The following is a 57,671-nucleotide window of genomic DNA, read 5'->3' as shown; positions in this document are numbered from 1 at the left end:
CATTGCGGTAAAGAGGCTTCGCTGCGCTCGGCATGACGTTCTTTTTCTAGTCCCCTACCTTTGCCCCGTTCCAAACCCACGCCTCATGATAGTAGTCACCGGCGCGGCCGGCTTCATTGCCAGCTGCCTTGTTTCCCGCCTCAACGCCGCCAATTTCAACGACGTGGTCGTGGTGGATAATTTTTCGGTTGAAAAGAAGCTGCCCAACATCGAGGGCAAAAAGCTGCGCGAGTACGTCGACCGCGAAACGTTTTTCGAGTGGCTCGACGCCAATCACGAGCAGGTGGAGTTCATCTTCCACCTCGGCGCCCGCACCGACACCACGGAGATGGACCCGGCCGTGTTCGACCTGCTCAACCTCAACTATTCCAAGCAGATGTGGCAGGCCTGCGTGAAGTACAACTTGCCGCTGGTGTACGCCTCCTCGGCCGCCACCTACGGCGACGGCACCCTGGGCTACACCGATACCGACGAGGCCCTGTTCCCGCTCTACCGCCCGCTGAACCCCTACGGCGACTCGAAGAACGACTTCGACAACTGGGCGCTGGAGCAGGAAGAAAAGCCGTATTTCTGGGCGGGCCTGAAGTTTTTCAACGTGTACGGCCCCAACGAGTACCACAAGGGCCGCATGGCTTCGGTAATATTCCACGCTTTCCATCAGATTCAGCAGACGGGCTCGATGACGCTGTTCAAGTCGCACAACCCCGACTACACCGACGGCGGCCAGATGCGCGATTTTGTGTACGTGAAGGACGTGGCCGAAGTATGCTTCTTCCTGCTGAACCACCGCACGCACTCCGGCATCTACAACCTGGGCAGCGGCCAGGCCCGCACCTTCCTCGATTTAGCGTTGAACACCTTCCAGGCCCTCGGCCAGCCAGCCGATATTCGCTTTAAGGACACGCCCGAAGACATCCGCGACAAGTACCAGTACTTCACCGAGGCCAATATGGACAAGCTCAAGAGTATTGGCTACGAGCAGCCATTTACGCGGCTGGAAGACGGCATTCAGGACTACGTGCAGAACTACTTGGTGCCGGGCCGGTACATGTAACAACTGTGCTTACCATTGTGCTGAGATATTGAGAATGTCATGCTGAGCGCAGCCGAAGCATCTCTACCGCGCTACTAATCCAGTCGAGAGGATTTACTATTGCGGTAGAGATGCTTCGGCTGCGCTCAGCATGACGTTCCCTAATTCCACTCAAACATTCCCAATTCCGCCCGTGACTCCCTCCGCCCGTCCCGTTATTACCGTTGTGGGCGGCGGCTTCGCGGGCACGGCGCTGGTGCTCCAGCTGCGGCAGCAACCGGCGCTGCGAAACGCTGAAATTCACCTCATTGAGCCGCGGGAGGCACCTGGCCCGGGTCTGGCCTACAGCGCCCGCCGGCCCGAATATCTGCTCAACGTGAGGCCCGGCGCGCTGAGCCTCTACCCCGACGCGCCCAGCCATTTCGCCGATTGGCTAAAAAACCAGCCCGAAAGCGTCGACGGCGTGCCCGATTTCGCACCCCGCACCACCTTCGGCCGCTATCTGCACGAAGAACTGAGCGCGGCGCTGGCGCCCACCGCTGCCGCGCCGCGCATCCTCTGGCACAATACCCGGGCCGTGGCGGCCCCGCTCCTGCCCTCGGGCCAGCGCAAGGTGCTGCTGGCCGACGGCACCGAGTTGCGGAGCGACATCGTGGTGCTGGCCCTGGGCAACTTCCCGCCGCCGCCGCCGGCCGGGCCCGACCACCGCTACCTGCACCACCCCGGCTACCACGCCGACCCCTGGGCCACCGGCAACATCCGCCGCATCGGGCCCGACGACTCGGTGCTGCTCATCGGCTCGGGCCTGACGGCGGTGGACGTGCTGCTGGCTCTGCACCACGACGGCCACCGCGCCTCTGCCACGGTGGTGGCCCGGCACGGCCGCTGGCCCAGCGCCCACGGCCCGGTGGCCGCACCCTACCCCAACTTTTACCCCGAACTGGCGGCCGAAACCACCGTGGCGGGCGTACTGGCCATTTTCAAGCGGCACCTGCGGGCTGCGGCGGCGCAGGGCATTGGCTGGCAGCCAGTGCTGGATTCGCTACGACCGAACCTGGGCCGGATTTGGGCGGCCTGGCCGCTGGCCGAGCAGCAACGCTTCCTGCGGCACCTGGCCGGCTTGTGGGCGGTGGCCCGGCACCGCAGCCCGCCGCAGAACACGGCGGCCCTGGCCCGCCTCACGGCCACCGGGCTGGTGCAGCTGCGCGTGGGCACGGTGCGCGAAATTGTGCCCGAAGGCCCCTTGCTGCGTGTGCGCATCGGCCCGCGAAACGGCGCGGGCGAGTGGCTCACGGCCCAGCACGTGGTGTGCTGCGCCGGCCCGCTGCTCGACTATGGCCGCATTGCCGACCCGCTGGTGATGAGCCTGCGCGACAAAGATCACCTCGCCGCCGACCCGCTGGGCCTGGGCCTGCTCACCGATGAGCACGGCGCGCTGCGCGGCGCCGACGGCCGGGTTTCGGCCACGCTCTTCACCCTCGGCCCCAGCCGGCGGCCGGCGTATTTTGAGTCGACGGCCGTGCCGGAGCTGCGGCAGCAGGCCGCTGAGCTGGCGCGGGAACTGGCGCAAAGAGTAAAGCCGAAGTAACGCCTGCCTCCCCCAGTGCATTAGTGGATAATTAATGCCCTGTTGGGCCTAAGCCAAAGCAAGTAGCACAAAAAAGCCGCTCCCAGATGGAAGCGGCTTCGTGATTTGAAGTCACTTGTATTACGCAGCCAGGGCCGGATACATGGGCAGCACCGGCGCCTCGGTGGTGGGGAAGGCGGGCCGAATGTCGGCCAGGCGGGCGGGCGCGGGGCTGGCGGCAGGCGCGTCGTGGTGGCGCAGGGCGCGCATCAACAGGTAGCGGTATTTTTCGGCGTCGGCCAGCGCTTGCTCAATGGCTTGCACGGCATCGGCGTGAGCCACCACCGGCTGCAATTCACGGCGCGGGCGGCGGGCTTCAAACACATGACCTTCGAGGTATTGGGCGGCAGATTTCATCTGGAAAACGGGCCGGTTGTTTGGTTATCTACGGCTTGCTGTATTAACCAAACAACCGGCCTTTTCATTCCTCAAACGCCTCTTTTCAGTCATATTATTCAATCTGAATACCAGTTACTTATAGCATAGTTTTCAATCCAGAAGTATTAACTGATTTTCAGCACAATTTTACCAAACTGCGCCCCGGCATCCATGCGGCGCAAGGCGGCTTCGCCCTTGGCCAGCGGAAATACTTCATCCACCACTGGCACGATTTGCTTTTCCGACACCAGTGCCAGCATGTCGTCGAAATCTTGTGGCGAGCCCATGGTGGAGCCCAGGATGCTGAGCTGCTTCCAAAAGATTTTGGCGGGCGGCATGTCGGGGATATTGCCCAGCGTGCCACCGTAGAACACAATGCGCCCGCCCGGCGCGGCGGCATCGAGCAGGGCGTTGAAGGCGGCCCCGGCGGCGCTGTCGATGATGACATCGAACGGACCGCCGGCTTGCTGAATGAGGGTTTTCACCCAGTTCTCGGTGTTGTAATTGATGCCCCCTTTGGCGCCCAGTTCCCTGGCTCGGGCAATTTTCTCTTCCGAGCTGGACGTCACCCAAACCTCGGCCCCACGGGCGGCACAGAATTGCGCGGCCAGCAGCGCCACCCCGCCGCCGATGCCCGTCACCAGCACCCGCTCACCGGCCTGCACCTGCGCGCGCGCGAAGGCGGCCCGGTAGGCAGTGAGGCCGCCCAGCGGCAACGCTGCGCCCTGCTCGAAGCTGAGGTGCGCGGGCAGCGGCCGGATGTATTCGGCAGGCAGCGTGATGTACTCGGCAAAGGTGCCGGGGTCGGGCATGCCCAACACTACGAAATCTTTGGCCTGAGATTTAGGGTTGTGCCCCCAGCGCAGGCCGGGATAGATAAGCACGCGGGCGCCCGCGGCGGGCGCATTGGCGGACACGCCGGCGCCGTGAGCAGCTACTTCGCCGGCGCCGTCGGCCCCGAGCGTGCAGGGCAGCTTGATGCCGCCGTACTGGCCCTTCTGAATCCAGACGTCGCGGTGATTAAGGGCAGCGGCGTGGAGCCGGACCAGGATTTCGCCCGGTTCGGGCGTAGGTGTGGGAATTTCGCGGACGGCCGCGGGCTGGTTGATGGCGTCGAGTTGGAGGGCGTGCATGGTTTTGAGTGGAAAGTGGGGAGTGGATAAAAGAACGTCATGCTTCAACTGCGCTCAGCATGACGTTCTTTTATTGCCTTTAGCTATTCGTTTCTTCATGCTTTTTCAGACCGGTAATGACGACCGGGCCAGCCACGAGCAGGCCCGTCACCAGGCCGCCCAGGTGCGCGGCGTTGTCGATGTTGCCGGTAATGCCTGAGAGCAGATTGCTGAGCACCAGGTAGAGTACGAGGCCCAGCATGGCGCGGCGGTCGGATTTATCGAGCACCAGCCGCTTGCCGATGAGCAGTACCAGCAACAGGCCATAAAGGCCGAAGATGGCGCCGCTGGCTCCTACCGAATTCACGCCGTCGGTGTGCCACCACAGGCTGGCTAAGCCACCACCCACACCGCAGGCCAAGTAGCCCAGCAACAAGCGCAGGGGCCCCAGCCGGTCTTCCACCAGCAAGCCCAGCAGCCAGAGCGAGAACATGTTCAGCAGCAGGTGTGTGAGGCCGGCGTGCACAAACAGGCAGGTGAGCAGCCGCCACGGCTGCCCGGGCAGCGTGAGGTCGGAAATATTGGAGCCCCACAGCACCAACTGGTGTCCGGTGGGCTGGGAAGCCGACACGCCGCTGAGCACCATGAGTCCGAAAACCAGCACGTTGAGGTCGAGCAGCAGCGGGGTGGCCCAGAAGCGGCGCGACGGAATGAACAGCCCTTTTAGCAACTGGCCCAGCAGCTGGGGCCAGGTTTCCGGGGCTTCGGCGGGCTGGGGGGGCGCGGGGACGCGCGTGGTATCGGGCAGCAGGTCGCGGCGGCGCAGCTCGGCCACGGCGGCGGCGCCCACGGCGGGCGGATAGCGGGCGGCGTTCTGGGCCAGGTACAGGAGTTCGGCTTCGGGCTTTTGGGCGAAGAGCTGGGCGGCCAGGGCGGCAGTGGAGCCGGGCGGCGGGCCGGCGGGAGGGGTGGCTTCTTCCATCAACTAGAGGCGCGGCAAGGAGCGCGCCAGCCTGTGAGAACCGGCCACTTTGCCAGATGGTTGGGTGTTGGTGGGAAGTACCGGGCGGAACTGTCATCCTGAGCGCAGCGAAGGAGCCTATCACGCTCGAACAACTGGCTCTGACCTAATAAGGTACTTCGCTGCGCTCAGGATGACAGTTCGGCCCAACACTCAATCCCCAAAACCCAACACCTAATACTTCACCGTGAGCACCGTGGCCTTGTACGGCTTGCCGGTGACGGGCGAGGTGGGCAGCACGTCTTTCATCCAGTCCTGCACGTCGGCTTCGCGGGATACCAACTCTTTGTCTTTGAGAAATTGTTTATTGGCCAGCAGGTCCGGGAATTGTTCCAGAATGTGCTGCTGGCTGCTGGCCGTTTCGCGCATGCGCTCGAAGTGGCGGGCCATGTTGGGGCCGAAGCGGTAGCTGTACACGGCGCCCTTGTTGAAATCCGACCAGGTTTGGCGTACCACCAGCGTTTGCTCGGCAAACAGGGGCCCGGCCTTGCCGGCGTGGGCTTGCCCGGTGAGGTATTCGGTTTGCATCTCGGCCGCCCAGAAGCGCCGGGCCAGCTCGCGGAACTGCCGCATGGCTTGGGAGGCCTTTTTTTCGGAAGCCGGAATGGTGGCCAACTGCCGTTCCACCACTGCCGACGTGCTGTAGGTCGGAATGGCGGAAGTGGGCACTTCTATCAGGCGCGGCGGCAGACGGGGCTTGGCCGGCGCGGCCACGGCTTTCACCCCGCCACCGCGCTGCTTTGAGTAGTAAAACCAGCCCACGCCCAGCAGCAGCGCCACCGCCAACAGCACGTTGATAACGCCCAAGCTCCGGCCCGATTCGGCGATGCTGGCCGGGGCGTCGAGGTCGACGGCGAACGGTTCGGTGGGCGGCGCGATTAGTTGGATGCCCCGGCGGCGCAGCTCGCGCTTGGCCGAATCAATCAAATCGGGTTGGTAATACTCGGGGTGCTCGATGAAAAACCGCAGCTCGGCTTCGGTTTTTTGGTGGTAGAAATCAGCAGAATGGTCGGACACGGGGAGCGGACGGCAGGTTGGTGAGCAAATGCCGTAGCAAGATGGCGAACGACGGCCAATTTGCCGCATCCAACCGTGACGCCCCCACGCCGTAAACCCAAACGCAGCGGGGCCTTTCCGTTCGCGCTACGACCATTTCCACATTTCACCTTTCCCTCCCATGCCCGACCCCACGCAGAACCCCACCGACCCGCAGCCCGACCGCGCGCCCGCTAGCGCCACTCCCGACCAAACCTCGGAGCAGGAAGCCACGGTGAACAGCACCCCCGACACCGCCCCCGACGAAAAGCCCAGCACCGGCCCCAACACGCCCAGCAGCACCCAGCAGAACATGGGCGACGGCGCGGGCATTCGCGGCGACTACGGCGACGCCAGCCAGACCAACGGCCTCGAAGGCGGCCCCGATACGCCCGATAACCCCGAAACCGATACGGAGCTGACGGGTTCATAAGCGCATCAAGAATAATAAGAACGGTCATGCTGAGCGCAGCCGAAGCATCTCTACCGCGCAACTAATTTGATTTAGTGCAGCAGTAGAGATGCTTCGGCTGCGCTCAGCATGACGTTCCTTTTTTCAGTCATACCGTTCGCTGCCGCCCCGCCTCGCGGCCCAATGCCGTAATTTGCGCCTTGTATTCGTGTTGCTGAATTTTATTGATGTCCCGTTTCCTCGCTGCTGGCCGCTTCTTTTTTTTCCTGTTGATGATGAGCGGCGGCCTGTTGACGGCCCAAACCGCCTTGGCGCAAGCCGCCGCCGAGCCGGCCGAGGTGCCACCCCCACCCAAGCGCGAGCTGCGCGCCATGTGGATTGCCACCGTCGAAAACATCGACTGGCCCAACCAGCGCGGCGAGAGCCCCGAGCAGTACCGCCGCGAGTACCGCCGCCTGCTCGATGCCGGGCAGCAAGCTGGGCTGAACGCCGTGTTCGTGCAAATCCGGCCCGCTTCGGATGCCTTCTATAAATCGAACCTGGAGCCCTGGAGCAAGTGGCTGACCGGCACCCAGGGCAAAGCCCCGGCCGACGGCGAAGACCCCCTACCTTTCCTCATCACTGAGGCGCACCGGCGCGGCATGGAGTTCCACGCCTGGTTCAACCCCTACCGCGCCAGCATGGACTCGGTGACGCGCCGCCTGGCCCCTACGCACCCGTTTCGGCAGCATCCGGAGTGGTTTCTGCGCTTCACGGGCAAGCTCCTGTATAACCCCGGCCTGCCCGAAGTGCGCGCCCACATCACCCGCGTCATTCTGGACGTGGTGCGGCGCTACGATATTGACGCCGTACACTTCGACGACTATTTCTATCCCTACCCCGAAACCGGCCAGGTGCTGCACGACGAAGCCGCTTTCCGCACCTACAACCCCGACAGCCTGAAGCTGGGCGACTGGCGCCGCCAGAACGTGAATATCCTGATTCGCGACCTGCACGACAGCATTCAGACCGCCAAGCGCTGGGTGAAATTCGGCATCTCGCCGTTTGGCGTGTGGATGAACAAGTCGAAGGACTTCCCGCAGGGCTCCGACACGCGCGCCGGGCAGCCCTCCTACTCGAATTTGTACGCCGATACCCGCCTGTGGCTGGAGAAGGGCTGGATTGACTACATCGTGCCGCAGCTGTACTGGAGCACCAATTTTCGCCTCTGCCCCTACCCCGTACTGGTAGAATGGTGGAGCCGCAACCACTTCGACCGCCACCTCTACATCGGCCACGGCACCTACCGGATGTTCGAAAGCACCCGCTCCGACACCACCTGGCGCAACCCGCGCGAGCTGCCCCGCCAAATCCGCATCAACCGCGCCACCAACGGCGAGGCCATGGGCAGCGTGTTTTTCTCGGCCAAATCGGTGCTGCGCAACCCGCTCCACACCACCGATTCGCTGCGCCAGGATTTGTTCCGCTACCCCGCCCTGGTGCCCGCCATGCCTTGGAAAGACAACGTGCCGCCCCTGCCAGTAGCAGGTCTCACCCTGCGCCGCACCGGCCCCACCGTGACTTTGAGCTGGCAAAGCGGCCCGCCCGCCGCCGACGGCGACGCTGCCACCTACTACGTGCTCTACCGCTTCGGCGCCAACGAGCCCAGCTCGCCCAACGACCCCAGCCGCATTCTGGCCTTGCCGCGCCCCGCGCCCGGTTTCCCCGCCACCTACGTCGACACCACCGCCGTGCCCGGCCAGGCCTACGCCTACTACGTGACAGCCGTGGACCGGCTGCACAACGAGGGCCGGCCCATGCGCGTCATCAGCACGGGCCTGCAGAATGTGGAGCTGGCCGTGGGCCAGTCGCCGGCCGGCACCCGGCCGGTAGCCTCGGCGCCGGTGGCTGCCCCCGCTACCGCCCAGCCCGACCCGCGCTTCAGCTCGCCCACCGGCAGCGAAAGCCCGGACAAGGCCGCGCCGCTCATCAAAGTGAAGGTGAAGGAGAAGCCCAAAAAGCGCGGCTTCTTTGGGCGGCTGTTTGGTGGGAAGTGAAGCCTAGTTATTTGCTTCGGACTTAGCGGGGCTGAGGTCCAACAGAAACTTGCAGCAATTGTAGATGCCTTCGCTATTTTCCATAAAGCACCCCCGATTGACCATATGATACCGGTTTGCCTCGTGTGCTTCGAGCGTATAATTGGCCCCGTCGAAGCAGTCCGATGGCTGGCAGCTAGCCGATTGCCAGAATTTTACCTGGTTTAGCAAGCCGATGAATTGTTGAATTTGGCGCGGGCTCAAAACAGTAGCCTTGTCCGTTATAATCAACGGAGTGCCGGACAATTTTATATAATCCAACCGTTGCACGGCCGAGGTCAGGCGCTCGGTATTGTCTGCCACTTCCTGGCCAGCTTGAATCATTCTTTTCAATTCATTGATGCGCTCGATTTCTGGCTTCGACCACGCTACTACTTGGGCACTAGAAAGCATAGCTTGTGGGTAACGGTTCACGAATCGGGTGTTCAAAACGCCATCTGTTTCGTTCAGCTCCACCGTGAGCAAAACCGGCAACCCAAACGGCGGCGCCCACAGGAACCGGTAGATGGGACGGCCCAGATAATAGTTAGATAGCACCGGCGCCTTAAACCAAAACAGTTCTTTCGATATTAACCCAGACATAAACCTGCAATCGCCTAATCGTTTCGTCCGAGCATCTTGGCTGGTAACTACGCTGGCGCTGGCTGGGAAAAAGCTGGTAGAAGAATCACGAGGGATGCCTTCCGGCGATGAGATACGTGCGTCTTGTGGATAAACAGTTGAAGCTGGCCGTTCAGGCGACGAGCAACTTCCCAACTCGCCAATCGTGCACAGAATGGCAATGACTGTAGCAATGCGAGGCATAAGTATCGAATAAGTTGAACCCATAATGCGGTTTTGAGTCATTTAATACAGAATTATCCTTCTGACCGTTGTCAGCGAGGTTTCACCAATAGTAGTCGAGCGTGCCAATAAAAAAGGCCTTCCCCAATCGAGGAAGGCCTTTTTGCTGTAAAACAGCTTAAGCCGCTACAGCGACCGGTACTCGAACCGGACGCGGGCAGCCACGCCGGCCGCTCCGGGCCGCACGCTCAGAATGCGTAGTAGCATCACCTCGGCGCCGCGCACGCGCACGGCAAACACGTCGTTGACGGCAATGGCGCCCACGTCGGCCACGGTGGTGTTCTGGAAGAGCGTAGTGGCTACCAGGTTGGCGTTGGGCGAGGTGTAGAAGCCGGCGGCTACCTGGGCCGCGGTGGCACGGTAGAAGCGCGTGGTGTTGGCGGCCGAGAGGGTGACGGTGCTGCCCGTGCCGCTCAGAAACAGGTCCTTGGCGGTGGCGGGGTTGGCGGCGGGCTCAATGGTGCCGGTGCGCAGGTTGAACGCCAGCGAGTCGAGCGTCACGTTGGGGCCGCCCGCGATGCGGCCGGTGCGCAGCGTGGCCAGCGGCGTGGGGTTGGTGACGGTGATGGCCGGGGCCGTGATGGTGAGCGTCTGCACGGCCGCATAAGCTTCGAAAATGAAGGTGACGGGCTGGCCGTTGCTGTTGCGCGGAATGGTGGCGTCCACGGTGCGGGTGTTGGCCGCGCCGGTGGTGGGGTTGCGCACCACGCCGGCCCGCACGCGCGGCTGGTTGCCGATGCGGTAGAACGTGGTCAGGCTGTCGATGCCTTTAAATAGCAGGCCCGTGGCCGGCGGCACCGGCACGGCGCCCAGGCCGCCCTTGTTCAGAATGAGCGAATAGCCCACGATGTCGCCCTCGCTCTGGGCCGTGCCCGCGAGGCCGTTGCGGTAGGTGGGCACCGGCGGCACGGTGGCAAACTCCAGCGTGGCCGGCGCGGCAATGGTGTAGGTGAAGCGGCGCAGGCGCGAGCTGCCGTTCTGGAAGTTCAGCGTCACGTCCACGCGCACCAGCAGGCCGTTGGGGCGGTTGGGCACGGTGTAGGGCACGGGCATCACCTGCAGGCCGCCGGTGGTGTTGTAGGTGCCGGCGGCGGGATAAGTGCCAATCGTGGCCGAGTCGAGTTTGGCCACGACCTGGTACACGGTCACGTCGCGCAACTGGTCAGCCTCGGCGTACGATACGAAGAGCGGCACGGCTTCGCCGGGGGCGTAGCGGGCGGCCAGCGCCACGCGGGGCTGGCCCAGGCCCGCAAAGCCGGGCTCGGAATCGATGGTGTAAAAGTTATCGATTTCCTTTTTACAGCTGCCGAGCAGCAGGCCCAGCAGCGGCAAGAGCAGCAGCAGGCGGAAAGAAAAATGCTTCATATAACGGGTTGTTAAAAGTCAGGGGATGGATAGGGTCAGCCGGGGCCGGGTGAACGTCAAGCTATGGAAACATCATGCAGAGCGGAGCGAAGCATCTTTACCGCTTCATGGCAGTAGCATTAATTACCATCGAGGTAAAGATGCTTCGCTGCGCGCTGCATGACATCCCAGCGGCTTAACCGCCAACTTACGGGCGGTCAAACCACAGATTCTTGGTCACGTAGCTGTTGTCGGCAGCCGGGGTGCCAAACGTCAGGCCCTCGGCCGAGTACAGGCCGGCCACGGCGTTGGGGTTCACCTGCAATTCGGTGGCGCCGGGCAGCAGGCGGCGGGGATAGCCGCCCTGCAGGGGCCCCGTGCCGGTGCCCGAGTAGAAGGGATACAGGAAGTTGACGTAGATATTCCGGTCGTAATCCAGGCGGCGCAGGTCCGACCACGAGTCCGGGTTCAGGAACATGGCGATGTATTTCTGCTCCATAATGCTGCGCAGCGTGAGCTGGGCTTCGGTCTGGGGCACGGCGGCGCTGGCCAGGTAGGCATTAATCTGGGCATCGGAAATGAAGGGGAACGTAACGGCCGGGGGCGAGAAGCTGCCGCCCGTGCCCACTTTCCGCATGTGCGCCGTGATGCCGGCCCGCAGCGCGGCCAGGGCCCGGGGCAGGTTGTTGGCCCGGAACGCGGCCTCGGCCTCAATGAACTTCAGCTCGTGGTAGGTGATGGCCTCGTAGTAGCCCAGGTCGCGGGCGTACCAGCCGCCGTAGAAGTCCGTGACGGTGGAGCCGGGCGTGAGGTTGGTGGTGGTGCCGCGGCCGGGGTCGACGCCCGTGCTGGTGGTGGGCACCAGCACGCCAAAGCGCGGGTCGACCACGCCGGGGTAGGTGGTACCGTTGAGGAGCTTCACAACGTTGGAGGAGAAGGTGGCGGTGCCGAAGTTGGCGCGCGTCACCCCAAAAATGCTGGTAGTGTTGGTGAGCGGCGCCACGGCTACCTGGAAGTTAATCTGCGCGTCGTCAGCCGCCGAGGTGAAGGCCTGGTCGCACAACGCCAGCACGGCGGTGGCGCTGTAGCTGGCCTTTTTGGTGAGGTGCTGGGCCTGGCGGGCTTTCAGGGCGTAGGCCAGTCGCAGCCACTTGCTCGGGTCGCCCTTGTACAGAATGTCGCCGCTTTCGCTGGGCGAGGTGCTGTAGAGGGGGCGGAAGTTGGCGCTGGCGGGCTTGGCCATTTCCGCGGCGCCCTCGTCGCAGAGCCGGTTGATGGTGGCGTAAATCTGCTCCTGCGAGTCGTACTTGGGCGTGAAGTTGGCGCCGCCTTGGTAGGCCTCCGTGAAGGGAATGTCGCCCAGCATGTCGGTGGCGTGGGCCAGAATCAGGGCCTGCATGATTTTGCCGGCGCCCACGTAGTACACCGACCCTTCGGCCTCGGCCGCCTTCTGCATCACCGGAATGTTGCCGCCGCTCTGAAAGTAAGAGTAGTTGAAGGTGTTGGTGCTTTGGGCGTTGGTGAAGAAGTACTGGTCGTTGCCGCCGCTGTTGGCAGTGCGGCTCACCACGTACTGCGTGATGTAGGGCGTGCGCAGGGCCGTGAACATCTGCGTCTGGATGCCATTGGAAATGATGCCCGGCAGCAGGAAGTTCGGCGTCGAGACGACGGGGTTGTTGGGGTTGTTGTTCACGTCGAGGAATTTCTCGCACGACGTGAGGGCGGCGGTGCCGAGTAGCAGGCCCAGGCCAAGAATATATCGATTCATATGGTTAGTTGTCAGTTGTGAGGGAATAACTGAGCTAGCAGGCCGTCATGCAGAGCGCAGCGAAGCATCTCGCGTGGGGCAGCAACTCAATCGTAAAGTCATCATGATTAGTCCCAGCAAGCGAGATGCTTCGCTGCGCTCTGCATGACGTTCTTTTCCGGTCAATCATTCCATTAAAAATTCACGCGCAGGGCCATGTCCACGCCGCGGGTGCCGGGCACGTTGCCGTAGTCGAAGCCGGTGGAGCCGCCGCCGCGCACGCCCGCGCCGGCCGCCGACGTTTCGGGGTCGGCGCCGCGGTACTTGGTCAGCAGCACCAGGTTGCGGCCGGTCACGCTCAGCTCGGCGCCTTTGATGAAGCCGGTGCGCGAGAGCAGCGTGGCGGGCAGGGCGTAGCTCAAGGTCACGTAGCGCAGGCGGGCCCACGAGCCGTCCTCGATGAAGGCCGTGCCCGCCGCGCCCAGAATGCTGGTGTAGTAGGTCTGGGTCAGCTCCACGGAGCGGGTGTTTTTGGCATAGGCGGTGGGGTTGCCGGCCGCGTCGCGGGCCGTCACCACCACGCCGTCGAACACCACTTGCTTGTAGCGGTCGGCGGTGCGCTCGGCGGTGCCCACGCGGGTCTGATACCAGTCGTTGCCGTTCACCACCACGCCGCCCACGCGGAAGTCGAGCAACGACGTCAGCGACAGGCCCTTGTAGGTGAAGGTGTTGGTGAGCTGCGTGGTGAAGCGCGGGGCCCGGTTGCCGGCGTAGGTGAAGGCCGAGTTCACCGACGGGTAGCCGGTGGTGGCGTTCACAATCACCTGGTTGTAGAACTCACTGTTGGGGTCGGTCACGCGGGTGAAGTCGGTGGCGCCCAGGCCCGAGATGGGGCGGCCAGGGAAGGAGCCGCCTTCGTGGATGTCGGTGATGAAGGCATCGGACTGGTACACCACCGTGAGCGGGAAGGGAAGCTCTTCCACGCGGTTGGTGTTGTGGTAGAAGTTGGCAATGATGTCCCAGCTGAAGTTTTTGGCCTTGATGGGCGAGCCCGTCAGCGACACTTCTTGGCCCTCGTTGGTGACGATGCCGCCGTTGATGTACTGCAGGATGAAGCCGGCCGACTGGCTCACGCGGGGGGCGATAATCTGGTCCTTGGTGCGCGAGTAGTAGTAGTTGAAGTCCAAGCCCAGGCGGTTTTTGAGGAACTGCAGGTTGATGCCGGCTTCATAAGTGCGGGTATTTTCGGGCCGCAGGTTGGGGTTCGAGCCGAAGAAGTCGTTGCGGAAGCCGCCGCCGATGTAGGTGTTCTGCGTGAGCGGCGCCAGCACGCGGTAGGGCGGCGCGTCCTTGCCCACACCGGCCACCGAGGCCCGGATTTTGCCGTAGTTCAGGATGTTGTTCTGCTCCAGGCCCAGGGCCTTGGTGAACTCGTAGCCCGCCCCAATGGAGCCGTAGAAGAAGCCCTTGCCGAAAATCTTGTTCTCATCGGGCCGCGGCAGGGTCGAAGACTGGTCGTAGCGGCCCTGGAACTCCAGAAACAGCTGGTTGAACAGCGACACGTTCAGACGGGCAAAGTTGCCGATGAGGTGGCGCTTGCTGTCGCGCTGCAGGGCGTTGCGGTTCACCGTGTTGTTGAGGCCGATGAAGTTGGGGTTCTGGAAAATCAGGCCGATGTAGTCCACGGCCTGGTCCATGTTTTCTTCCAGCGTGTTGCCCAGCACCAGCGTGCCGCCCACGTTGTCGCCAAATTCCTTGTTGAAGCTGGCCAGCGTGGTGGCCGTGGTGAGGCGGAACTGGTCCACCGTCTCGGCAATGCCGCCGTTCTGGTTGCCCACCTGCGAGGTGCCCACGGCCCGCACCGACGTGGTGCGCGAGGTGTAGAGGTCGGTGCCCAGGTTGTGGCTCAGCGTCAGCCACGGCGCTACTTTAAAGCTCAGCCGCGCGTTGCCGATGAAGCGGTTGGTGCGGTCGGTCTGGGGGTTGTTGTTCACCGTCCAGTAGGGGTTGTCGGCGTCGGCGTCGGTGCCGTTGCCTACGGCCAGCAGGCGGCGGCGGGTGCCGTCGGGGTTCAGGTAGTTGCGGGCATCGTCATCGCGCGGCCAGTTCAGCAAGCTCAGCAGAAAGCCGCCCGACGAGCCAAACAGGCCCGGCCCCTGAATGGGCCGCTCGCCGCCCGAGGTCAGGTACTGGGCCGAGGCGCTCACCTGCAGGCGCGACGAAATGTCGGCCGTGCCCGAGAGGCGCACCGTGCTTTTGTCGTACTTGCTGCCCGGCGTCACGCCCTGCTGCTGCAGATTGGAGGCCGACACGGCAAAGGTGGTCTTCTCGGAGCCGCCCGACATGTTCAGGAAGTTCTGGAAGGTGTTGCCCTTGCGGAAGAAATTGCCCACGTTGTCGTACACTTCCTCGCCGGGCGCAAAGCGCGGGCCGAACGAGATGCGCGTGGTGGGGTCGGCCAGGCCGCTGCTGCCGCGCTTGTAAAGGCTCTGCATTTTGGGCAGGCGGCTCACCTCGTCCACCGAGTACTGGGTGCGGTAGTTGAGCGTGGTGGTGCCAGCCTTGCCTTTTTTGGTGGTGATGACCACGGCGCCGCCCGCCGCGCGCAGGCCGTAGAGGGCCGCCGCCGCCGGGCCTTTCAGCACCGTAATGCTTTCAATGTCTTCGGGGTTGAGGTCGCCGGCGCGGTTGCTGGCGCCCACCGAGCGGCCCAGCAGGCCGTTGAAAGCCGAGCCGCCGCCCGGGGCGGTGCTTTCCTGAAACGAGCCGTTGTCCATAATCATCCCGTCGATGACGAACAGCGGCTGGTTGTCGCCGTCGAGCGAGGTGCCGCCCCGGATGATGATGCTGGCGCCTTCGCCCGGCGCGCCGCCCGAGGAGGTGATGTTCACGCCCGCGATTTTGCCCTGCAAGGCATTCACCACGTTGGTCTGGCGCGAGTCGATGATGTCCTTGCTCTTCACTTCCTGCACGGCCGTCACCAGCGTGCGCTTCTCCTGCGGAATGCCGTAGGACGTCACCACCACCTCGTCGAGGCCGGTGGTGCTTTCCTTCAGGGCCACGTCCACGGCGCCGTCGGCGGGCACGCTGCGCTCCTGCGAGCCGTAGCCAATGAAGCTAAACACGAGCGTGGCGCCCGGCGCGGCCTGCACCGAGTAGCGGCCGTCGGAGCCGGAAGTGCTGCCGGTGGTGGTGCCCTTCACGAGCACCGTGACGCCGGGCAGCGGGCTCTGGTCGGTGCTGGAGGTGACAATGCCCGACACGGTGCGGGCCGTCGTCTGGGCCCAGCTGGGCGGGGCCAGCAGCACGCCCAGCAAGAGCAGAAATAGCCAGTAGGTTTTTTTCATGAGAATCAGATTTTGGTGGGGGAAAAGCGAATATACCGGCGGCGTATGGCCGCTGCCAGATGAGAGTAAAATGAACTTCATGAACTTGGGGCGTCAAATGTGCGAAATATTCAGGTAATATTCCCCCAAACGTTTGCAGAAAAATCGCATCTTGCAAGCGAAGAAATCGATATGTTGAGTTAGTTGAAACGCCTTAGCCGCCACAGCTCCTTGGGGTTGTGAGGCTTATTTCTTCTGCTTCTGCCTGTTGCCAAATTCCACCTTATCAGCCCACCCATGATTTCACCGCTTGCCACCCTCACCGCCACGGCCGGCGCCCACCTGCCCGTCAGCATTTACCCCGATTCCGAGCTGGCCTCCGCCGCCGTGGCCGGCCAGATTGCCGACCTCATCCGCACCCGCGCCGCCGAGGGCCGCCCCTGCGTGCTGGGCCTGGCCACCGGCTCCTCCCCTACGCGGGTGTATGAGGAGCTGGTGCGCCTGCACCGCGAAGACGGGCTGAGCTTCCAGAACGTCATCAGCTTTAATCTGGATGAGTATTACCCCATGGCACCCGGCTCGCTGCAGAGCTACGTGCGCTTCATGCGCGAATACCTGTTCGACCACGTCGACATCCGGCCCGAAAACGTGCACATCCCCGACGGCACCGTGCCGCCCGAGCAGGTAAATGAATACTGCCGCCGTTATGAGGAGCAAATCAGGGAGGCCGGCGGCATCGACTTGCAGCTGCTGGGCATCGGGCGCACCGGCCACATCGGCTTCAACGAGCCCGGTTCTGGCCCGGCCTCTCGCACCCGGATGATTACCCTGGACCACGTGACGCGGACCGACGCCGCTTCGGACTTCTATGGCGAGGAAAACGTGCCGCGCCGGGCCCTCACCATGGGCGTGGGCACCATTCTCGAAGCCCGTCAGATTGTGCTCATGGCCTGGGGCGAGGGCAAGGCCGCCGTGGTGAAGCGCATGGTGGAAGGCGAAGTAACCGACACGGTGCCGGCCACTTACCTGCAGCGCCACCCGGCCGTGCAGGTGGTGCTGGACGAGGCCGCCGGCGCCGAGCTCACGCCCCGCAAAACGCCCTGGCTGCTGGGCCTGCCCTGCGACTGGCACAACCCCGCCCTGGTGCGCAAGGCCGTGACCTGGCTGGCCCGCACCGTGAGCAAGCCCATTCTGAAACTGACCGACGAGGCCTACAACGAAAACGGCCTCTCGGAATTGCTGGCGCAGTCGGGCCCGGCCTACGACATCAACATTCGGGTCTTCAACGAGCTGCAGCACACCATCACCGGCTGGCCCGGCGGCAAGCCCGACGCCGACGACACCTACCGCCCCGAGCGCGCCGAGCCGTTCCCCAAGCGCGTGCTCATCTTCAGCCCGCACCCGGATGATGACGTGATTTCGATGGGCGGCACCCTGCTGCGGCTCGTGGACCAGGGCCACGAGGTGCACGTGGCCTACCAGACCTCGGGCAACATCGCGGTGTTTGATGACGAGGCCATTCGCTTCGCCGATTTCGTGGCCGACTACGACGAGGCCTTCCACTTTGCCAGTGGCGAGCCGGCCGACAACCTCTACCACCGCGTGGCCGATTTCCTGCGCAATAAGCCGCCGGGCCAGGTCGACAGCGACGAGGTGCAGCAGATAAAGGGCCTCATCCGGCGCGGCGAGGCCAAAAGCGCCCTGCGCTACGCCGGCCTCGACCCCGACGAGCGCGCCCACTTCCAGGACCTGCCCTTTTACGAAACCGGCCGGGTGCGCAAAAAGCCGCTCGGCGACGAGGACATCCGCCTAACGATGGAGCTGCTGAACCGCATTCAGCCCCAGCAGATTTACGCCGCCGGCGACCTTTCGGACCCGCACGGCACGCACCGCGTATGCCTGGGGGCTATTTTCGAGGCCATTCGCCGCCTTAAGGCTTCCGGCACGCCGTGGCTCGACGACTGCTGGGTGTGGCTTTACCGCGGCGCCTGGCAGGAATGGGACATCGACCAGATTGAGATGGCCGTGCCCCTCTCCCCGCAGGAGCTCACGCGCAAGCGCCGCGCCATCTTCAAGCACCAAAGCCAGAAGGACCGGCCTCTCTTCCCCGGCGCCGACCAGCGCGAGTTCTGGCAGCGCAGCGAGGCGCGCAACCGGACCACGGCGAAGATTTACGATGAGCTGGGGCTGCCGGAGTACGAGGGCATTGAAGCCTTCGTGCGCTGGGAGTTCTAGGGCCTTATAGATGGCATAGATGGCGCGGGCCTGTGGCCCGTGCCGACTATTCGCAGGCCTTCGGCCTGCAATCATTGAACGACTGACTATCCAATCGGCGCGGACGGCTGCGGGCCAGAGGCCCGCGAATAGTGGGCACGGGCCACAGGCCCGCGCCATCAGTTTAATCACCATTTCCCACCCCAAACCCCTTTTTTATGCTGCAATCTTACCGAGACAAGCTGGCCCGCCACCTGGGTAGGCTCCTATTCTTCCTCTTGCTGACCGGCCCGCTGCTGGCCCAGGCCCAGGACCGGCGCTACACCCTGCAAGGCCGGGTAGTCGATGCCGCCGGCCAAGGGCTGCCGGGCGCCACGGTGCTGCTGAATGGCACCACGATGGGCGCCTCGACGGGCGCGGACGGCGGTTATTCCCTCACCGCCACGGTGGCGCCGGGCAGCTACACGCTCACCATCTCGCTGGTGGGCTACAAGTCGGAGGCCCGCCCGCTGACGCTGGGCACCGATGAAACCGTGACTACCAACGCGACCCTGGCTGAGGCCCAGCAGAAGCTGGACGAAGTCGTCGTCATCGGCTCGACGGTGACCGTGAACCGGCGCGAGTTGGGCAACGCCATCAGCACCATTCAGGGCGCGGAGCTGACGCAGAGCGGCTCGGGCGGGGCCCTGAACTCGCTGCAGGGCAAGGTGCCCGGCGCCCAGATTACCCAGAACTCGGGCGACCCGGCGGGCTCGATGTCGGTGCGCCTGCGCGGGGTGCACACGCTGGCCGGCAACTCCGACCCGCTGTATGTGATTGACGGCGTGATAGTGAGCAACGCCAGCACCAACGTGTCGCAGCTGGCGCTGAGCAACGACATTGGCGTGGCCAACGCCGGCCAGAACCGCCTGGCCGACCTCAACCCCAACGACATTGCCAGCCTCAACGTCATCAACGGGGCGGCGGCGGCGGCCATCTACGGCTCGCGGGCGGCCAACGGCGTGGTGCTCATCACCACCAAGCGCGGGGCGGCGGGCGCGGCGCGCGTGAGCGTGAGTACCAGCGTGACGATGAACGAATTGCGCAAGTCGGTACCCGTGAACACCTACGGCAAGCAGTTCGGCTTCGCGGGGCTGCGGCTCTACACCATCGGCGGGATTTCGGCGGCCCAGATTGCGGCCAACCCCGGCACCACGACCACGCCCGTTCTCCGCGGCGACCCGGCCAACGCTCCCACACCGCTGGCCAGCAACCTGGTGAATGTGCCGCGCTACAACTACTTCGACCAGATTTTCCGGCGCGGCTACGGCACCGACAACAGCGTGTCCCTATCGGGCGGCTCGGAGCGCACGCAATACTACATCTCGGCGGCCTACCTCCGGAACGAGGGCATCATCAAGGGCACCGATTTCACGCGCTACAACCTGCGGGCGCGGGTCGACCAGCGCCTGACGGACTGGTTTAAGGTGTCGGCCGGGCTGAGCTACATCAACAGTTTTTCCAACGAGAAGGCCAACGGCAACGTGTTCTACAGCCCGATTAACTCGGTGAACATCACCAACAATATCTACGACATCACCCAGCGCGACGCCAGCGGCAACCTGCTGGCCGTGGAGCCCACCCGCGTGAACCCGCTCTCGACCATCGAGGACATGAAGTTTACGCAGGGCGTGAACCGCACCATCGGCGACGTGCAGCTGAACCTGACGCCGTTCAAGGGCTTTTCGCTCGACTATGTGCTTGGCGTTGACGCCTATGGGCAGGTGGGCCAGGGCTACATCCGGCCCTACCCCTACCAGACCACGGCCGGCCTGCCGGCGGCCCGCTACCCGCTGGGCTTCGCTTCCAACGCCAACAACGCCGCCCTGCAGCTGAACTCCGACCTGAACGCGGCCTACGAGCTGTCCTTCACCGAAGACCTGAAGCTGAACCTGCGCGCCGGCTTCAACTACCAGTACAGCCAGCAGGAACTCACCACCACCCAGGGCCAGAACCTGGCGCCGTTCATCACCACCGTGAGCGGGGCCAGCAGCACCACCGTCACCTCGGCTTACAACCTCGACCGCTACTCGCTGAGCGGCTACTACGGGCAGGCCACTCTGGGCTTCCGCAACCTGGCCTTCCTGACGGGGGCGCTGCGGCGCGACCAAGCCACGAAGTTTTCGCCCTCGGAAAACAACCAGCTTTACCCCAAAATCAGCGGCTCGCTGGTGCTGTCGGACCTGGGCTTCTGGCGCGATGCGGCCTATGCCAAATCCTTCAACACGCTGAAGCTGCGCGCCAGCTACGGCGAGGCCGGCAACCTGGTGATTCTGCCTACTTACGGCCGCTTCTACCAGTTCAACCCGGTGGGCTTTCTGGGCAAAAACACGCTCACGCCCAGCACCATCCTGGCCATCCCGGACGTGCGCCCCGAGCGTAACTCGGAGCTGGAATTCGGGGCTGACCTGGGCTTCTTGCAGGACCGGATTGGGCTGGGCATCACGCTTTACGACCAGAAAATCAACGACCTGCTGCTCACCCGCAACCTGGCGCCGTCGTCGGGCGGCTCCACCATTCTCAACAACGTGGGCCGCATGCAAAACCGCGGCGTGGAGCTACAGCTGACGGTGGTGCCCGTGAAAACCGAAAACTTCACCTGGGACGTGACGGCGCTCTACAACCGCAACCGCAACAAGGTGCTGGAACTGCCCGGCACCAACGGCAGCACCCAAACCATCTCGGTGGACAACGTGGCCGGTGCGCCGGTGTATTTGCTGGCCGGGCAGCCGGCGGGCGTGTTCTACGGCTCGGGCTACGCCCGCAACCCCGACGGCTCGCTGCTGCTTACGCCGCAGGGCTTCCCGCAGGACGAGCGCACCAGCGGGCAGGCCGTGGGCGCCACCACCTTCACCCCCGCCCGCGAGGCCAACGGCCAGCCCAGCTACGGCACCGGCACGACCATCGCCAACGTCATCATCGGCGACCCGAACCCGAAATGGACGGGTTCGCTGAGCACCAACCTGACTTACAAGAAGCTGAGCCTGCACCTGCTGACCGACGCCGTGCAGGGCAACAGCGTGTTCAACGCCGACAAACGCACCCGCCAGGGCGTGGGCCTCGGCGACCTGGCCGAAAAAGAGTTGCGCGGCGACTTGCCCCGCGGCTACATCTTCGCCATCTACAACACCCAGGAATTCCGGGTCGACGACGGCTCCTTCGTGAAGCTGCGCGAGGCGGCGCTGAGCTACACGCTGCCCACGTTCAGCAAGTTCATCAGCAACCTGAACGTGTCGCTGGTGGGCCGCAACCTGATTTCGTGGGACAACTACAACGGCTTCGACCCCGAAACCAGCGCCGGCGGCTCCAACGATTTGCTGCGCGCCATCGACTTCGGCAACGTGCCCATTCCGCGCACCTACCAGCTCAAGCTGGCGGCGTCGTTTTAGCCCGTAGCGTGGACTCTGCGAGTCCGTGCCCTCCCGAAATCGTTGAGCAACTCGCTCGGGCGCGGACTCGCAGAGTCCACGCTACATTTCTTCCCAGCCTTCATTCATGTACTCATGAAAAAACATACCCTCCTCGCAGCCCTGCTGGCCCTGTCGCTCGGCAGCTGCAACAAAGAATACCTGAACCCCAGCTCGGCCCTGCAGCCGCAGGTCGTGACCTCGTCCGACGGGCTGATTACGCTCTGCAACGGCCTGCAGTACCGCTACAGCGCGGGCGGCCTGCTCAGCGTCATTTACAACTCGGTGGCGGCCGGCGGCCTGAGCACCAGAGAATTGACCATTCTGAACGTGGGCAACATCGAAGAGTATAACGTGAGCCTGGGCGGCGGCAGCGTCACCAACGCCAACGGCGTGGTGCGCAACCTCTGGACGCAGGCCAACCTGGTGAAAGCCAACGCCGACCTGGTGCTGGCCAACGTGGGTAACGCCCCCGAGGCGGGCACCCGCAGCGGCATTGTGGCCTACGGCAGCATTTTCCGGGCGCTGGCGCTGGGCACGCTGGCGCAGTATTTTGAGCAGGTGCCGCTGGTGGTGCAGGAAAACGCGCCCTTCGTGCCCCGCGTGCAAGCGCTGCAAAACGCCGTGGCCCAGCTCGAAACGGCCGCCACGCAGCTGGCCGCCACGCCCGTTTCGGCCGATTTCAACGCCAAGATTGTGCCCGGCCTCGACCTGCCCAACACCATCCAGGCCCTGATTGCGCGCTACAGCCTCGAAGCCGGCGACTACGACAAGGCCCTGGCCGCCGCCGGCCGTGTCGACCTCACCAAACGCTCCGTCTTCAACTACGACGACAACACCCGCAACCCCATTTTTGAGGTGGCCTTCGGCAACCGCAACGTGTTCGAGCCCTTCAACGCCAACCTGGGCCTGACCGGCGCGCTGGCGCCCGAGGCCGGCGACCGGCGGCTGCCTTTCTACATCCGCACCAACCCCACGGCCACCCAGAACCTGGGCACCGGCTTCTACACGGCCAACAGCGCGCCCATTCCGGTGTACCTCCCGGGCGAAATGCTCCTGATTCGGGCCGAAGCCTACGCCCGCAAAGGCGACCTGCCCAACGCCGTTATCGAGCTGAACCGGGTGCGGACCAGCACGGCCGCCGCTACGTTTGCGGGCACGCTGCCCACCGCGCCCCCCGGCGCCGGGCTGGCACCCTATGCCGGCCCGCTCACCGCCGCCGACATCCTCACCGACATTCTGCGCAACCGCGACATCGAGCTGGCCTTCCAGGGCTTTCGCCTGGCCGACAGCCGCCGCTTCGGCCGCCCCGCCGCCGGCACCACCGGCGCCGAGCGCAACCGCAACTTCTTCCCCTACCCCCGCACCGAGCGCGAAAACAACTCGCAAACACCAACGGACCCGGTGCTATAGGGATTTGATAGTCCGCCTGACGTGGGCGCCTCACCCCCGGCCCCTCTCCCAAAGGAGAGGGGAGCCAGACGATTCACGACTTGTAGCATAACCGGTGCCCCCTCTCCTTTGGGAGAGGGGGTCAGGGGGTGAGGCGCCCACGTCAGGCAGTCCCAAAATGGCGTTCTTGTGCCCTCAAAACTTCCTGATAAACCCATGAACGCCCACCTCGCCCGCCTCTGCCACCTGGCCGCCCAGCCCAGCCGCCGCATCATCGGCCTGATGTCGGGCACCTCGCTCGATGGGCTGGACGTGGCGCTGTGCCGCCTCAGCGGGCACGGCCCCGGCACGCGGCTGGAGCTGGAGCAGTTTCGCACGGTGCCGTATGACGAGGATACCAAGGCCCGCATCCGCCAGGTGTTTGCCCGCGAGCAGGTGAGTTTGGAATACCTCACGCTGCTGAACCCTTGGCTAGGCCAGTTGCACGCCCGCGCCGTGCTGGACTGTTTACAAGAGTGGCACATCAGCCCGGCCGACGTTGACCTCATCGCCAGCCACGGCCAGACCATTTACCACGCCCCGCGCCATCAGCACCAGCGCCCCGGTTTCGCTCTGAATGCCACCCTGCAGCTCGGCGACGGCGACCACGTGGCCGTGGGCACGGGCATCATCACGCTCAGCGACTTCCGCCAGAAGCACATCGCGGCCGGCGGCGAAGGCGCGCCCCTGGCCGCCTACGGCGACTTCCTGCTGCTCAGCAGCCCTGACGAGGAACGGCTACTGCTCAACCTCGGTGGCATCGCCAACTTCACCTACCTACCCCGCAGCGGCGGCGACGCCAGCACCGCCTTCAGCACCGACACCGGCCCTGGCAACACGCTGCTCGACGCGACCGTGCGCGCCCACTTTCCCGAACTGGCCTACGACGAGGACGGCCGACTGTCCCTGGCCGGCCGCGTACATGAGGGCCTGCTCGCGGCCTTGCTCGACCACCCGTTTTTCGCTGCTCCGCTGCCCAAAACCACCGGACCCGAGCTGTTCAGCGCTGCTTATCTGACTGAAGCCCAACGCCGCAGCAATACCGAAACCCTGACGCTGGAAGACACCCTGGCCACGCTGGCCGAACTAAGCGCCGTGGGCGTAGCGCGGGCCGTGCAGGCGGCTTTTGCCGAGCGGCCCGCGCCCACGGCGGTGTACGCCAGCGGCGGCGGCGCCCACAACCCGGCCCTGATGGCGGCGTTGCAGCGGCATTTGCCGGCGGCGCGCTTTGCCAGCACCGATGCGCTGGGCGTGTCGGGCGACGCGAAGGAGGCCATTCTGTTCGCTGTGCTGGCCAATGAGGCCGTGGCGGGCCAGCCGGTAGCTATTGGCGCGGGGCGGCAGCGGGTGCCGGCCGTGGGCATGGGCAAGGTGTCGTTCCCGGGCTGAATAGGCAACCTCTCAACGTCATGCAGAGCGCAGCGAAGCATCTCGCGTGCCGCCACTAATCAATAATTGCTACTCCATGCGAGATGCTTCGCTGCGCTCTGCATGACGTTCTTTCATTCTTCATACTTCCTGCTCCCACCCATGCAACGCACCACCCAAGCCGCCGTCGAAACCACGGGCACGCTGCCGCTAGCCGAGGCCTCGCAGCCGGGCCGCCTCATCAGCCTCGACGTGTTTCGGGGCCTCACCGTGATGGCCATGATTCTGGTGAACAACCCCGGCGACTGGGGCCACATCTACCCGCCGCTGGAGCACGCCGAATGGAACGGCTGCACGCCCACGGACCTGATTTTCCCGTTTTTCCTGTTCATTGTGGGGGTGAGCCTGGTGTATGCGCTCGATGGCATCAAGCAGCGCGGTGGGCCGCAGGGCGCGGTGCTGGGGCGGGTGCTGCGCCGGGCGGGCGTGCTGTTTGGCCTGGGCCTGCTGCTGTCGCTGTATCCGAAATTCAATTTCCCAGTGGTTCGCATCATGGGCGTGCTGCAGCGCATTGCGCTGGTGTTTCTGGGGTGCAGCTTTATCTTTTTGAAAACCAACTGGCGCACGCAGGTGGGGCTGATTATCGGTTTCCTCGTCGGCTACGCGGTGCTGATGCAGCTGGTGCCGGTGCCCGGCTTCGGCCCCGCCAACCTGGAGCCCGCCACCAACCTCGGCGCCTGGCTCGACCGCACCATCTTCACCGAGCCGCACCTCTGGAAGCAAAGCAAGACCTGGGACCCCGAAGGCCTGCTCGGCACCCTACCGGCCCTGGGCACCGGCCTGCTGGGCTGCCTCACCGCCCAATGGCTGCGGCGCAAAGACCAGGAGCCCGCCGCCAAAGTGGCCTGGCTGTTCGTGGCTGCGGGCGGGCTCATCATTCTCGGCCTGTGCTGGGCGCCGTGGTTCCCCATCAACAAAGCCCTGTGGAGCAGTTCCTACGTGCTCTACTGCGGCGGCCTAGCCATGGCGGGCCTGGCGGCGCTCTACTGGATTTGCGATGTGCAAGGCTATCGCGCCTGGACGCGCCCGGCGCTGGTCTACGGCGTCAATGCCATTCTGGTGTTCTGCCTCTCGGCGCTGCTATCGCGCACGTTCGGGCTGTTCAAGCTGGCCCTGCCCGGCGGCAAAACCGGTGGGCTGAAGGAGTGGCTCTACGAATGGGGCATCGCGCCGTTTTTCTCCGACCCGCGCAATGCCTCGCTGGTGGGCGCGGTCACGCTCATCGTCATCTGGTACTTCATTCTGAGCTGGATGTATAAGAAGGGCGTAGTGCTGAAGGTGTGAGCAGTAGACTTGCACACCATACTAGAACGTCATGCTGAGCGCAGCCGAAGTATCTCTACCACAATAGTAAATAATTACTCTCGTGGTTGAGATGCTTCGGCTGCGCTCAGCATGACGTTCTTTAGGTTTTGAAAGACCTATTTACTTCATGAAAATTCTCATCATCGGCGGCGGCAACATGGGCCTCACCTACGCCCGCAGCTTCGTGCGCGCCCACATCACCTCACGGCTCGACCTGCGCCTGCTGGCCCGCTCGCCGGAGCGGGTGCCGGCCCTGGCCGCCCACGAAATCGGCACGGTGTGGGGCTCGCCGGCCGAGTGCGTGCCGGGCGCCAGCATCATCATTCTGGCCGTGAAGCCGCAGGACTCCAAGGCCTTGTTTGAGGTGCTGCGCGACTACGTGCAGCCGCAGCAGGTCATCCTCAGCATCATGGCCGGCGTGCGGATTTCGACCATCCGGGAGGAGTTGGGCACGCCCAAAGTTATTCGGGCCATGCCCAACCTACCCGCCCAGATTGGCATGGGCATGACGGCCTTCACCAGCACCGACGAGGTGACCCGCGCCGAGCTAGTCCAGGTGCAAAACCTACTCAGCACCACCGGCAAAACGGTGTACGTGGAGGAAGAAAGCGCCATTGATGCCAGCACGGCCATCTCGGGCAGCGGCCCGGCTTACGTGTACTACTGCATGGGCGCCCTCATGGACGCGGCCACCCAAATGGGCTTCGCTCCCGCCGAAGCCGAGCTGCTGGTGAGCCAGACCTTCCGCGGCGCCGTGGAGCTGTACTCGCAATCGGGCCTGAGCTGCGAGGACTGGATTGCCAAAGTGGCCTCCAAAGGCGGCACCACCGAGGCGGCGCTCAAAGCCTTCGGCGCGGGCGCCGTGCGCGAAGGCCTCATGGCCGGGGCCGGCGCCGCGCGGGACAGAGCCGAGGAGCTAGGCAAGTAGAAGGCGCTGCATCCGAAGCAGGAACCAAGACTGGTTGCCGCGCCGTAAGCGTATTAGCTTATTGGTGCCACAGGCACCGGCATTTTGCTACCTTCGGATGTCTTTCCCTTCCAACCGAATAATATGCGTCCTCTACCTATTCTGATGCTCGTGCTGCTTGGCAGCCAGGCCGCGCTGGGCCAAGACTACCGAACACCCGCAAGTGGTGGCCCGCCAACCAAAGTGGTGCCCATCGACGTGGCGAAATACATGGCAAACGCGCGGAGTAATCAGCCGGCACCCCCTTCCACCCAGAACCTGGTGAGCCCCTTTGTGCCCAGTGATTACTTGTTCGTTGGCTGGACGCAGGGACTATTGCAGCCTTACGGCAACGGCGCACCGCAGCGGGCCTGGCTGAAATACAATGCCTTCAGCCACCAGCTTATTTCCCGCGCCTATGTGAGGGAAACCGAAGTGGTTAAGGTCGTAGACATGGACCTGTTGCGGGAATTCACCATTGGCGATTCGCTGCTGGGCTTGCGCCTGACGTACCGCCGCTACCTCAACGCGCGCGTGTTGAAAGCGTCGCTCCGCTCGGCTTTTTACGAGGTGCATTACGATGCGGGCAAAACGGCCTTGCTCTGCCAGCGCAGCCACACGCGTGGCCTACCGCAGGCAGGGGCGGGAGGCTTTTCGGGAAGCAAGGACATCTTGTCTTATTTCCTCAAAACTCCCGACAACCGCATTGTGCCCGTCAACCTGCGCCCGGCCGAAGTGTTGGCCGCTTTGGGTGCGCCGCACGCTACCGCTGCCACTACCTACGCCCAGCAGCAGCAGCTCGACCTGCATCGGGAAAACGATGTGGTGCGCCTGCTGGCCTATTGCGATACCCTGTAGCCTACGCCACCGAATACCCCGCGAAGTCCTTCCGCAGCTGCGTTTTCAGAATTTTGCCGGTGGCGGTGTGCGGCAAGGCGTCCACAAACTCCACGGCGTCGGGCTCGCTGAACCGGGCCACTTTGCCCCGGAAGAAGGCCAGCATTTCTTCCTTCGACACGTCCAGCCCCGGCCGGCGCACCACCACCAGCAGCGGCCGCTCGCTCCACTTGGCGCTGGGCACGCCGATGACGGCGGCCTCGGCCACGGCGGGGTGGGCCACGGCCAGATTTTCGAGGTCGATGCTGGAAATCCATTCGCCGCCCGACTTGATAACGTCTTTCGAGCGGTCGGTAATTTGCATGAAGCCATCGGGGGCAATGGTGGCCACGTCGCCGGTGCGGAACCAGCCGTCGGCCGTCATTTCGCCGGGCGTGGGCGCGCGGAAGTAGTCGCGCACCACCCAAGGGCCGCGCACCAGTAGGTCGCCAAAGGCCTCGCCGTCGTGCGGCAGTTCCTGGCCGTCGTCGCCCACAATCTTCATGTCGACCCCAAACACCACCCGTCCCTGCTTGGTCAGGATGGCCGCTTTTTCGTCGGCCGGCAGCGTCAGCTGATTGGCCTTGAGGCGGCTGGCGGTGCCCAGCGGGCTGGTTTCGGTCATGCCCCAGGCGTGGGTGATGGTCACGTTCAGCTCATCCACGAAGGCTTTCATCAGGGCCGGCGGGCAGCTGGAGCCGCCCACCACTGTGCGCCGTAGCGTACTGAACTTCCGGTGGCCTTCGCGCATGAACTGCAAGAGCGCCAGCCAGATGGTGGGCACCCCGGCCGAGAACGTGACGCCCTCGGTTTCCATCAGCTCATACAGGCTGGCGCTGTCCATACCCGCGCCGGGCAGCACCAGCTTGGCGCCGTTGAGCGGGGCCGCGTAGGGCAAGCCCCAGGCGTTGACGTGAAACATGGGCACCACGGGCATAATCACATCCAGGGCCGAGCAGCCCAGCGAATCGGGCAGCGAAATGCCCAGCGCGTGCAGCAGCGTGGAGCGGTGCGAATAGAGCACGCCCTTGGGCTGGTCGGTGGTGCCGGAGGTGTAGCAGAGCGAGCAGGCCGTGTTTTCGTCGAAGCTGGGCCACTCGTAATGGCCGTCTTCAGCTGCAAGCAAGTCCTCGTAGCTGCACAAACCGGGTAGGGCCGACTGCTTGGGCAAATGCTCCGGCCCAGCCATAAGCACCCATTTCTCCACGGTGGGGCACACGGGCGCCAGCCGCTCCACTAAAGGCAAAAAGGTCAGGTCGAAGAACAGCAGCCGGTCCTCGGCGTGGTTGATGATGTAGACGAGCTGCTCCGGAAACAGGCGCGGGTTGATGGTGTGGCACACCGCACCGATGCCCGCCACGCCGTAGTACAGCTCAAAATGCCGGTGCGTGTTCCAAGCCAGGGTACCCACCCGGTCGCCGTTTTCGATGCCGAGCCGGTGCAGGGCTTGGGCCAGCTGCTTGGCGCGGCGGTTGGCATCGGCGTAGGTATAGCGGTGGATGCCGCCCTCAGGCAGCCGCGACACGATTTCGGTATCGGAATGCCACTTGGCGGCGTGCTCGATGATTGTGGCCACGCGCAGCGGCTCGGCCATCATTAGTCCTAACATAAGAGGGCGGGGTGGGAATGAGAGTAGGCCCGTAAGGTAGCAGCATTGGCTGATTAAAACCCGGTTGGGAAATATTTTCGGCAGGCCCAGTTACGTTTTGCGGAGCTTGGCAGTAGACCGTCATGCAGAGCGCAGCGAAGCATCTCGCTTGCCACCACGAATCCATAACGTTGAAACGGCAGACTTACTACCCCACGCGAGATGCTTCGCTGCGCTCTGCATGACGTTCAAATCAACCGGTTTCCGTACCGCCGCTATCTTTCGCTCCATGCGTCTCCCCTACCTCCTTGCCTTGCTGGGCAGCCTGCTCAGCAGCCCGACTTTTGCCCAAACGCCCCTGCAGGTGGGCGACGTTCTGCCCAACTTCATGTTGCCGCGCGTGGTGAACCGCCCGGGCGGCACCTTCGCTTCGGCCGAAGCGAAGGGCAAGGTGCTGGTGCTCGAATTCTGGAGTACCACCTGCAGCCCCTGCATCCCGGCCCTGCAGCGGCTGGCCGACCTGCAACAGCGCCACCTGGCTGATTTGCAGGTGGTGGGCATTTCAACCGATTCGGAAACGCGCCTGCAGAAATTCTTGGCTAAGCGGCCCGTGGCAGTGCCCCTGGCTTCGGCTCCCGACCCGGCGCAGGACCTCAACCGCTGGTTTCCGCACCGGATTATTTCGCACACCGTTGTAGTCGATAAAAACCGGCGCGTGGTGGCCATCACCTCGCCCGAGCAGCTTACCGAGGCGGCGCTGCTGGCCGTGGCCACCGGCCAGCCCGTGCACCTGCGGCCGAAGCAGGACCTGCTCAACACCGACCCGATGAGCTACTTCCCGGTCGATACGGCCACGCGCTACGCCGTGAGCGTGCGGCCCTTCATCCAGGGGCTGCCGGGCATGATGCGCCCCGAGCGCAAGGGCCCGCTGGCTCGGCGGCGCCTCACGGCCATCAACCTCGACTACACTTCCCTCTTTCAATTAGCCTACGAAACCAGCTACTTCCGCATTCAAAACCAAATGCCCGACAGCCTGCGCCAGTACGACGACCTTTCCAAAGTCTGCCTCGATTTCATCGTGCCGCCCGGCCAGGAATCCCACCTGAAACCGCTGCTGCGCGAGGCCCTGCGCCAATACCTGCCGGTGCAGGCCACCTGGGTAACCACCACCAAACCCGCCTACGTGTTGCGCCGCCTAAAGAACGCGCCGTCTCTGCCCGCCTCTACCAAGCCCGAGCAGCTGAGTTTCGGCGGCGGCGAATTTACCATGCAGGGCAGCGCGCTGGAAAGCTTGCGCGCCTACCTCGAAAACGAGCTGCGGCTACCGGTAGTGGACGAAACCGGCCTGACCGGCCTCTACGACGTAGCCTTTGCCACGGAAGGCGCCGACGTAAAAACCTCCCTCACCGCCGCGCTGGCCAAGCTGGGCCTGGAAGTGGCGGCGGCGCCGCGCGAGATTCAGATGCTGCGCCTCGCGCCGGCCACTGCCGGCAAGTAAGAACCTAATAATAAACGTCATGCCGAGCGCAGCCGAGGCATCTCGCGTGCAACAAGTAATCAAACCCGTTTTCACGATTGAATTACTATTGCACGCGAGATGCCTCGGCTGCGCTCGGCATGACGTTTTTTTTTGCAAAAGCCAATAAGTAGGCATTTTCTGCAAAGCTCAGCCTACTTCGCTGCCTCAATAGCCAGCTGCAGCAGCGACGAGCGTACGCTCAGCTCGGTCAATTTATTATTCCGCCGCGTAGGGTGTACGCGGTTGGTGAGCAGAATCACCACCAAATCCTTCTCCGGCTCCACCCAGAAGTAGGTGCCCGTGAAGCCCGTGTGGCCGTAGCTGCGCTGAGAGGCCGATTTGGCCGAGTTCACCGTGGGGTTGGCCGCCGGGCGGTCGAAGGCCAGGGCGCGGCGGTTGTCGGGGCAGAACTGGCAGCGCGTCCACTCGTCCATGATGGTTTTGTCGAACAGCTGCTGGCCGCCGTAGCGCCCGCCCCAGGCGTAGGTCTGGGCCAGCTTGGCCACGTCGTTAGCATCGCCAAACAGACCGGCGTGGCCCGAAAGGCCGCCGAGCAGCGCCGCGCCCTCGTCGTGCACCGTCCCGTGCAGCAGCTGGCGCCGGAAGGCCGAATCGACTTCGGTGGGCACGATGCGCTTCAGCGGAAAGCGGTTGGTGGGCCGGAAGCCCAGCGTGGTGGCGCCCAACGGCCGGTACACCTGCTGCTGCAAAAACGCGTCGAACGTCTGGCCCGTGCGGGCCTTTACTAACTCCGGGTAGAGAATGAACGACAAATCGGAGTACACATACCCGGGCTTTTCATTGAGCGGCGACTCCCCGATTTCCTTGTAAATACGCGCCGGCAAATCCTTGCGCGCCCACAGCCCGGCCGCCGTCGGCAGCGGAAACCGCGCCGACGAATCGGCCCGGAAATAGCGCCGCCGCAGCTCCCCGTTCTTCTTCCGCAGCTCCTGCCAGAACGGAATCCAGGCCTTGAGGCGGGCCTGATGGGCCAGTACGTCGCGCATCTTCAAATCGGCCTTGTTGGTGCCGCGTAGGAAGCTGAAATAGTTACCCATCGCGCTGTCGGGGCTGAACTTGCCCTGGCCCTGCAGCCGCAGCAGCGCCGGCGTGGCGGCCATGAGCTTGGTCATGGAAGCCAGGTCGTAGAGGTCGTCGTTGTGCACCGGACGCGGCACAGTCACTGATTTGTCGGCATCCGCGACTTTGGGCTTTTTCTTAGCATCAATTGTCGCCGCGTCACCGAAGCCCGCATACGTCTGGTTACCATAGCTTTTGCGGAGCACCACTGTGCCGCGCCGGGCAATGAGCACCTGCCCGCCCGGGAAGGCCTGCGCCGCCAGCGCCCGGCCCACGAGGCTGTCGACGCGAGCTTCGAGGCGCGGGTCCATGCTTTCGTCCTCGGGGTTGGCGTAGCGGAGGCGTAAGCCCGGCGCGGTGCGCAGCCCGAAGCCACGCGGGTATCGGTCGCTCACCGTCACGGGCAGCCGGCCGGTGGCCCCGATGCCGCCAAAAATGGCCTGGGCGGCCAGACTTTGGGCATTTTCGCTTTCCTGGTAGGCCAGCACCACGGCGGCGGCACGGTCGAGGTCGCGCACCTTGGCCACGGCGTAGGCCGAGCCGAACACGCTGAGCACCAGCGTTTGCTTCTGGTCGGCCAGCTCGCGCAGCAGCAGGTTGTCTTCGGGGGTGATGCCGAAGCTGGTGGCGGGCAGGCGGCCCAGGCTTTGCAGCCCCACCAGAATGACGTTGTACGGCTTGAGGGCGGCGCGCAGCTTCGTTAATTCATCGAGCGTAGGCGTGGCCGAAATGTGGAAATGCGCGGCCGGCGCGTAGTCGGCCACCGCTTTCTGGAAATCGGTGGTATCGCGCGGCGAGCCGCCCAGCACCAGCGTGGCAATGCGCAGCGTGTCGAGGCGCTGCAGCGGCAGCAGGTTCTTCTGGTTGCGCAGCAGCGTGATGCTCAGCTCGGTGAGGCGGTGGCTGAGGTACTGGGCGTGCGGCGGGTTGAGGTCTTCGTAGAGGTTCTGGAGCTTGATGGGCCGGTAGTGGTTCAGGCCCGACCATTGCTTGAGGGCCAGCACGCGGCGGCAGTGCACGTCGATTTCCTGCTGGGTGAGGCGGCCGCTGTCCACGGCCGCGCGCACCATGCGCAACGCCAGTGGAATGTTCTTGCTGAACTCCAGAATATCGTTGCCGGCCATGATGGCACGCACGTCGGCCTCGCCGGGCGGGAACATGCTGATGACGCCGCGCATATTCATGGCATCGGTGAAAATCAGGCCTTTAAAGCCCATTTCATCGCGCAGCAAATCCGTAATGATGGGCTTCGACAAGGTGCTAGGCCCGCTCACCGTGTCTAAGGCCGGCACGTTGAGGTGGGCCACCATCATGCCGCCCAGCCCGCCGGCCATGAGGCTGCGGAAGGGCGGCAGCTCCAGCGAATCGAGCCGGCGGCGGTCGACGCGCACCGTGGGCAGGGCCAGGTGGGAGTCGGCGTCCACGTCGCCGTGGCCGGGGAAGTGCTTGGCCACGGCCAGAATGCCGGCATCCTGCATGCCGCGCATGTACTGCCGGCCGTCGCGGGCCACGGCCGCCGGGTTTTCGCCCCAGCTCCGGAAGCCGATGACGGGGTTGGCGGGGTTGTTATTGACATCGACCACCGGCGCGAAGTTGACGTGCATGCCCAGGCGCTTGAACTGGTGGGCAATTTCGCGGCCCATGTCGTAGAGCAACGTGGTGTCGGTTTCGCCGCCCAGGCTCATCTGGTACGGGAATTTCACGATGCTGTCGAGGCGCATGCCCACGCCCCATTCGCCGTCCAGGGCCACTAGCAGCGGCACTTTCGATTGGCTCTGGTAGCGGTTCAGCAGCTTGGCCTGCCGCACCGGCCCGCCCTGAAAGAAGATGAGCCCGCCGATGCCGTACTGCTTAATAAGGGCCGAAATCGAGTCCTCATCTACCCGGCGGCGGTTGGAATACGCGGCCACCATGAACAGCTGCGCGGCGCGCTGGTCGGGCGTGAGCGTCCGCATCACGCTATCGACCCAGGGCGAGTGCAGGTAGCGGGTGAAAGCCGGGGCCTTGGCGGCGGAAGGCGCCGTTTTACGGACGGCGGCTTTGGCCGTGGCGCGACGGGCGGCCTCTACGCGGGGAATGGTGGGGCGGCGTACCGGGCCGACTGGCCGGCGCTGAGCCGTGGAGAACAGGGGAAGCGCCAGCAGCGAAAGCAGCAGCAGGAAGGTGGGAATTATTGTGCGCAAGGGAAGGGCGTTTTTTTTACAAAAGTACCGCCTTTCCGCAACGTGCGCCGGGGCGTATGCGGGGACCTACCTGAGCCGATTTTTCCGCAAACCCGTAGTAAGCACCAGAATTAGCCCGTTTATTCACCATTCACTGGTCTTATGCTGCGTCTTCATTCTTCTTTACCAAAGCATCTTTCGGGCATGCTGGCCGCAGTTAGTGCGGCTCTTCTGTTGGGGGCCTGCAGCGGCAACGCGCCGCTGGAACAGTCAAGCGGCGGCTCGGGCCGCTCCACGGCAGTGCAGCTCGACACCACCGCCACCCTGCCCACCGAAAGCTGCCGCCTGCTGACGGCCCGCGAGGTGGGCGACCTCACCGGGCAGGCCGTGCAGCAGCAGGCACAGGGCGAGGGCTGCCGCTTCGTGCAGGCCGACCAGCCCGCCAGCCCCGATGCGGTGGTAGTGGTTTCGTACCGGCCAGCCTCGGCCTTTGCCATTATGCAAACCGGCAACCGCCTGAAGCGGCGCAATATTCTGGCGGTGAATGGCCTGGGGCACGAGGCGTATTATGATGATACCCACGGCGATTTGTACGTGGGACTGCCCGAGCGCACGCTCGTCATCGGCCTGCCGCGGGCCGACCGCAACTACTCGCGCTGGCAGGTGGCCAAGGCGCTGGGCCAGCTGGCCGTGGCGCGCCTGGCGGCCCCGGCAGCCGCGACGCCCGCGCAGTAGCCGGCGGGAGGTGGGAGCGTGTCAGGCGGTTTCGTAGCTTGCGGCACATTCCCATTCCTTATGAAAAAACTTGCCCTTGCTGGCCTTGTCGCTGCGGCGCTCACCACGGCCTGCAACCAAACCAAAACCACCGAAACCACTACAAGCAGCGCCCCCGGCACGGCGGCCCCGGCCGACTCGGCCAAGGGCCTGAACGGCTTGTTTGCCAGCTTCTGGGAGCAGCAGTCGCGGCTCGACCCGCTTTCGGCCACGGCCCAGGGCGACAACCGTTTCAACGACCGCCTGCCCAACGACCAGACCCAGGCCTTCCGGGACACGTTGCGCACTTTTTACCAGGATTATCTGGGGCGGCTGGGCAAGTTCGACCGGGCAGGGCTGGACGAGAACGACAAAATCAGCTACGACATCTTTCAGTATGACCTCAAGCAGCGCGTGGACGGGCTGAAGCTCAACACCTGGATGATGCCGTTTCAGCAGTTCTGGGGGCTGCCCATCAGCATGGGGCAGTTTGGCTCGGGGCAAGGCAATCAGCCGTTTAAGACGGTGCAGGACTACGACAACTGGCTGGGCCGGGTGCGCGGCTTCACGGTGTGGGCCGACTCGGCCATCGGCAACTTCCGGCGCGGCATGAAAGCCGGCGTGGTGCTGCCTCGGGCGCTGGTGGTGAAGATGATTCCGCAGATGCGCGGCGTGCTAGTGAAGGATAGCGCCATGATTTCAGGACGTAAGCCCCTAGTGGTGAGTGACCCCGACAACTCCTTATTTATTAGTCCCATTAAAAGCTTTCCCAAAGAGTTTTCTTATGACGATAAAAAGCGTCTGAGCGATGACTACCGAAAGGCCATCATGACGGAGTTGGTACCAGCATACAGCAAGCTGGCCACCTTTTTACAGAAAGAATACCTGCCCAAATCCCGCGCCACCAGCGGCATCAACGCCGTGCCCGGCGGGCCGGAAATCTACCGCTACTACGCCAGCTACTGGACCACAACCGACAAAACCCCGGCCGAAATCCACGCCCTGGGCCTGCGCGAGGTGGCCCGCCTGCGCGCCGAAATGGAGCGCATGAAAGCCCAATTGGGCTTCAAGGGCACGCTGCGGCAGTTCTTCGAGAGCCTGAAGCACGACCCCAAGGCCATGCCCTTCAAAACGGCCGAGGAAGTGCTGGCGGGCTTCCGCCGCATCCAGGAAACCATCGACCCGAACCTGAAAAAGATGTTCGGCCGCGTGCCCAAGTCGCCGTTTGAGATTCGGCGCACTGAGGCCTTCCGGGAGGCGTCGGCTTCGGCCGAGTACAACCAGGGCTCGCCGGACGGCACGCGGCCGGGCATTTTCTACGTGCCCCTGCCCAAGCCTGCCGAGTACAACGTGACGCAGGGCATGGAGTCGCTGTTTTTGCACGAAGCCATTCCCGGCCACCACTACCAGATTTCGCTGCAGCAGGAAAACACCAGCCTGCCAAAGTTCCGCCAGTTTGCCGGCTACGGCGCCATGACGGAAGGCTGGGCGCTCTACTGCGAAAGCCTGGGTAAGGAGTTGGGCCTCTACAAAGACCCCTACCAGTACGTGGGCGCGCTGAACGACGAGATGCTGCGCGCCGTGCGCCTGGTAGTGGACACCGGCCTGCACACCGGCCAGCTCACCCGCGAGCAGGCCATCGCCTACATGCTCGACAACATGCCCGCCAGCGAGGAAGACGACACCTCGGCCATCGAACGCTACATGGCCATTCCGGGCCAGGCGCTGGCCTACAAAATCGGCCAGCTGAAAATTCAGGAGCTGCGCGCCCGCTACGAAAAGCAGCTGGGCAGCAAGTTCTCCCTCAGCAACTTCCACGACGAGCTGCTGAAGGATGGCGTGATGCCGCTGGCCGTGCTCGAAACCAAGATGGACGCCTGGGCGAAGAGGCAATAGCTGAGCAATGAGAGACGAAAAGTGAGAAATGAGCACGTCATGCTGAGCGCAGCCGAAGCATCTCTACCGCAATACTAAAATTAATTAGTTGCGCGGTAGAGATGCTTCGGCTGCGTTCAGCATGACGTGCTGGATTCAGCAACTGCGCCAAATAGCAAAAACCCCGCGCCGACTGAACCCGGCGCGGGGTTTTTGCTGTATAGAATTGGAATAAATGTAGGCCTATGCGCCAAATCAGCGTAGATTGCCAGCTTATTTAGTTTTTGATGCGGAAGTTGGTTTTTGTTTTGCTGGCGGCATTGGGGCTGCTGGCGCGGCCGGCCGGGGCCCAGGCGCCCCCGGCCAGCCGCGCCAGTGCGGCATCGGTGCTGCTGGCCAATTTGTTTAATACTTATTGGGAAGACCGCGCCCGGCTGTTTCCGCTGGCGGCTATGGCCCAGGGCGACAACCGCTTCAACGACCGCCTGCCCAACGACCAAACCCAGGCCTTCCGCCAGCAGCAGCAGCGCCTCTGCCGCCGCTACCTCAACGACCTGCTCAACATCGACCGGGCCCGCCTCTCGGCCGAGGACAAGCTGAGCTACGACATCTTTCAGTACGAAATGCGGACCCGCCTCGACGGGCTAAAGCTGAACACCTGGATGATGCCGCTGGACCCGTTTTTCAGCGTGCCCAACACGCTGGCCATGCTGGGCACGGGCACCGGCGCGCAGCCCTTCCGCACGGTGCGCGACTACGACAACTGGCTGGCGCGGGTCGACCGCTTTCCGGTGTGGGCCGACTCGGCCATGGCCAATTTCCGGCTGGGCATGAAGGCGGCCGTGGTGCTGCCCCGCGTGGTGGTGCAGCGCATTGTGCCCCAGCTGCAGGCCCAGGTGACTTCCGACGTGATTCGCAGCCCGTTCTACGGGCCGGCCCTGCGCTTTCCGGCCAGCTTTTCCGACGCCGACAAGGTGCGGCTCTCGGCGGCCTACCAGCAGGCCATTGCCACCGACCTGGTGCCCACCTACCGCCGGCTGGCCGACTTTCTGCAGAACGAGTACCTGCCCCAGGCCCGCACCAGCACCGGCCTGAGCGACGTGCCCGGCGGCGCCGAGATGTACCGCTACGACGTGCGCCTGATGACCACCACCGACCGCACGCCCGACGCCATCTACCAAACCGGCCTGGCCGAGGTGAAGCGCATCCGGACCGAGATGGAGGCCATTCGGCGGCGTGTGGGCTACCGGGGCACGCTGGCGGGCTTTTTCACTTACCTGGGCAGCAACCCTCGGTTTATGCCCTACCAAACGCCGGAGCAGGTGCTCGCGGCCTTTCGCAGCATTGAGGCCCGCGTGGCACCCAACCTCACGCGGCTGTTTGGCCGGGTACCCCGGTCGCCGTTCGAGATTCGCGAAACCGAGAAGTTTCGCGAAGCCACGGCCACGGCCGAGTACAACCGCGGGGCGCCGGACGGCTCCCGGCCGGGCATTTTCTACGTGCCCATTGTCGATGCCACCACGTTCAACGTGACGTCGGGCATGGAATCGCTGTTTCTGCACGAAGCCATTCCCGGACACCACTACCAACTCTCTTTGCAGCAGGAAAATACCGCCCTGCCCAAATTCCGCCGCTTTGCCGTGTACCCGGCTTTCAGCGAGGGCTGGGGCTTGTACTGCGAATCGTTGGGCCGGGAGCTGGGCCTCTACGCCGACCCCTACCAGCGCATGGGCGCGCTGGGCGACGAAATGCACCGCGCCCTGCGCCTGGTGGTGGATGTGGGCCTGCACACCAAGGGCATGACGCCCGACCAGGCCGTGGCCTACCTCATGGCCAACGAGCCCATCAGCGAGCAGGCCGCCACCGCCGAAGTGGAGCGCTACCTCGCCCTGCCCGGCCAGGCCCTGGCCTATAAAGTGGGCGCTCTGAAACTGAGCGAGCTGCGCGCCCGCTACGAACAACAGCTGGGGCCGAAATTCAACCTGCGGGCGTTCCACGACGAGATTCTGGCCGGCGGCAGCATGCCGCTGGCCATTCTGGAGCGCCGCATGGATGCCTGGGCCGTGCGCCAGCGCTAGGCCGACTATCGGCTTCGCAACAGCACAGTAAAGAAGGAATCAGGCATGGAAATATCCGACTTACATTGCCGGACAATTCTGATTTTTAGCCAAATTTTCTTTCGAATGATTTCATTCTTTACTTCTGCCCAACGCTGGGCAACCGGGCTGGGCTTGGGTCTTTCGCTGGCCCTGCTCCCTGCTGCCAGCCACGCCCAAACCGCTCCGCCCGTGACCGCGCCGCTCGATATGGCGGCCGTGGACGCCGTGGTGGCCCGCACCCTCAAGGGGTTCGATGTGCCGGGCATTGCCGTGGCCGTGGTGAAGGACGGACAGGTGGTGATGGCCAAGGGCTACGGCGTCAGCTCGCTGGCTACCAAGGCGCCGATGGATGCCAACACGCTGGTCGGCATTGCTTCCAATACCAAGGCCTTCACGGCCGCCGCGCTGGGCTTGCTGGTGGACGAGGGCAAGCTGCGCTGGGACGACAAGGTGACCGACTACATTCCCGAGTTCCGGATGTACGACCCCTACGTAACGGCCGAGTTCACGGTGCGCGATTTGCTGTGCCATCGCAGCGGCCTCGGGCTGGGCGCCGGCGATTTGATGTTCTTTCCGGATTCCAGCAACTTCACCGTCAAGGATGTCATCCATAACCTGCGCTATTTCAAGCCAGTGTCGTCGTTTCGCAGCAAGTTCGATTACGACAACAACCTGTACATCGTGGCGGGCGAAGTAGTGGCGCGCATCGCGGGCCAGCCGTGGGCCGATTTCGTGGAAGCCCGCCTTATCAAGCCGCTGGGTATGACGCGCACCGCCACCGATTTCACACGCCTGCCCGACCCCACCAACGCGATTGATGCCCACGGCCGGGTGGATGGCAAGGTGCAGGTTATTCAGCGCGACCGGGCGGCGGTGGCCGCGCCCTGCGGCGGCATGTACAGCAGCGTGAACGACCTGAGCAAGTGGGCTCTGATGCTGCTGGGCGGGCCCGGCGCCCCCGCGCCGCTGCTGAAACCCCGGACGCAATGGGAGCTGTGGTCGCCGCAAACCATTCTGCCGGTGGGCCCCGGCCCGTCGCCCTACAACACGCACTTTTACGCCTATGGCCTGGGCTGGTTTCTGAACGACGCGCGGGGCTACAAGGTGGTATCGCACACCGGCGGCGAAATTGGCATGGTGACGAAAGTCCAGCTGGTGCCCGAGCTACACCTAGGCATCATCGTGCTCACCAACCAAGAAGAAGGATTGGCTTTCAATGCCATAACGAGTCACATTCTGGACCATTACCTGGGCGTGAGCGGCCAGGACCGGGTGCAGGAAATGCTCGGCTATAAGCAGGCCGGGGCGGCCGAATCGGACAAGGTGCTGGCCGCTGCCTGGAAGCAAGTAGCCGCTGCCCAGAAAGCTGCCCCCAAAAAGCCGGATTACCGCGCCTACGTGGGCCGCTACCACGACACCTGGCTGGGCGACGTGAACGTGTACCAGCAGGGCCCGCAGCTCTGGCTGCGCGCGGTGCGCGCGCCGCGGCTGGTGGGCCAGGTGCTGCCCTACCGCGGCAGCACCTACGTGGTGCGCTGGAAGGCCCGCAGCTTCAACGCCGATGCCTTCGCCACCTTCACCCTCGATGGTGAGGGCCGCGCCTCGGGCCTGAAAATGAAGCCGATTTCGCCCGCCACCGATTTCAGCTACGACTTTCAGGACTTGGATTTGCAGCGGGTGGCCGAGCCGGCTTCGGGTGCGGGCCAGTAAGCCGCCTGGTCTTCATGGGCTTTGCAAGCGGCCGGCTGGGCTGCCGCGCGGACCGCGCCGGCCGGCAAAGCCCCACGCGAAGCAACCGGGTAACGGCAGCAGCGTCTTTCCGGTTGGTGCTACTAAAAAAAAGCCCTGGCAGCGGGGCTTTTTTCTTGCCCGGTGCCGGGCCACGCAAACGCCGAACTGCACTACCTTTCACGTCTGATTTCATTTGAATTCCCGCTTTTTGCTAAATCTTATGCCCAAGTCTGTACCGGCCCTGTTCGCGGCCGCGTTTTTTGTTTCGGCCACTGCCGGGGCGCAGCAGCGACCCGCCCGCACGGCCGAGGACTACGCCCGCGCCGAGCGGTTTATGAGCTACAATACCCAAGCCCTGGTGGACCACAGCGCCGGCCAGCCTAACTGGCTACCCGGCGACCGGTTCTGGTACCGCGTGCTCACGGCTCAGGGCAGCGAGTTCATCCTCGTGGACCCGGCCCGCAAAACCCGCACCGTGGCCTTCGACCAAGCCCGGCTGGCCACGGCGCTGTCGGCGGCCAGCGGCAAAACCTACGAGGCCAGCCGGCTGCCCTTCCGCAGCATTGAGTTTTCGCCCGATGCCAAGGCCATTTCCTTCGCGGCCAGCGGCAAAAGCTGGAAATACGACGTGGTGAGCGGCAAAATCAACCCCGAGACGGCGCCGGCCACCAGCCCGGCCGCCAGCGCCAATACCGCCAACGAAGAGGTATCGCCCAACGGACAGCTGGCCGCCTTCATCAAGGACGACAACCTATGGGTGCGCGACACGAAGACTAACCAAACCACGCAGCTCACCACCGACGGCGCCAAGGACTACGGCTACGCCACCGACAACGCCGGCTGGACGCACAGCGACAAGCCCATCCTGCGCTGGTCGCCGGACTCGCGCAAAATTGCCACCTTCCGGCAGGACCAGCGCAACGTGGGCGACATGTACCTCGTGACCACCAACGTGGGCCATCCAACCCTGAAAAGCTGGAAATACCCGCTGCCCGGCGACAAGGACATTGCCCTGATTGAGCGGGTCGTCATCGAAGTGAACCCGGCCAAAGTGGTGCGTTTCCAGATGGCGCCCGACCCGCACCGCGGCTCCCTCTCGGACGATATTTCGAGCAGCGGCACCTTCGATGATGTGGACTGGAGCCCGGACGGCCGCGAGCTGGCGTTTGTATCGACGTCGCGCGACCATAAGGAGGAGAAAGTGCGGGTGGCCGATGCCGCCACTGGCACAGTGCGCGACGTGTTTACCGAGACGGTAGCCACGCAGTACGAGTCGGGCCAGGGCGCTATCAACTGGCGCTATTTGCCCAAGACCAAGGAAATGGTCTGGTATTCGGAGCGCGACAACTGGGGCCATTTGTACCTGTATGACGCCGGCAGCGGCAAGGTAAAGAACCAGATTACCAAGGGCAATTTTGTGGTGACGCAGCTGCTGAAAGTGGATGAGCAGAAGCGTCAGGCTTATTTTCTGGCCGATGGCCGCGAGGCCGGCAATCCCTACTTCACCCACCTCTACCGCATCGGGCTCGATGGCAAAAACCTCACCCTGCTCACCCCCGAAGCCGGCAACCACCAGGTGATGATGTCGCCCTCGGGCCGGTACTTCGTGGACACCTACTCGCAACCCGACAAGCCGGGCGTGACGGTGCTGCGCAGCGCCGATGGCAAGCTGCTCTCGACGCTGGAGAAAACCGACATCTCGCGCCTCACCGCCACCGGCTGGAAAGCCCCCACGCCCATCACGGTGAAAGCGGCCGACGGCCAGACCGATTTGTACGGGCTGATGTTTACGCCGACGACGCTGAACCCGAGCCAAAAGTATCCGATTATCAATTACATCTACCCCGGCCCGCAGGGCGGTGGCGTGGGCAGCTGGTCGTTTGTGGCCGGGCGGAGCGACCACCAGGCCCTGGCCGAGCTGGGCTTTGTGGTGGTGGTGATTGAGGGCAGCTGCAACCCCCTGCGCAGCAAGAGCTACCACGATGCCTGCTACGGCAACATGGCCGAAAACACGCTCTCGGACCAGATAAGCGGCATGAAGCAGCTGGCGCAGAAATATGCGTACATCGACTTGGACCGGGCCGGCATCTGGGGGCACTCGGGCGGCGGCTACGCCACGGCAGCGGCCATGTTCCGCTACCCGGACTTTTTCAAAGTGGGCATCTCGGAATCGGGCAACCACGAAAACCGCAACTACGAGGACGACTGGGCCGAGCGGTACATCGGCCTGCTCAAAACCAACGCCGACGGCACCACCAACTACGACAATCAGGCCAACGCCCTCTTCGCCAAAAACCTGAAAGGCAAGCTCATGCTGGCCCACGGCCTGATGGACGACAACGTGCCGCCCTACAACACGATGCTGGTGGTGGAAGCCCTCACCAAAGCCAACAAGAGCTACGACCTGGTGGTATTCCCCAACGCCCAGCACGGCTACGGCGCCTACTCGCCCTATATGACGCGCCGCCGCTGGGACTACTTCGTACAAAACCTGGCCGGCGCCGACGCCCCGCACGACTACCAGATGACGCCCAAGCCCGACCCGCGCAACGCCGTGCAATAGGTGAATTAACGATTAGACAGGAAGGATAAAAGGAACGTCATGCTGAGCGAAGCCGAAGCATCTCTACCGCACCAGTAATCCAATCGACAGGGTTTACTATTGCGGTAGAGATGCTTCGACTGCGCTCAGCATGACGTTCTTTCTATGAAAATTCCCCAACCTCAACCACTTCTGCTACTCCGACTTCTCGGGCTGCTCACGCTGCTGCTCCTCCCCTACCTCAGCCCCGCCCAGCGCCGCTTCGAGCTGGCCGACATCAGCCGCGTGGTGAACGTGGGCGACCCGCAGCTTTCGCCCGATGGCAAAAGCATTATGGTGGTCGTGTCGCGCCCCAACCTTGCCGCCAACCGCAGCGAGGCCGAGGTGGTACTGGTGGATGTGGCCAGCGGCCGGCAGCGCGTGCTGGTGGCCGGCCGGCCCACCGTAAAGCAGCCGCGCTGGTCGCCCACCGGCGACCGGGTGGCCTTTCTGGGGCGCACCGGCACGGGCAAGGAGGCGCACACCCAGCTTTTTGTGCAGAACCTGGCATCCGGCGACGTGCGCCAGTTGACGACGGCCGTTGAAAACGTGCAGCTATACAGCTGGAAGCCCGATGGCACGGCCCTCGCCTATTCATCAGCCAATGCGCCGGCCAACGCGGCGGAAGTGGCACGCGGCAACGACAGCTTCGAGGTGGGCAACGGCAGCATGACCGTCACCGCGCCGCCCGCGCCCGACCACCTGTGGCTGGTGTCGGCCACCGATGGGCAGCCGGCCCGCCGCCTCACCAGCGGCCCGCTCAGCCTGCCCGACGACTCCTCCGCTCCCTTCGCTTGGGCGCCCGATGGCCGCACGCTGGCCTGCGTGCTCCGTCCCAGCGCCCAAACCGGCGACCAGGAAACGGCCGTCTACACGCTGGACGTAGCCAGCGGCGCGCTCCGTGAGCTGCCCGGCTCCCCGCACCGCGTCGACCTGCCCGCCTACTCGCCCGATGGCCAGTGGCTGAGCTACCAAACGCCGCGCGAGCCGCCATTTTTTGAGTCGCTGGAATTTGACGTGGTGCCAGTTGCGGGCGGCCCGGCGCGCCACCTCTGCCGGGCGCTTGACCGGAATTTGCAACGGGCAATTTGGAGCCCCGATAGCAAAAGCCTGTTTGTGGGCGGTAATGACGGACCAACGGTTTCCATCTGGCAGCAGGGCCTGGATGGCAAGAGCCGGAAGCTGAACCTAGGGCCGGTGTCGCCGAACGGCAGCTACTGGGTGGAAATGTCAATTGGCAAGCGCAACGCCGTCGCCGTCACGGCCAACGAGCCGGGCCGCCCGGCTGAGCTGTACTACATGGCCTCGCCCACTGCTACCCCGCGCCGCCTCACCGATTTCAACCACGAAACCGCCGCCCTGGCCCTGGGCCGCATGGAAGCCGTGGAATGGCAATCGGACCAGCTTCGGCCCAACGGCATCCTCACCTACCCGCCCGACTTCGACCCCGCCAAGAAATACCCACTGGTGCTGATGATGCACGGCGGGCCTTCCAACGCCTCACGGGCGGCCTTTTACGGGTTCGGGCAGGCGGTGGCGGCGCATGGCTACGTGGTGTTTCAGCCCAACTACCGGGGCTCCGACAACTTGGGCTACGCTTTCCAACGGGCCATTCGGGACGATGCGGGCGCCGGGCCGGGGCGCGATGTGCTGGCAGGCATTGCCGAGCTGGAACGGCGCGGCTGGGTCGATACGAGCCGGATTGCACTGTCGGGGGCCAGCTACGGCGGGTTTATGACGGCCTGGTTGATGGGCGAGCCACGCCGCTGGCGCTGCGCGGTGGCGGGTGCTGCGGTGGTCGATTTGCTTGACAGCTATAATCTGAGCGACAACAATGTATCAAACGCCGGGCACTACGGCCCCTCGCCCTGGCTGAGCGCCGCCAACCTGGAGCACTACCGGGTGCAGTCGCCGCTGGCGCGGGCCACGCGCTGGCGCACGCCCACGCTCATTCTACACAATGTGAACGACTTCCGGGTGCCCATCAGCAACGCCTACAAAATGTACCACGCGCTGAAAGACAACGGCGTACCGGTGCGCTTCATGGCCTTCCCCATCGCCGCCCACGTACCCGGCGACCCCGTGCGCAGCGCCGAGTGGAACCGCCTGTGGCTGGAGTGGCTCGACCGATATCTGGGGCCGGCTACGCCGGGACGCTAAATTTTACTGAACGATGTAGGGGCGGGGCTTGCCCCCGCCCGGTCGTTGGCGCCGTATGAACGGTTTCATTCAATGACGCGGACGCCCGGGCGGGGACAAGCCCCGCCCCTACATCGTTCTTGCTTGCACAGATGAAAAAGCTTCTCCTAACCACCTCCCGCCTCCTACTGGCCGGCCTGACGTTGGCCGCGCCCTTCAGTGCCTCCGCTCAGAAAAAGCCGGCTGCTAAACCTGCCAACGCCGAAAGCGCCATCCGCGAAGCCGACATCAAGCGCGACTTATTTGCGCTGGCTGGCGACCATTTTCGGGGCCGTGAGGGCGGTACGCTCGACGAGCTGAAAGCCTCCGTGTGGCTAGCCGACCAGATTCGGGCCACCGGCATGCTGCCGGCCGGCGATGACGGCACCTACTTTCAGTGGTTTAGTATGCAGCGTACGCGCCTGAGCAAAAGCAGTACGTTGCGCATTGGCAGTCATGAAATTAAACTGAACCAGGATGGCGCCGTGACGGCCCCCACCAACGCCAGCGTAAACGCGCCGCTGGTGTACGTGGGCACCGGCTCGGCGGCGGAATTGGCCAAAGTCGACATCAAAGGCAAGGCCGTGGCAGTGCAGATTGCGGGCGCGCCGACGGACGGCATCAGCTACCGGCGCTACGTGTTTGGCAAGTTCGTGGGGCAGGCCGGCGAGTTGGTGAAGGCCGGCGCCGTGGCCGTGGTGTTCGTGTCGGACCCCAAGCAACAGGCCCTCTACGACCATTGGAGCCACATTTACGAGCGGGGGCGCTACAGCCTGCCGGGCGCGGCCACCACCCAAGTGGTGAGCACGCCGCCGGTGGTGTGGCTGCCCGCCAGCGCCGCCAGCTGGGTGCAGCAGGCTGGCCAGCAGCTCACCGCCGAGCTGAAGGTGGAGAGCTTCCAGTACCCGTCGGTCAACATCGTGGCCAAAATGCCCGGCACCGATGCGCAGCTGAAAAAGGAGTACGTTCTCTTCAGCACCCACCAGGACCACGACGGCGTGCGCGCGCCCGTGGCCGGCGATTCTATCTACAACGGCGCCGACGACAACGCCACCGGCTGCGCGGCCCTGCTGGCCATTATGCGGGCCTTCCGGCAGCAGCCGGGCCGGCGCTCGGCGCTGTTTGTGTATCAGGGTTCGGAAGAGCGGGGGCTGATTGGCTCGACTTATTTTTCGGCCCACCCCACGGTGCCGCAGTCGTCCATTGTGGCGGTTTTGAATGCGGAGATGATGGGCCGCAACGCGCCCGACAGCGCCGCCCTGCTGGGCTCGACGCCGCCGCACATGAATTCGTCGGACCTCGTGCGAACCGCTCTGGCGGCCAACCAGGCCGGCCCTAAGTTCAAACTTGATACCGAGTGGGACAAGCCCACGCATCCCGAGGGCTGGTACTTCCGCTCCGACCATCTGCCGTATGCGCGGCTGGGCATCCCGGCCATCATGTACACCTCGTGGCTGCACGAGGATTACCACACGCCGCGCGACGAGCCTAGCCGCATCAACTACGCCAAGCTCACCCGTATGACCCGCTGGATGTACCTCACCGGCTGGGCCGTGGCCAATCGCACCGCGCCCCCGGCCCGGGAGCCCGGCTTCAAGCTGGAACGGTAGCTTGTAGCGTGGACTCTGCGAGTCCGCGCCTGGCAGAACGTTCACCCCGGCGCGGACTCGCAGAGTCCACGCTACACCCAACCACCGCCCGGCTCGTATGGTAGCGTATGCTGAACCTGACCAACCCCGAACTGGCTTTCGTGCTGGGCCGCCTGCTGATGGGCGTGGCTTTCTTGACCCATTTTCTGGTGCGGCTGCCCAAACTGGCCGCGTTTCAGGCGGGCATGGTGAAGCAATTTGCCAACTCCATGCTGCCCGAGCTGCTGGTGCGGCCGTTTGCGGCAGTGCTGCCCTTTGTGGAAGGCGGCATCGGGCTGCTGCTGATAATCGGGCTGTTTACGCGCCCGGCACTGGCCGCTGCCCTGCTACTAATGACGGCCTTGGTGTTCGGCAGCAGCCTGCTGGAACAGTGGGACACGGTGGGCACGCAGCTGGTGTACGGCCTGTTTCTGTTTGTGCTGGTGCTGCATTGCCAGCACAACCGCCTGTGCCTCGACCGCAGTCCGGCCCGGCCTTAGCCGTCGGCTTTTTACTGGCTGTTGCGAATGAGGGCGGCGTAAAACTGCACCATTTTGGGATAGTGCTGCACGGGCAGGCGCTCGTTGGTGCCGTGCATGCCGTCGATGCCTTCCTGGTTCATTGGCACGGGCAGAAAGCGGTACACGTTTGGGCTGAGGTCGGCGTATTGGCGGGCATCGGTGGCCCCCACCACCACGTAGGGCGCCACAATGGCCTCCGGAAAAACGCTGCGAATGGTGCGGTGCAGCCGCTGAAACGCCGCCGCACCGGGGTCCGATACCGGCGAGGGGGCGTTGGGCCGGCCCACCACTTTCACGGCCACGCGGGCATCGTCGACGATGCGGCGCACTTCGCGCACCACGCCGGCCACTGAGTCGCCGGGCAGCAGGCGGAAGTTGACGGTGGCCGTGGCATCAATGGGCAGCACGTTGTCTTTGGCGCCGGCCCGGAAAATGGTGGCGGCCGTGGTGGTGCGCAGCGTGGCGTTGCCGGAAGCCGTGCCCGCCAGAATTTTCTTGATGAGGGGCGCAAACAGCCAGCGGTTGGCAAACACCACGCGCTGGCCCAGCGGCACCTCCGAGGCCAGGTAGTCGAGCAGGTGGTCATCGCCGCCCTCCAGGCGGGCCGGGAAGGGGTTTTGCTCCAGCTTCACCACGGCGGCCGCCACGATGCCAATGCTCGTTTGGGCCGGCGGCATGGAGGAGTGGCCGCCCTGGCCGGTGGCCGACAGCTCCAGGCTTAGGTAGCCTTTTTCGCTGATGCCCACCAGCGCCACCGCTTTTTTGATGCCGGCCACGCCGTCGGTTTTCACCAGGCCGCCTTCGTCCAGCACGTACTCAGCCTGGGTGCCGCGCTGGCGCAGGGCGGCCGCAATGGTGGCCGCGCCCCGGCGGCCCAGCGTTTCCTCGTCGTGCCCGAACGCCAGCAAGAGCGTGCGCGTGGGCTGGAAACCGGTGCCGAGCAGGTATTCCACGGCTTCGAGCTGGGCTAGCACGCTGGCTTTGTCGTCGAAGGCGCCGCGGCCGTAGAGGTAGCCGCCGGCCTGCACCCCGGCGAAGGGCGGCCGGGTCCACTTGCTTTCGGTGCCGGGCAGCACGGGCACCACGTCGTAGTGGCCCATGAGCAGCACGGGCTTGAGCGCGGCATTGCGGCCGGCCCAGGTGAAGAGCAGGCCGTAGTCGTTGAATTTTTCGAGCTTGAGCTGGGCGAAGACCTTCGGAAACGACTGCCGCAGGTAGCGGCCGAAGCGGCCAAACTGGGCCGTGTCGGTCTGGGCGTAATCGGTCGTTGAAACCGTGGGTATCCGCACGGCACCGGCCAGGCGGGCCAGCGCCGAATCGGCCACGGGCACCGGCGGGGCCGCGGGCACAGCGCCCAGCTGATGCGAGGGCAGGCGCCAAGTATTGATTGCCAAAATCACTATCAGCACCAGCAGCAACACCCCCAACAGTCGTAACAGAAAACGCATATTTTTTCGCAGAAAATCAGGTTAAAAAGACGCGCCAAGGTAGGGCCCAGCAGTCCAATGCCGGGCGCGCCGTCCCACCGGGCCGAACAATCGGGCGCTGCAGCGGTATTGGCCCTGCCGCACCTCCCCCACTCTCCACCTCCCCTCCTTCCCCAATGCGCCACCTCACCGCCGCCGACATTCAGGCTTTCGAAAAAATCTACCGCCTCAACCTCGTCAACGGCCTGCCCGGCTTCAAACCCGCCAACCTGGTGGGCACCGCCGCGCCCGACGGCCGCACCAACCTGGCCGTATTCAGCTCGGCCCTGCACCTGGGCTCCGACCCGGCTTTGCTGGGCATCGTGACGCGCCCCACCACCGTGCCCCGCCACACCTACGCCAACCTCAAAGCCAGCGGCTGCTACACCCTCAACCACGTGCCCGAGGCGCTGGCTGCCCCAGCCCACTACACCTCGGCCAATTTCCCCGACGACGTTTCGGAGTTCGACGCCTGCGGCTTCACGGCTGAGTACCGCGACGGATTCGCCGCGCCCTACGTGGCCGAGAGCCCGCTCAGCATCGGCCTGAAATTACTCGAAGAGCACGCCATCAGCAACGGCACCGTGCTGCTGGTGGGCACCGTGGAGCACGTGTATCTGCGCGACGAGCTGCTGCGGCCCGATGGCACGCTGGACCTAGCCACTGCCGGCACGGCCGCCATTTCGGGCCTTGACGGCTACCACGCCGTGGCCCCGCCGGTGCGCTTCGGCTACGCCCGGCCGGGCCAGCCGCCGGTGCCGCTGTAGCCTCGGCAGTTAAAGTAGCAGCAGAATATCCAGCCCCGGTAGCACTTCATTACTTATCAGCTAGTAGGGCTTAGAGTAGCTTGTTTGGTTGTTCTTGTCCTTTTCAAACCATTCGATACTTTTAAATCGGGCATCACCTTTTATGTTATCATGCAGTCGGGCGGCGGTACCAATAATATCCTTCTCAAATTCCGGCGAAATGCCAAGCACCAGTTCGTGCTTGGCATTTATGTTATAATCAACATTATAAGTAACCGAATTAGCAGCATCATACCAGATATGCACAAAGCTGAATGATTGTCTTTCATCATTGTGAAACTGCACGATTTTATCAGCGAGGTATTCGCTGCTGGTCGAGGATTTCACCTTTGAAATAAGCGCATCAGCCAACTCATTAATGCTTCCGTCAAACGCAAAGCGCAATCTGTCACGAATCAACAGCGGATAAGCTGCCAACGGTTGGTAATCGCAGGAATCGGCCAGCCCATTTTCATAAAGCCGCTTCAGTATTGCTTCGTCGGTGCCCCGGTAGCGAATGGCTCCAATGCACGAGACCCATAGCGCGCATATTGCCTGGTCTAATTCTACTTCATTTTGCGGCTGTTGTTTGAAATAGCACCGGCCATCTGGGGTGTAATCAATCAACGTCGGCGCTTCCGCGTGTGGAGCCCCGCAAATAAGGCAGTCGCCATCGTTATAAAAATCACCTTGTACGGGAAGCCCTTGGTTTTCTATGGTTTTCATCAGTATTACGGCAGTCATTGCCAAGCTATTGCCTCGTAGCTAGAGCGGTTTCGGAATCAGTGTACTTCTTGAACGATGTAGAGGTGAGGGGTGGCCCCGCCCGGTCGTTGAACGGCATCTTTGAAACAGCGCGAAAGCTGGGCGGGGGCAACCGAAGGTCAGCGTAGCTAAGCCCCTCCTCTTTCCGCTGCCCCTGAAACAGTTCTAATTTAACAGTATGCGGTCAATCCGAACGCAAAAAGCCCGCAGCGGGGAAGGCTGCGGGCTTTTTAGAAATTCTCCGAAAAGAAGCGCTATTTTTTCTCCTGGGCCTGCTCGGGCGTGCCCATCTGGCCGCTGGCGTCCTGGCCGCCGGTGGCGCTGGCGCCGGCTGGGGCCGAGTTCAGCTTATCCTGCACAGTGCCGTTTTTGATAGCGGTGGCCGAACCGGTGCCGCTGGCGGGCTCCACGCGCTGCTTGTAGTTGATGCTGTCGCGGTTCACGTCCGAGTTGTGCCAGCCGGGGGTGCCGGTGAAACCGTGTTTGAACTGCTGGTTTTCGCCGGGGCTCCAGCGGTAGTCGCAGGAAGAAAGGGTGGCGGCCAAAGCGGTGCCCAGCAGCAGGGCCAGGGCGGGACGAGAAGAAAGCTTCATGAAGTAGGTCTTGGGATTGGACACACAAAGTACGGGGATTTCACCCGGAAGGCCAACCCAATACCGCCCGGGGCGTTACTTTCGGACGCGGCGCGTGCTGCTCGCCCCACTTCCCGCCCATGCCCGACTCCGATTCCCACTTGCCTTCCCGCTTCCGCCGGGCCCTTGGGGCCGTGAGGCGGGCGGCCCTGCTGCCCGTGCGCGGCGCCAGCTACCTCGTGCGCTCGGGCCAGGCCCACCAGCATTTTTTCCTGCCCGTGCTCAACGGCGCCCTCGGCGACCAACTGGCCGCGCGCTTCGACAAGCGCGCCATCCGGATGAGCTTCCGGCGCGGCGGCCAGGATGTGACCGTGGCCGACCTGCGCCTGAGCGAGCCCCGCCAGAAAACCGTGGTGTTCGTGCACGGCCTGATGGGCGACGAGCTCATCTGGCAAACCGGCTTTCAGGACCCGCCCGGCAGCCGCCGCTACGGCCCGCGCCTGGCCGAGGAGCTGCACTGCCGCGCCCTCTACCTGCGCTTCAATTCCGGCCTGCACCTCTCCGAAAACGGCCGCGAGCTCAACCGCATTCTCACCGAGCTGGTCACGACCTGGCCCGACGCCATCGGCGAGCTGGTGCTGGTGGGCCACAGCATGGGCGGGCTGATTATTCGGAGCGCCGGGTACTACGGTATTCAGTTAATAGTGAAGAGTGAAGAGTTAAGAGTTAATTCAACTGAATCAGCAGCGGCAGAAGAAGGGCAACTCTTAACTCCTAACTCTCAACTCTTAACTCAAAAAGCGCCCTGGCTGGCCCACCTGCGCTCCGTCTTCCTCATTGGCACGCCCAACGACGGTTCGTGGCTGGAGCAGAACTCCCACCTCACGGCGCGGCTGCTGGAGCGCATCAACCTGTTTCCCACGCGCTTTCTGAGCAAGGCGCTGAACCAGCGCAGCAACGGCATCAAGGACCTGCGCTGCTCCATTCTAGTAGACGAGGACTGGCAGGATGCCCACGCCAACGACCTCACGCCGCCGCGCACCGCCGTGCTGCCCCTGCCCGGCGTGCGCTACCACATTCTGATGGGCTCCTGGCTGCGCGCCACGCGGCCCTCGGCCCTGCGCGAGTACTTCGGCGACGGGCTGGTGGGCCACGGCAGCGCCCGCGGCCACGCCACCTTCGGCGACGAGGCGGCCCTGCCGACGGGGGCCAACGTGCGCACCGCCGTGTTCAGCCAGCAGCACCACGGCGGGCTGCTCACGCATCCGGAAGTGTTCCAGTACCTCAAGCAGTGGGCCTGACGCTGCGTTGATGAGTAGTGAGCAAAAGGAATGTCATGCTGAGCGCAGTCGAAGCATCTCTACCGCAGCACTAAATCCTTTCGATTGGATTAGGTTGCGCGGTAGAGATGCTTCGACTGCGCTCGGCATGACGTGCTTTTTAGTCAGTCATCTCTACCCCGCCGCACAAAAAAAACAGGGCCAAATCCGCGAAGGAAATGGCCCTGTTGATGGAAAGGAAGACGTAGCGAATCAGGTAGTGGAGCCGGAGGTCGTCGTGCTCGTAGTGGTGGTACCGGACGTGGTAGTGCCCGAAGTAGTGTTGCCATTGGTGGTGCCGCGCGGGCTGGCGCTGCCGGCCGGAACCCCGTTGATGTCGCTGGCCGAGGTGGTGCCGCCGGTGGTTTTCGGCGTGGTGCCGCCGGACGAATCAACGTTTTCGGAAGCCGTGCAGGCACTGAACACCGTGAGCGACGAGCACAAAAGCGCGGCGGAGAGTACAGAAAGCAATTTGCGTTTCATAAGGAAGAAATGTGAAAAGAAAGCCAAAATAGGCTTTCAGCTATACGGACGTTTCGGGTGCGGGGTGCTCGTATTTGCCCCGCACAAACACGTATTTTTATTACTCCTCGGCTTGTTGCTTCTTGCCGGCGCCCGGTTCCTGGCTTTGGGCCGGCAACTCGCATTCGCACAGCACCTCGCGCGTGGGTTTCGACACCTGATAATCGGGCAGCGACACTTCCTTCATGTACACTATCGACAGGTGGCGGAGCGGAGCGTGGGCCGGGTTTTCGTGCCAGATGCGCAGCAGATAGTTACAGTAGTAGGGCCGCATCCAGGCGTTGTCGACGAAGAGGTAGTTCTCGGAATATTTGCGCCACCGGTCGTTTTTGAACAGCGCCACCACCGATGCCGGCTTGGCGTAGCGCACCGGCGCGCCGGCGCGGTTCAAATCCAATACTTTTCCCGTGGCGGTGGTGCCCTCAAAGATGTACCAACCATCGTCTTTGAACACCACGGGCGCGAACATGCCCCAGTGCTGGTCGATGCGGAAAAGGTAGCCCAGCCAGCGCACCGGGGCCGGCAGCAGCCCGCCCGCCGGACGAAGAACGGCCACGTCATCGAGGTTCCAGAGGCAGACGTAGGCCAGCACCACGGCCACAAACGTGTCGCGCACCGCGCGCGCCAGCCGCTGCCCGCCGGCCGTGGGCTCGCGGGTGCGTTCCAGGCGCAGGCGCCACGGTAGCTGCCACGCGGGCAGGCGGCCTTGCCAGCGCCGCACCCGCGGCGCGTACGGGCTGAAGCGGCCCGTGAGCCAATCCAGCGCCACGGGCGGCAGCAACCCTAGGATGGACGCCCAGTTTATCAGGAAAAACAGGCCTACGTAGAGCGTGAGGCCGATGGTGAGGTGAAACCCAAACAGCACGCCCACCACCAGCAGCCGCCACCACCGCACCCCCACCGGAATGAACAGCGCAAACGGCAGCAGCAGCTCCGTGAAATAGGCCCCAAAGGTGAGGAAACGCAACAAATCGGGGTGCGGGTAGAGCAGCCGGCCGCCGGGCAGCAGCAGCTGGTCGAGGCTGAAGGCGTAGTAGAGCGCGGTACCGTCGCGGGTCCATTCGGCGCCGTTTTTGAGCAAGGCCGTGCACCAGTACAGCAAGGCCAGCTGCACCACGTAGGCCACCGTGGCCGCGCTGAAATAGTCGAACCGTTCCGGGACGGGCTTGTCGCGCGCATCATACGACCAGACGCGGCCCCAGGGCAGGAAAATACCCCAAAACAGCAGCATGCGCAGCAGGTCGTCGCCGCCCTGGCCGATGAGCGTGTTGCGGTTTTGGAGCGACACCAGCAGCACCCACGAAGCCACCGTGGCCAGGCGCGTGTGGTAGCCCAACAGCAGCGCGCCCGCCACCCCGGCCGCCAATAAAAACAGCACGGCCTCGCCCTGCCACAGGCCGGTGGCGGCGTGCAACGAAAACTGGTAGGGCGTCCAGGCGTGCTCCATCAGCGCGGGCACGGGCAGGATGCCCAGGTTGGCGTAGTGGGCTTCGAGGTCGGTGCTACGGATGGCCAAATCGACCAGTATCACGGCGGCCGTGGCCATGCGCAGCAAGGCCAACGCCCGCACATCGAGCACAAAAGGACGCTTCAGCACGCCCCAGAAGCCTGGGTGCTCGTTCAGCATAAGGGGAAGAAGGGAGGAGGAAAGAAAGGGAGGAGGCAGCCTGCTGTACCCCGCGCGGGGGCGCATGGTTGCCCCGGGGCTTACGTCGGCCGGTCAAACACAGATGGCACCTCCGGCGTTATGCCCCAATGCCTCCCTACTCTCCTCCCGATACCATCCTGTTCGACGGCGTGTGCAACCTCTGCAACGGCTTCGTGCAGTTCGTCATTCGCCACGACGCGGCGGGCCGCTTCCGCTTCGCCGCCCTGCAAAGCGAAGCCGGCCGGGCCCTCTTAGCGGCCCACGGCTTGGCGCCCACAAGCCTGGCCACCGACCCCGACTCGGTACTGCTGCTCAGCGGTGGGCAGTTGTATTCGCATTCCGACGCCGTGCTGCGCATTGCGCGCGGCCTAGGCGGCATCTGGCAGGTAGCGGCGCTGGCCAGGGTGCTGCCCCGCGTCTGGCGCGATGCCGCTTACCGCTTCGTGGCCCGGCACCGCTACCGCTGGTTTGGGCGCGAGGAAAGCTGCTGGCTGCCCACGCCGGAACTGAAGGCGCGGTTTCTGTAGAATCATATACTGAACGTCATGCTGAGCGCAGCCGAAGCATCTCTAATGCAGCAGTAAATTGTTTACTTACACGGTAGAGATGCTTCGGCTGCGCTCAGCATGACGTTCAGAAAAATGCACCTACCCCGCTCTATGGTCGCTTCCGCGCAGCCGAGGCGCGCCGCAGTTCCGCCTCGTACACCCGCCGGCCCAGGTCGCGCAGGAAGGGGAAGCCGATGGTGTCGTACTCGTATTTATCATCGTTGAGCACGCCGTCGGCGTTGGTGTACACCACGGCCGCGAGCAAAAACTCGACGCCGTGGGCTTCGTCCTGCACGTAGGCATTGTCGATGAGAAAGCCGTAGGACTGCCCAATTTTATTGAACACCCGCACGCCCGGCGGCAGCGTGGCCTGGCCGCCCCCGCCCAGCAGGTACTTCACGTAGGTAGCGGGGTAGTGGGCCGCGTCGTAGCGCGGGTGCCGGCTGTCAGGCGGCAGCTCCGACATGGCCGCGCGTAGGCGGGCATAATCCTCCGGAGCGAGGCGCAGGCGGCGGGCGGCGGGCACGGTTTCGGGGAATAAAATGGTGCGGAGCAGGCGTTGCTGGTCGGGCAGGGCGAAGGCGTTTTTCTGGCTGAAATCGAGCGGGCCAGCCACCTGCTGGTCGCCTTTGATGTAGGCTTGGCCGATGGCCTCGCCGCGCAGCCCAAGCCGGGGCCAGGGCCCGGCGTAGTAGCCGGCGGGCTGGGCGTAGAGCAGCCGCGTGGCCGCCGTGTCGGCGAAGAAGCGGATGGGGTTGGTGTGGCGGCTGCCGGGCTCCTGGTCGCCCACGGCCAAGCGGTTCACGAGGCGGGTGCGGCGCAGGCCTAGGCGGGCCAGCTCGCGGTTCAGCTCCCCGGGGCCCACGAATTCGTAGAGGCGGTTGTAGGCGTCGTTATCGCTCACGAGCAGCACCTTGCGCACGTAGTTGCCCACGGTGGGCCGGCCACCGGCGGCGCTGGTGTCTCGGAGCACCCGCGTTTGGCCCACGAAGGCCGAGTCCGTCAGCATGGGCACGTCGGGGCTGAGGCCGGGGTGCGCGGCGCCCAGGGCGCGCAGCTTCTGCAGGGCCAGGGCCACGCCGGCCAGCTTCACGGTACTGGCTGGGTAGAAATACTGGCGGGGCCGCACGTGGTAGCGGTAGGTGCGGAAGTGCGGCCGCCCCGCCGCGTCGCGCCGGATGCGGGTGTAGAGGATTTGCAGGCGGTAATAATCGGGGCGGGCCAGCACTCGGCCCAGGCCGGCGCTGTCGTGGCGCAGCACCTGGCGCAGCAGGTTCGGGCGCTGCGCGGCGGCAGGGACGGCCGCGCCCAGCAGGCAACTCAGCAGCAGAAAGGCGGCAGCTTTTCTCATCGACATCAGAAATGCACCTGTTCGGCCCGGCGCAGCCAGTCCTCGTCGATGGTGGCGCCCAGGCCGGGGCCGGTGGGCATCTCAATGAGTCCGCCCGGCCCGTAACGGAAGCCGCCCACCACGGGGTCGTCGGTGAACATGAGCGGGGTATCGAAATCGCAATGGTGAATGGCCGGGTTGCTCAGTGCCAGGTGGGCGGCGGCCGTCATGCCCAGGCGCGATTCGAGAAAGCCACCCACTTGCAGGGTGAGGCCAGCCGCTTCGCCCAGCTTCGCAATCTTCTGAGCCCGGTGAAAGCCGGAGGATTTGCCCAGCTTGATGTTCAGCATCTGGCAGGCCTGCAGCTGAATGAGGCGGGCTGCGTCGTGCTCGTCGCCGCAGCTTTCGTCGGCCATGATGGGGATGGGCGAGGCCGCCCGCACCCGGCTCAGCTCCATGAAATGCTGGCGCAGAATGGGTTCTTCGCAGTGCTCGATGTTGAATTCGGCCAGCGCCTGCAGCACGGCAATGGCATTATCGGCCGTGTGCCAGCCCTGGTTGGCGTCGATGCGCAGCGGGTGCGCGGGGCCGATGCCCGCCCGAATGGCGCGGATGCGGGCCACGTCGTCTTCCAGACTGCCGCCCAGCTTCACCTTGATGGCCGGGAAGCCTTCCTCCTGAAAGCGCACGGCGTCGGCCTGCATCTTGGCGGGCGGGCCGAGGCTCACGGTCATGTCGGTGGTGAGGATTTTGTCGTTTTTCCCGCCCAGGAATTCATACAGCGGCAGGCCCGCGTGCTGGGCCGCCAGGTCGTGCAAGGCAATATCGAAGGCGCTTTTGATGCTGCTGTTGCCATAGATGATGCGGTCCATCTCGGCCAGGTTGCCGGCCAGGTCCAGGGCGTCGCGCCCTTGCAAGGCCGGGGCGAAGTACTGGCCCACGATGAAGCCCGTGTCCACGCTTTCGCCGTTGATGGTGAGGAAGGGGCTGCACTCGCCGTAGCCCACCAGGCCGCTCGTGGTGCGAATGACCACGACAATGTTTTCGACCGCCGTGAGCGGGCCAAGCGAGATGATGAAGGGCTCCTTCAGCGGCACAAGCAGCTTGTAGAGGCTCAGGGATTGGATGGTGGTGCCGGACATGGGGCGAAGAAACAGCGAAAAAAGGACAAGACGCTCTCCCACTGCGCTGTTATGCCGCAGGCCATCCCAGGCGGCTCTGCTGGCGCACGCACCGGCGAGGCCAGCTGAGCTTAGGGACGACGGAAGTACACCGCCTCGTCGGACAATCCGCGGGCAATGGTTTCGAGCAGGGCCCACCCCTCGGCGATAAAGTCAGTGTTCTGGAAGGCTACGTGGCTGAATGCCGAATAAGAAAGCGGGCGCTTATCAAAGAATAAGTA

Annotated in this window: 41 protein-coding genes (1 of these 41 only partly in view); 23 read left to right on the top strand and 18 right to left on the bottom strand. The window is 64.0% G+C overall.

Features of this window, described 5'->3' with window-relative positions; all coding sequences use genetic code 11:
- Positions 1 to 85: 85 nt before the first annotated feature.
- Complete coding sequence (rfaD, locus tag Q5H92_RS24180; protein ID WP_305014153.1) at positions 86 to 1,054, top strand: ADP-glyceromanno-heptose 6-epimerase; 969 nt, start codon at positions 86 to 88, stop codon at positions 1,052 to 1,054.
- A 172-nt stretch (positions 1,055 to 1,226) separates the two neighbouring features.
- Positions 1,227 to 2,621, top strand: coding sequence for an FAD/NAD(P)-binding protein (locus tag Q5H92_RS24175; RefSeq protein WP_305014152.1), 1,395 nt, complete (start codon positions 1,227 to 1,229; stop codon positions 2,619 to 2,621).
- A gap of 120 nt (positions 2,622 to 2,741) precedes the next feature.
- Here the strand turns inward: Q5H92_RS24175 and Q5H92_RS24170 are convergent, their stop codons facing one another.
- From Q5H92_RS24170 to Q5H92_RS24155, 4 genes are all read right to left on the bottom strand, one after another.
- Positions 2,742 to 3,017 (bottom strand): hypothetical protein, encoded by a 276-nt coding sequence (locus tag Q5H92_RS24170; RefSeq protein WP_305014151.1) that lies wholly within the window; start codon positions 3,015 to 3,017, stop codon positions 2,742 to 2,744.
- Between the two features lie 146 nt (positions 3,018 to 3,163).
- Complete coding sequence (locus Q5H92_RS24165) at positions 3,164 to 4,171, bottom strand: zinc-binding dehydrogenase (RefSeq protein WP_305014150.1); 1,008 nt, start codon at positions 4,169 to 4,171, stop codon at positions 3,164 to 3,166.
- Between the two features lie 79 nt (positions 4,172 to 4,250).
- Positions 4,251 to 5,132 (bottom strand): rhomboid family intramembrane serine protease, encoded by an 882-nt coding sequence (locus tag Q5H92_RS24160; RefSeq protein ID WP_305014149.1) that lies wholly within the window; start codon positions 5,130 to 5,132, stop codon positions 4,251 to 4,253.
- Positions 5,133 to 5,345: 213 nt separating this feature from the next.
- Positions 5,346 to 6,188, bottom strand: coding sequence for a hypothetical protein (locus Q5H92_RS24155; protein WP_305014148.1), 843 nt, complete (start codon positions 6,186 to 6,188; stop codon positions 5,346 to 5,348).
- Between the two features lie 160 nt (positions 6,189 to 6,348).
- Between Q5H92_RS24155 and Q5H92_RS24150 the strand changes: the two genes are divergently transcribed.
- Together Q5H92_RS24150 and Q5H92_RS24145 are read left to right on the top strand one after the other, a co-directional pair.
- Positions 6,349 to 6,639 carry a hypothetical protein gene (locus Q5H92_RS24150; protein ID WP_305014147.1) on the top strand — a complete coding sequence of 97 codons (291 nt, stop codon included), beginning with the start codon at positions 6,349 to 6,351 and terminating at the stop codon, positions 6,637 to 6,639.
- Between the two features lie 206 nt (positions 6,640 to 6,845).
- Positions 6,846 to 8,654, top strand: a complete 1,809-nt coding sequence (locus Q5H92_RS24145) for a glycoside hydrolase family 10-like protein (RefSeq protein ID WP_305014146.1) — start codon at positions 6,846 to 6,848, stop codon at positions 8,652 to 8,654.
- 3 nt (positions 8,655 to 8,657) lie between these two features.
- Here Q5H92_RS24145 and Q5H92_RS24140 read toward each other — a convergent pair whose 3' ends face one another.
- The 4 genes from Q5H92_RS24140 to Q5H92_RS24125 all read right to left on the bottom strand — a co-directional run bounded on the left by Q5H92_RS24140 (position 8,658) and on the right by Q5H92_RS24125 (position 15,974).
- Positions 8,658 to 9,539, bottom strand: a complete 882-nt coding sequence (locus tag Q5H92_RS24140) for a hypothetical protein (RefSeq protein ID WP_305014145.1) — start codon at positions 9,537 to 9,539, stop codon at positions 8,658 to 8,660.
- A 123-nt stretch (positions 9,540 to 9,662) separates the two neighbouring features.
- On the bottom strand, positions 9,663 to 10,901 hold the full coding sequence (locus Q5H92_RS24135; protein ID WP_305014144.1) for a hypothetical protein: 1,239 nt from the start codon (positions 10,899 to 10,901) through the stop codon (positions 9,663 to 9,665).
- A gap of 187 nt (positions 10,902 to 11,088) precedes the next feature.
- Positions 11,089 to 12,648 (bottom strand): SusD/RagB family nutrient-binding outer membrane lipoprotein, encoded by a 1,560-nt coding sequence (locus tag Q5H92_RS24130; protein WP_305014143.1) that lies wholly within the window; start codon positions 12,646 to 12,648, stop codon positions 11,089 to 11,091.
- 173 nt (positions 12,649 to 12,821) lie between these two features.
- Positions 12,822 to 15,974 (bottom strand): SusC/RagA family TonB-linked outer membrane protein, encoded by a 3,153-nt coding sequence (locus tag Q5H92_RS24125; protein ID WP_305014142.1) that lies wholly within the window; start codon positions 15,972 to 15,974, stop codon positions 12,822 to 12,824.
- Between the two features lie 276 nt (positions 15,975 to 16,250).
- On the opposite strand from Q5H92_RS24125, the gene nagB reads away from it, so the two are divergent.
- The 7 genes from nagB (at position 16,251) to Q5H92_RS24090 (ending at position 27,581) form a co-directional block, all read left to right on the top strand.
- A complete protein-coding gene (nagB, locus tag Q5H92_RS24120) occupies positions 16,251 to 18,188 on the top strand; it encodes a glucosamine-6-phosphate deaminase (RefSeq protein ID WP_305014141.1) in 1,938 nt (645 codons plus the stop codon).
- 197 nt (positions 18,189 to 18,385) lie between these two features.
- The gene (locus tag Q5H92_RS24115) at positions 18,386 to 21,595 is read left to right on the top strand and encodes a SusC/RagA family TonB-linked outer membrane protein (protein WP_305014140.1); all 3,210 of its coding nucleotides are present in this window, start codon (positions 18,386 to 18,388) and stop codon (positions 21,593 to 21,595) included.
- A 114-nt stretch (positions 21,596 to 21,709) separates the two neighbouring features.
- The gene (locus tag Q5H92_RS24110; RefSeq protein WP_305014139.1) at positions 21,710 to 23,026 is read left to right on the top strand and encodes a RagB/SusD family nutrient uptake outer membrane protein; all 1,317 of its coding nucleotides are present in this window, start codon (positions 21,710 to 21,712) and stop codon (positions 23,024 to 23,026) included.
- Between the two features lie 195 nt (positions 23,027 to 23,221).
- The gene (locus Q5H92_RS24105) at positions 23,222 to 24,433 is read left to right on the top strand and encodes an anhydro-N-acetylmuramic acid kinase (protein WP_305014138.1); all 1,212 of its coding nucleotides are present in this window, start codon (positions 23,222 to 23,224) and stop codon (positions 24,431 to 24,433) included.
- A 141-nt stretch (positions 24,434 to 24,574) separates the two neighbouring features.
- Positions 24,575 to 25,756, top strand: coding sequence for an acyltransferase family protein (locus tag Q5H92_RS24100; RefSeq protein ID WP_305014137.1), 1,182 nt, complete (start codon positions 24,575 to 24,577; stop codon positions 25,754 to 25,756).
- 148 nt (positions 25,757 to 25,904) lie between these two features.
- On the top strand, positions 25,905 to 26,705 hold the full coding sequence (gene proC, locus Q5H92_RS24095; protein ID WP_305014136.1) for a pyrroline-5-carboxylate reductase: 801 nt from the start codon (positions 25,905 to 25,907) through the stop codon (positions 26,703 to 26,705).
- 123 nt (positions 26,706 to 26,828) lie between these two features.
- Entirely contained in the window at positions 26,829 to 27,581 is a 753-nt protein-coding gene (locus tag Q5H92_RS24090) for a hypothetical protein (protein WP_305014135.1), read from the top strand.
- Between the two features lies 1 nt (position 27,582).
- Here Q5H92_RS24090 and Q5H92_RS24085 read toward each other — a convergent pair whose 3' ends face one another.
- Positions 27,583 to 29,208, bottom strand: coding sequence for a 3-(methylthio)propionyl-CoA ligase (locus Q5H92_RS24085; protein ID WP_305014134.1), 1,626 nt, complete (start codon positions 29,206 to 29,208; stop codon positions 27,583 to 27,585).
- Positions 29,209 to 29,476: 268 nt separating this feature from the next.
- Here Q5H92_RS24085 and Q5H92_RS24080 point away from each other — a divergent pair, with 268 nt between their 5' ends.
- Positions 29,477 to 30,685, top strand: coding sequence for a redoxin domain-containing protein (locus tag Q5H92_RS24080; protein ID WP_305014133.1), 1,209 nt, complete (start codon positions 29,477 to 29,479; stop codon positions 30,683 to 30,685).
- Between the two features lie 173 nt (positions 30,686 to 30,858).
- Here Q5H92_RS24080 and Q5H92_RS24075 read toward each other — a convergent pair whose 3' ends face one another.
- Complete coding sequence (locus Q5H92_RS24075; RefSeq protein WP_305014132.1) at positions 30,859 to 33,969, bottom strand: serine hydrolase domain-containing protein; 3,111 nt, start codon at positions 33,967 to 33,969, stop codon at positions 30,859 to 30,861.
- 183 nt (positions 33,970 to 34,152) lie between these two features.
- Here Q5H92_RS24075 and Q5H92_RS24070 point away from each other — a divergent pair, with 183 nt between their 5' ends.
- The 8 genes from Q5H92_RS24070 to Q5H92_RS24035 all read left to right on the top strand — a co-directional run bounded on the left by Q5H92_RS24070 (position 34,153) and on the right by Q5H92_RS24035 (position 47,293).
- Positions 34,153 to 34,683 (top strand): hypothetical protein, encoded by a 531-nt coding sequence (locus Q5H92_RS24070; RefSeq protein WP_305014131.1) that lies wholly within the window; start codon positions 34,153 to 34,155, stop codon positions 34,681 to 34,683.
- 60 nt (positions 34,684 to 34,743) lie between these two features.
- Entirely contained in the window at positions 34,744 to 36,597 is a 1,854-nt protein-coding gene (locus tag Q5H92_RS24065) for a DUF885 domain-containing protein (protein WP_305014130.1), read from the top strand.
- Between the two features lie 266 nt (positions 36,598 to 36,863).
- Positions 36,864 to 38,654, top strand: coding sequence for a DUF885 domain-containing protein (locus Q5H92_RS24060; RefSeq protein WP_305014129.1), 1,791 nt, complete (start codon positions 36,864 to 36,866; stop codon positions 38,652 to 38,654).
- 105 nt (positions 38,655 to 38,759) lie between these two features.
- Positions 38,760 to 40,385 (top strand): serine hydrolase, encoded by a 1,626-nt coding sequence (locus Q5H92_RS24055; protein WP_305014128.1) that lies wholly within the window; start codon positions 38,760 to 38,762, stop codon positions 40,383 to 40,385.
- Positions 40,386 to 40,626: 241 nt separating this feature from the next.
- Positions 40,627 to 42,969, top strand: coding sequence for a S9 family peptidase (locus tag Q5H92_RS24050; RefSeq protein ID WP_305014127.1), 2,343 nt, complete (start codon positions 40,627 to 40,629; stop codon positions 42,967 to 42,969).
- Between the two features lie 144 nt (positions 42,970 to 43,113).
- Entirely contained in the window at positions 43,114 to 45,147 is a 2,034-nt protein-coding gene (locus Q5H92_RS24045) for a S9 family peptidase (protein WP_305014126.1), read from the top strand.
- A 131-nt stretch (positions 45,148 to 45,278) separates the two neighbouring features.
- Positions 45,279 to 46,775, top strand: a complete 1,497-nt coding sequence (locus tag Q5H92_RS24040) for a M28 family peptidase (protein WP_305014125.1) — start codon at positions 45,279 to 45,281, stop codon at positions 46,773 to 46,775.
- Positions 46,776 to 46,882: 107 nt separating this feature from the next.
- Positions 46,883 to 47,293: a MauE/DoxX family redox-associated membrane protein gene (locus Q5H92_RS24035; RefSeq protein WP_305014124.1), complete on the top strand. Its 411-nt coding sequence runs from the start codon at positions 46,883 to 46,885 to the stop codon at positions 47,291 to 47,293.
- 11 nt (positions 47,294 to 47,304) lie between these two features.
- On the opposite strand, the gene Q5H92_RS24030 is transcribed toward Q5H92_RS24035, so the two are convergent.
- Positions 47,305 to 48,762 (bottom strand): M20 family peptidase, encoded by a 1,458-nt coding sequence (locus Q5H92_RS24030; RefSeq protein WP_305014123.1) that lies wholly within the window; start codon positions 48,760 to 48,762, stop codon positions 47,305 to 47,307.
- Positions 48,763 to 48,917: 155 nt separating this feature from the next.
- Between Q5H92_RS24030 and Q5H92_RS24025 the strand changes: the two genes are divergently transcribed.
- Entirely contained in the window at positions 48,918 to 49,547 is a 630-nt protein-coding gene (locus Q5H92_RS24025) for a flavin reductase family protein (protein ID WP_305014122.1), read from the top strand.
- A 60-nt stretch (positions 49,548 to 49,607) separates the two neighbouring features.
- Here the strand turns inward: Q5H92_RS24025 and Q5H92_RS24020 are convergent, their stop codons facing one another.
- Together Q5H92_RS24020 and Q5H92_RS24015 are read right to left on the bottom strand one after the other, a co-directional pair.
- Positions 49,608 to 50,291, bottom strand: coding sequence for a hypothetical protein (locus Q5H92_RS24020; protein WP_305014120.1), 684 nt, complete (start codon positions 50,289 to 50,291; stop codon positions 49,608 to 49,610).
- A 293-nt stretch (positions 50,292 to 50,584) separates the two neighbouring features.
- Positions 50,585 to 50,923: a hypothetical protein gene (locus Q5H92_RS24015; RefSeq protein WP_305014119.1), complete on the bottom strand. Its 339-nt coding sequence runs from the start codon at positions 50,921 to 50,923 to the stop codon at positions 50,585 to 50,587.
- A gap of 119 nt (positions 50,924 to 51,042) precedes the next feature.
- On the opposite strand from Q5H92_RS24015, the gene Q5H92_RS24010 reads away from it, so the two are divergent.
- On the top strand, positions 51,043 to 52,203 hold the full coding sequence (locus Q5H92_RS24010; RefSeq protein WP_305014118.1) for an esterase/lipase family protein: 1,161 nt from the start codon (positions 51,043 to 51,045) through the stop codon (positions 52,201 to 52,203).
- 231 nt (positions 52,204 to 52,434) lie between these two features.
- Here Q5H92_RS24010 and Q5H92_RS24005 read toward each other — a convergent pair whose 3' ends face one another.
- Positions 52,435 to 52,704, bottom strand: a complete 270-nt coding sequence (locus tag Q5H92_RS24005) for a hypothetical protein (protein ID WP_305014117.1) — start codon at positions 52,702 to 52,704, stop codon at positions 52,435 to 52,437.
- 100 nt (positions 52,705 to 52,804) lie between these two features.
- On the bottom strand, positions 52,805 to 54,370 hold the full coding sequence (locus Q5H92_RS24000) for an HTTM domain-containing protein (RefSeq protein WP_305014116.1): 1,566 nt from the start codon (positions 54,368 to 54,370) through the stop codon (positions 52,805 to 52,807).
- 128 nt (positions 54,371 to 54,498) lie between these two features.
- On the opposite strand from Q5H92_RS24000, the gene Q5H92_RS23995 reads away from it, so the two are divergent.
- The gene (locus tag Q5H92_RS23995; RefSeq protein WP_305014115.1) at positions 54,499 to 54,918 is read left to right on the top strand and encodes a thiol-disulfide oxidoreductase DCC family protein; all 420 of its coding nucleotides are present in this window, start codon (positions 54,499 to 54,501) and stop codon (positions 54,916 to 54,918) included.
- 130 nt (positions 54,919 to 55,048) lie between these two features.
- Here the strand turns inward: Q5H92_RS23995 and Q5H92_RS23990 are convergent, their stop codons facing one another.
- The 3 genes from Q5H92_RS23990 to Q5H92_RS23980 all read right to left on the bottom strand — a co-directional run.
- Positions 55,049 to 56,290: a serine hydrolase gene (locus Q5H92_RS23990; RefSeq protein WP_305014114.1), complete on the bottom strand. Its 1,242-nt coding sequence runs from the start codon at positions 56,288 to 56,290 to the stop codon at positions 55,049 to 55,051.
- Between the two features lie 5 nt (positions 56,291 to 56,295).
- Entirely contained in the window at positions 56,296 to 57,411 is a 1,116-nt protein-coding gene (locus tag Q5H92_RS23985) for a mandelate racemase/muconate lactonizing enzyme family protein (protein ID WP_305014113.1), read from the bottom strand.
- A 110-nt stretch (positions 57,412 to 57,521) separates the two neighbouring features.
- Positions 57,522 to 57,671: the 3' end of a hypothetical protein gene (locus tag Q5H92_RS23980; RefSeq protein ID WP_305014112.1), read on the bottom strand. The gene runs 315 nt beyond the window's last position; only the last 150 of its 465 coding nucleotides appear in the window; its start codon lies beyond the right edge, outside the window — the gene reads right to left on this strand; the stop codon is at positions 57,522 to 57,524.

It is taken from the genome of Hymenobacter mellowenesis (assembly GCF_030581005.1).
In the GTDB taxonomy this organism is placed as follows: Bacteria; Bacteroidota; Bacteroidia; order Cytophagales; family Hymenobacteraceae; genus Hymenobacter; species Hymenobacter mellowenesis.
Note: the sequence above shows the minus strand (reverse complement) of the source record. Positions and strands in the feature narration are given on the sequence as shown.

Bases quoted from the DNA above. Each gene is read 5' to 3' on its own strand.
- Q5H92_RS24050 (WP_305014127.1), top strand. From the start codon at position 40,627: ATGCCCAAGTCTGTACCGGCCCTGTTCGCGGCCGCGTTTTTTGTTTCG.
- Q5H92_RS24060 (WP_305014129.1), top strand. From the start codon at position 36,864: ATGCGGAAGTTGGTTTTTGTTTTGCTGGCGGCATTGGGGCTGCTGGCG.
- Q5H92_RS24115 (WP_305014140.1), top strand. From the start codon at position 18,386: ATGCTGCAATCTTACCGAGACAAGCTGGCCCGCCACCTGGGTAGGCTC.
- Q5H92_RS24055 (WP_305014128.1), top strand. From the start codon at position 38,760: ATGATTTCATTCTTTACTTCTGCCCAACGCTGGGCAACCGGGCTGGGC.
- Q5H92_RS24000 (WP_305014116.1), bottom strand. From the start codon at position 54,370: ATGCTGAACGAGCACCCAGGCTTCTGGGGCGTGCTGAAGCGTCCTTTT.
- Q5H92_RS24160 (WP_305014149.1), bottom strand. From the start codon at position 5,132: ATGGAAGAAGCCACCCCTCCCGCCGGCCCGCCGCCCGGCTCCACTGCC.
- Q5H92_RS23990 (WP_305014114.1), bottom strand. From the start codon at position 56,290: ATGAGAAAAGCTGCCGCCTTTCTGCTGCTGAGTTGCCTGCTGGGCGCG.
- Q5H92_RS24005 (WP_305014117.1), bottom strand. From the start codon at position 52,704: ATGAAACGCAAATTGCTTTCTGTACTCTCCGCCGCGCTTTTGTGCTCG.
- Q5H92_RS24150 (WP_305014147.1), top strand. From the start codon at position 6,349: ATGCCCGACCCCACGCAGAACCCCACCGACCCGCAGCCCGACCGCGCG.
- Q5H92_RS24010 (WP_305014118.1), top strand. From the start codon at position 51,043: ATGCCCGACTCCGATTCCCACTTGCCTTCCCGCTTCCGCCGGGCCCTT.
- Q5H92_RS24045 (WP_305014126.1), top strand. From the start codon at position 43,114: ATGAAAATTCCCCAACCTCAACCACTTCTGCTACTCCGACTTCTCGGG.
- Q5H92_RS24125 (WP_305014142.1), bottom strand. From the start codon at position 15,974: ATGAAAAAAACCTACTGGCTATTTCTGCTCTTGCTGGGCGTGCTGCTG.
- Q5H92_RS24130 (WP_305014143.1), bottom strand. From the start codon at position 12,648: ATGAATCGATATATTCTTGGCCTGGGCCTGCTACTCGGCACCGCCGCC.
- Q5H92_RS24165 (WP_305014150.1), bottom strand. From the start codon at position 4,171: ATGCACGCCCTCCAACTCGACGCCATCAACCAGCCCGCGGCCGTCCGC.
- Q5H92_RS24110 (WP_305014139.1), top strand. From the start codon at position 21,710: ATGAAAAAACATACCCTCCTCGCAGCCCTGCTGGCCCTGTCGCTCGGC.
- Q5H92_RS24090 (WP_305014135.1), top strand. From the start codon at position 26,829: ATGCGTCCTCTACCTATTCTGATGCTCGTGCTGCTTGGCAGCCAGGCC.
- Q5H92_RS24065 (WP_305014130.1), top strand. From the start codon at position 34,744: ATGAAAAAACTTGCCCTTGCTGGCCTTGTCGCTGCGGCGCTCACCACG.
- Q5H92_RS24035 (WP_305014124.1), top strand. From the start codon at position 46,883: ATGCTGAACCTGACCAACCCCGAACTGGCTTTCGTGCTGGGCCGCCTG.
- Q5H92_RS24020 (WP_305014120.1), bottom strand. From the start codon at position 50,291: ATGAAAACCATAGAAAACCAAGGGCTTCCCGTACAAGGTGATTTTTAT.
- Q5H92_RS24030 (WP_305014123.1), bottom strand. From the start codon at position 48,762: ATGCGTTTTCTGTTACGACTGTTGGGGGTGTTGCTGCTGGTGCTGATA.
- Q5H92_RS23995 (WP_305014115.1), top strand. From the start codon at position 54,499: ATGCCTCCCTACTCTCCTCCCGATACCATCCTGTTCGACGGCGTGTGC.
- Q5H92_RS24170 (WP_305014151.1), bottom strand. From the start codon at position 3,017: ATGAAATCTGCCGCCCAATACCTCGAAGGTCATGTGTTTGAAGCCCGC.
- Q5H92_RS24015 (WP_305014119.1), bottom strand. From the start codon at position 50,923: ATGAAGCTTTCTTCTCGTCCCGCCCTGGCCCTGCTGCTGGGCACCGCT.
- Q5H92_RS24105 (WP_305014138.1), top strand. From the start codon at position 23,222: ATGAACGCCCACCTCGCCCGCCTCTGCCACCTGGCCGCCCAGCCCAGC.
- Q5H92_RS24145 (WP_305014146.1), top strand. From the start codon at position 6,846: ATGTCCCGTTTCCTCGCTGCTGGCCGCTTCTTTTTTTTCCTGTTGATG.
- Q5H92_RS23985 (WP_305014113.1), bottom strand. From the start codon at position 57,411: ATGTCCGGCACCACCATCCAATCCCTGAGCCTCTACAAGCTGCTTGTG.
- Q5H92_RS24135 (WP_305014144.1), bottom strand. From the start codon at position 10,901: ATGAAGCATTTTTCTTTCCGCCTGCTGCTGCTCTTGCCGCTGCTGGGC.
- Q5H92_RS24040 (WP_305014125.1), top strand. From the start codon at position 45,279: ATGAAAAAGCTTCTCCTAACCACCTCCCGCCTCCTACTGGCCGGCCTG.
- Q5H92_RS24025 (WP_305014122.1), top strand. From the start codon at position 48,918: ATGCGCCACCTCACCGCCGCCGACATTCAGGCTTTCGAAAAAATCTAC.
- Q5H92_RS24070 (WP_305014131.1), top strand. From the start codon at position 34,153: ATGCTGGCCGCAGTTAGTGCGGCTCTTCTGTTGGGGGCCTGCAGCGGC.
- nagB (WP_305014141.1), top strand. From the start codon at position 16,251: ATGATTTCACCGCTTGCCACCCTCACCGCCACGGCCGGCGCCCACCTG.
- Q5H92_RS24080 (WP_305014133.1), top strand. From the start codon at position 29,477: ATGCGTCTCCCCTACCTCCTTGCCTTGCTGGGCAGCCTGCTCAGCAGC.
- Q5H92_RS24085 (WP_305014134.1), bottom strand. From the start codon at position 29,208: ATGTTAGGACTAATGATGGCCGAGCCGCTGCGCGTGGCCACAATCATC.
- Q5H92_RS24100 (WP_305014137.1), top strand. From the start codon at position 24,575: ATGCAACGCACCACCCAAGCCGCCGTCGAAACCACGGGCACGCTGCCG.
- rfaD (WP_305014153.1), top strand. From the start codon at position 86: ATGATAGTAGTCACCGGCGCGGCCGGCTTCATTGCCAGCTGCCTTGTT.
- proC (WP_305014136.1), top strand. From the start codon at position 25,905: ATGAAAATTCTCATCATCGGCGGCGGCAACATGGGCCTCACCTACGCC.
- Q5H92_RS24140 (WP_305014145.1), bottom strand. From the start codon at position 9,539: ATGACTCAAAACCGCATTATGGGTTCAACTTATTCGATACTTATGCCT.